The following is a 55,595-nucleotide window of genomic DNA, read 5'->3' as shown; positions in this document are numbered from 1 at the left end:
CCGAGCACGGATGGGCGCACCTCTACGCCGACCGCCACCCGTTCGCGGGCGGACCGGACCACCACGCGGCGTTCCTCGAGGACGCCGAACGGATGAAGGTCGAACTGGTCGCGACCACCCGCTGACGCGCGTCGATGCGGCGGACGCGCCCTGGGCCTCCAGGTCGACCGCCGGCGCTACGCCGTCGTCTCGTCCACCTCGAACTGCCGCTCGAGCGAGATCGTCGGGATCGACGCCGTGATGACCGACCCGTCCGCACGCAACGTGCCCTGGATGTCGCTGGTCGTCGGTGCCCGCCCCGTCATCCGGGGGCCCTGGTGCGGGAGCGGCACGACCGTGGGCTGGTCGGCGGAGAGGTCCCACTGCTGGTTGTGCACCCAGACGGTGAAGCCCTCGCCGTGCTCGATCGTGAACGTGAGGGTGTCCTGCTCGAGGTCGACCTTCACGCGTGTGCCGTGGACCGTGAGCCGGTAGGTGATGCGCTCCCAGGACCTCGGCAGCCGCGGGTTGAAGGTCATGCGGCCGCCGTGGTCGCGCATGCCGCCGAACCCGTTGACGAGTGCTCCCCAGATGCCGCCGGTCGACGCGATGTGCACGCCGTCGGTGGTGTTGCCGTGCAGGTCCGCGAGGTCGACGTAGAGCGCTGTCTGGAAGTACTGCTCCGCGAGCTCGCAGTAGCCGACCTCAGCCGCCATGATCGACTGCACCACAGCGGACAGGGTCGAGTCGCCGGTGGTGAGCGCGTCGTAGTAGTCGAAGTCGCGACGCTTCTCGGCCGCGGTGAACTCGTGCCCCTGCAGGAACAGTGCGAGCACGACGTCCGCCTGCTTGAGCACCTGGAACCGGTAGATCACCAGCGGGTGGTAGTGCAGCAGCAGGGGCCGCTTCGACTCCGGCGTGTTCTCGAGGTCCCAGAGCTCCTTGTCGAGGAACTGGGCGTCCTGCGGGTGGATGCCACGGTGCGGGTCGAACGGGATCTCCATCGACTCGGCCGCGTGCTCCCAGCCCTGGATCTCGTCCTCTCGGAGCCCGGTGCGCCGGACCATGCGGCCGTACTCCTCCGGGTCGTCCACGGCGAGTTCGCGGCAGGCCTGCACGGCGGACCAGAGGTTCGCCCGGGCCATGACGTTCGTGTACAGGTTGTCGTCGACGACGGTCGTGTACTCGTCCGGGCCGGTGACGCCGTCGATGTGGAACTTCTTGTCGCCGTTCGACCGCCAGAACCCGAGGTCCTCCCACAGCCGAGCGGTCTCGACGAGGATGTCGATCGCGCCGCGCTTGAGGAACTCCGTGTCGCCCGAGGCCCGGACGTACTGCATGAGCGCGTGGGCGATGTCCGCGTCGATGTGGTACTGCGCCGTACCGGCGGCGTAGTAGGCCGAGGACTCCTCGCCGTTGATCGTGCGCCACGGGAACAGGGCGCCCCGCTGGTTCAGCTCGCGTGCGCGGGAGCGGGCGGCGTCGAGCATGTTGTACCGGAACCGCAGCGCGTTCCGGGCCACGATCGGCGCCGTGTAGGACAGGAACGGCAGGACGTAGATCTCCATGTCCCAGAAGTAGTGCCCGCCGTAGCCCGAGCCCGTGACCCCCTTCGCGGCGATGCCGTGGCCGTCCGTCCGGGCGGTCGCCTGCGCGAGCATGAAGAGGTTCCAACGGACAGCCTGCTGGATGTCGGGCTTGCCCGGGATCTCGACGTCGCTCCGCGCCCAGTAGTCGTCCATCCACGCTCGCTGGGCGGCGAAGACCTCGTCGACGGTCTCGGCGTGCGCCCGGTCGAGCGTGCGGTCGCAGCGGTCGGCGAGTTCCCGCGCGGGGACGCCGCGGGACGTGTGGTAGACGATGCTCTTCACGAGGCGGATCGGGACCCCCGCCTTCGCCTGCACCCGGTACACGTGCTTGGCGAGGTCGTCCTCGATCGAGGACGACTCGTCCCACGAGTTGTTGGTCTCGAGGTGGTGCTCGACGCCGACGCAGATCGTCATGCCCGAGCTCGCGGCCTGGTAGCCCAGGAGCGAACGTGCACCCGTGCTGCGCTTGAGCTTCGGTTCGAGCACGCGCTCCGTGAAGGCCTCGGCCTTTCGCGGGTCGAAGGCGTTCGCGGCCGCGCGCATGCCGGCGTGGTACTCGTCCTGGACGTCCTGCCGGTTGAGGATCTGGCTGGAGAGCAGGATCGAGGCGTCCGCGTCGAGCACGGTGACCTCGTAGTCGATGACGGCGAGGTGCCGATCGGTGAACGACACGAGCCGGCGGGACCGGATGAGCACCCGCTTGCCGGACGGGGTCGACCACTCGGTCTCACGGAAGAGGTAGCCGCCACGGAACTCGAGGCGACGGGTGTGCCGGAGGATGTCCGCCTCGGCCAGGACGAGCGGCTCGTCGTCGACGTACAGCCGGATCACCTTGGCGTCGGGCGCGTTGATGATCGTCTGCCCGGTCTTCGCGAAGCCGAAGGCGTCCTCCGCGTGCCGGATCGGCCAGGTCTCGTGGAAGCCGTTGACGTAGGTGCCGTACTGGACGCCGCCACGGCCCTCGTCGAGGTTGCCGCGCAGGCCCAGGTAGCCGTTGCCGACCGCGAAGTTCGTCTCCGCGACGCCCTGCTCGTCCGGCGTGTACTCGGTCTCGACGAGCGCCCACTCGTCGATCGGGTAGCGGACGCGATCGAGCGGGTCCGAGGTGATGGGGTTCATGCTGCTCCGGTGAGGGGGAGGAGAGGTTCGGGGTGTCGTCGCGGCCCGGGTCGGCCGCGGCGCGTCAGGCCGCCGGGGTGGGGACGGCGCGGAGGTCGTCGACGAGGTCGGCGAGGTCCTCGACCACCACGTCCGCGCCGTGGGCCCGCAGTGCGTCCGCGCCTGCCCCGCGGTCCACGCCGATCACGAGTCCGAAGCCGCCGTTGCGACCCGCCTCGACGCCGCTCGTGGCGTCCTCGACGACCACGCACTCGGCAGCGGTGAGACCGAAGCGGCTCGCGGCGTCGAGGTACGTGTCCGGCGCGGGCTTGCCCTCGAGCGCGTCCTGCCGGGCGACGAGGCCGTCGACGATCACCGGGAAGCGTTCGAGGATGCCGGCCGTCCGGAGCACCGACACCGCGTTCGCCGAGCTCGACACGACGGCGACCGAGTACCCGGCGTCGATCGCGGCGACGAGGAAGCGGTGCGAGCCCGGGTACGGCTCGACCCCGTGCTCGTCCAGCTCGGCCGTGAACTCGGCGTTCTTCCGGTTGCCGAGCCCGCAGACGGTGTCGAGGGCGGGGTCGTCCGCGGGGGTGCCCTCCGGCAGGTCGATGCCGCGCGAGGCCAGCAGCGACCGGACCCCGTCGTAGCGGGGCTTGCCGTCGATGTGGTCGAAGTAGTCCTGCTCGGTGTACGGCGCGACGCCGTGCGCGGCGAGGTACGGCGTGAACAGGCGGCTCCACGCGCGCATGTGCACCTCGGCGGTCGGCGTGAGGACGCCGTCGAGGTCGAAGAGCAGCGCGCGCTGATCCGCGAGGCGGGCGGGGGTGGGCCTGTCCGGTGCGGTCATGCAGGTGAGTCTAGGACCGGGAACGGTGGTGGATGCTGATGCGTCGCCGATCTGTGGAGAGAGTCCACCCGCGCGATGCGGACGTGCTGGACGCCCTCCGAGCCGAGCACCGGACACGCTGGCCCGGACGGAAGGCTCCACCATGACCAGCGCCAGCGACACCGCGGCACCCACGCACGGCGACTCGAAGCTCCGCCAGGCGATCACCGGCCCGCTCCTCTACCTCTTCATCCTCGGCGACGTCCTCGGCGCCGGCATCTACGCCCTCATGGGCACGCTGTCGGAGGACGTCGGCGGCGCGCTCTGGGCACCGCTCGTCCTCGCCCTGCTGCTGGCGCTCCTCACGGCGGGGTCCTACGCCGAACTCGTGACGAAGTACCCGAAGGCCGGTGGTGCCGCGGTGTTCGCCGAGCGGGCGTACAAGGTGCCGCTCGTGTCGTTCCTCGTCGGGTTCAGCATGCTCGCCGCCGGGGTCACGAGCGCCGCCGGGTTGTCCCTCGCGTTCGCGGGCGACTACCTCGGCACGTTCGTCGACCTGCCGCCGGTGCCCACCGCGATCGTCTTCCTGGCACTCATCGCCTGCCTGAACGCCCGCGGCATCTCCGACTCGCTGAAGAGCAACGTCGTCATGACGATCATCGAGGTGTCGGGGCTCGTCATCGTGATCGTCGTCGTGGCCGTCATGCTCGGCGGCGGAGGCGGCGACGTGAGCCGCGTCGGGGCGTTCCCGGCCGACGCGAACCCCGCCCTCGCGACGCTGAGCGCCGCGATCGTCGCGTACTACTCCTTCGTCGGCTTCGAGACGAGCGCCAACGTCGCCGAGGAGGTCCGCGAACCCCGACGGGTCTACCCGAAGGCACTGTTCGGGGCCCTCGCGACGGCCGGCGTCGTCTACGTGCTCGTCGGCCTGGCGAGCTCGATCGCGCTGCCCGCGTCCGAGCTGGAGGGTTCGTCCGGTCCGCTCCTCGCCGTGGTGTCGGCCTCGGGCGTCCCGATCCCGGACTGGGTGTTCAGCCTGATCGCCCTGGTCGCGGTCGCGAACGGCGCCCTGCTCACGATGATCATGGCGAGCCGCGTCACGTACGGCATGGCCGAGCAGCGGCTCCTGCCCGCCGTGCTGGCGAAGGTGCTGCCGAACCGGAGGACCCCGTGGACCGCCATCGTCGCCACGACCGTCGTCGCGATGCTCCTCACCCTCGTCGGCGACGTCGGGACGCTCGCCGAGACCGTCGTGCTCCTGCTCCTGTTCGTCTTCATCAGCACGAACGTCGCCGTGCTCGTGCTCCGCCGCGACCGCGTGGAGCACGAGCACTTCCGGGTGTGGACGTTCGTCCCGGTGCTCGGCGTCGCCTCGTGCGTGCTGCTCCTCACCCAGCAGAGCGGGCAGGTCTGGCTGTACGCCGCACTGCTGCTCGCCGTCGGTGTCGTGCTGTACTCCGTCTCCCGCGCGACCCGCGGCCGCGGGCGCGACCAGGGGAACACGTGATCGGCCTGACGGACGCACGCCGCGCCTCCAGGTCGACGGCCGGGAGGCACGGACCACCTCCTCGGCGCGGCGTACGGTGACGACGTGTCTGCTCCGGGTCCGCTCCGCCTCCGCGCGGCCGCCGTCGCGATCCGCGGCGGCCAGGTGCTCGTCGTCCTCCGCGAACGGGACGGACGGCGCTACGCCGTCCTGCCCGGCGGCGGGGTCGAGCAGGGCGAGACACCGCAGGGAGCCTGCCTGCGCGAACTCCGCGAGGAGACCGGACTCGACGGTGCGGTGGTCGGCCTCCTGCCGGTCGGCCTCGACCGTGCTGCGCCCGCCGTGTACCTCCACGTCGAGGCCGGGCCGGGTGTGCCCGCGATGGCGACCGACGCACCGGAGCGGACCGGCGCTTCGCCGACGAACCGCTACCGGCCCGCGTGGGTGCCGATCGGGGAGGTCGAAGCGATCGGGCTGGTGCCGCCGCTCGCCGTTGACGCGGTGCGGATGGCCGTCAGCGCAGGTCGGTCCCCGGAGGAAGCGCCTGCACCCACCGTTCGACGGCCGCGGTGATCTCGGAGCGGGCCTCGGCCGGGGAGATCGTCGCCGCACGGTCACCGGGCTGGTCGCCGTAGGCACCGAACTCCGCGTGGTTCGAGCCCTCGATCTCGACCATCGTCGCCGTGGACGGCAGCAGGTGGCGGGCTGCGTCGACCTTCGCCGGGGTGGACAGCCCGTCGCGCGAGCCGGAGACGCTGAGGACCTGGATGTACGAGCGGCTGATGTCGTTCGCGCAGTAGCTCCCGAGGAGCAGCAGCCCGTCGGCGTCCTTCGCGAGCTGGCAGGCGCGGACGCCCCCGAGCGAGTGCCCGCCGACGGCCCAGGTCGTGACCTCCGGGGCGTGCGCCTCGAACGTCGACAGCGGCCTGGTGTCGAAGAAGGCGAGGTTGAGCGTCGGTTTCGTGATCACCACCGTCGTGCCGGTCGCCACCACCTGCCGGAACGTCGCCATGTACGCGTACGGATCGACCTTGGCGCCGGGGATGAACACGATGCCCTTGCCGTCGGCCTGCCCCGTCGGCGTCATCACGATCGCGTCGCCGGCATCACGGACGGAGACCCGGTCGTCGCGCCAGACCTGCAGTGCGGCGCTCCGGGTCCCCTGCATGACGATGTTCGCGTAGACGAGGAACACCACGGCGAGCAGCACCACGGCTGCGATGGTCCACGCGGTGATGCGCAGTGCTCGGTTCACGGTCGTTCCTCCAGGTCACGTCGCATGACGAGTTCGCGCCGGCCGTCCGGCAGCAGATCCCCCGGCTCGTCCGCCACCGAGAACCCGGTGCGGGCGTAGGCCTCGCGCGCGTCGCGGTTGTCGGGCATCACGGAGAGCACGAGTTCGTGTGCCCCGTACCCGGCCGCCCAGGCCGCGACGGCGTCGATGAGCAGACGGGCGACCCCGCGGCGACGGCCCCCCGGGTCGACCCACATCGAGATGAGCTCGGTGCGGTGCGGGGCGTCGGCGACCGGGACCCCGCTCGCCATCCCGATCGCTCGGCCGTCGCCGCTGTCCGTGTCGACCGCCAGGAGGTCGATCGCTCCCGGGACGGAGAGCCGGGTCCGCCAGCGGTGCTCCGGAGCCTCTCGCCAGTCGTCGAGCCGTGAGCCGAACGCGTCGGGGGCGTCGGCGAGTGCCGCGAGCCGGACCGGGCGCCACGTGGCCCAGTCGTCGGCCGTCACCCGGCGCAGCACGATCGTCACGAGGGGACGCTACAGCGGACGGCTCCACGCGACCTCGCGGCCGAGCTGCCCGGTCGACCGGAACCGTTCGACCTGGGTGGTGCCGGCCAAGGCCGTCGCGAGGGCGTCCCGGTCCGCCGGAGCGAACCTGAGCGTCTGCCAGAACGGCCCGGATCGTCGGCTGAACAGCCACGCACGACCCACACGCGCACACCCGGTGTGCCGAGGCCCGCGACCGTGAGGTCGTTCGCCGTCAGGAACGCGCGCACGTCGTCGACCTCCTCCGGGCCGATCGGGCGGAGCTCCGTCACGGGTGACCAGGGCTGAAGCGGTACCCCATGCCCGACTCGGTGACGAGGTAGCGCGGGTTCGCGGGGTCGGGTTCGAGCTTCCGCCGGAGCTGGGCCATGTAGAGCCGCAGGTACCCGGAGTCGTTGCCGTGCGTCGGCCCCCACACCTCGGTGAGGAGCATCTCGCGGGTCATCAGCCGGTCGGGGTTGGTCACGAGGACCTCGAGCAACCGCCACTCGGTGGGCGTCAGGCGGATCGTCGGGCCGCTCGGCGGGGTCACCTGCTTCGCCACGAGGTCGACGACGAGGTCGCCGATCGACACGGTGGGTGCTCCCCCGGCGGACGCGGCGACCGCGGCCTGCCGACGGCCGAGGGCGCGGAGCCGGGCGAGGAGCTCGTCCATCTGGAACGGCTTCGTCACGTAGTCGTCGGCACCGGCGTCGAGCGCGTCGACCTTGTCCGACGAGTCGGTCCGCCCGGAGAGCACGAGCACCGGCACCTGCGTCCAGGCGCGGAGCCCCTCGAGCACGCCGATGCCGTCGAGCCGGGGCATGCCGAGGTCGAGCAGCACGAGGTCGGGACGTTCGGTGATGACGGCGTCGAGCGCGGCCCGGCCGTCCCGCGCGGTGACGACGTCGTACCCGCGGGCGGCGAGGGTGACGGCGAGCGCCCGGACGAGCTGGGCGTCGTCGTCGGCGATGAGGACCTTGGTGCTCACAGGACCGACACCCCCACGTGTCCGGCGATCGGCAGCCGCACGACGACGGTGAGTCCGCCGCCGGGGGTGTCGTCGACCTCGATGGTGCCGCCCATGCCCTCGGTGAACCCGCGGGCGAGCGCGAGCCCGAGACCGAGACCGGTGTCGTTGTCGGTGTCGCCGAGCCGCTGGAACGGTTGGAACACCTCGCCGCGGCGGTCCTCGGGGATGCCGGGACCGTGGTCCGCGACGCGGAGCTCGACCCCGCCGCCGAAGGCACTCGCGGCCACGCGGACGCGGGTGCCCTCCGGGGCGTAGCGGCTCGCGTTGGCGAGCAGGTTCACGACGACGCGCTGGAGCAGCACGGGGTCGGCGAGCACCGGCGGCAGGTCGGCGGGGAGATCGAGGTCGACGTCCTCCGGCCCGAGCTCGAGCTCGTCGAGAGCAGGCGCGACGACCGTCTCGAGCGCGGTCGGCACGGGCCGGGCGGCGAGCACCCCCGCCTGCACGCGGCTCACGTCGAGGAGGTCCGCCAACAGCACCGCGAGGTGTCCGAGGCTCTCGTCGGCGGTCGCGAGCAGTGCCTCCCGGTCGGCGTCGGAGAGCTCGATGTCCGCGGCGCGCAGGGTCTGCACGGCTGCCGAGGCGGCCGCGATCGGCCGCCGGACGTCGTGGCCGACCGCTGCGAGGATGGCGCTGCGGACGCGGTCCGCCGCGGCGATCCGCTCGGCGTCGACCGCCGTGCGGGTCAGTTCGCGGTGCTCGACCGCCGCGTCGAGCTGCTGCTCGACGACGCGCAGCAGTCGGCGCTGGGTCGGGTCGTCCGGTGCACCGGCGAACTCCAGGACGGCGCCGGACGGGAGGCTCGTGGTGGCGTCCGGCGCGTCGCCGAACTCCCCCGACGTGGCCGGGACCTCGTCGCCCTGCCGGATCCGGACGCCGTCGAAGCCGAAGGCCTCGCGTGTCCGGTCGAGGAGCGCCTGCAGTGCGTCGTCACCGCGGAGCACGCTGCCCGCGATGCCGACGAGGAGCCCGGACTCGGCCGCCGCACGCCGGGCAGCCCGGGAACGCCGGGCGGAGCGGTCGACCACGAAGCTGACGAGCACGGCGCTGACGACGTACATCACGAGGGCCACGAGGTGCCACGGCTGCTGGACCGTGACCATGTAGAGGGGTTGCACGAAGAAGAAGTCGAGGCTCAGCCCGGACAGCACCGCGGCGAACACCGCGGGCCACATGCCACCGACGAGCGCCACCACGAGCACGAGCAGCTGGTACGCGAGCACGTCGACCGTGATGGCATCCGGATCGGAGCCGAGGCTCAGCAGCCAGGTCAGCAGGGGTCCGGCGACGAGCGACAGCACGAACGCGGCGACGATCCGGCCGCGCGACAGGCTGCCCCCGAGCTTCGGCAGGGCGAAGCCGCCGCCGGCCCGCTCGTGCGTGACGACGTGCACGTCGATGTCGCCCGACTCGCGGACGACCGTGTTGCCGATGCCCGGCCCGGTCAGCGCCGCGGCGAGGCGGCTCCGTCGGCTGACCCCGATGACGATCTGGGTGGCGTCGATCGACTTCGCGAAGCGCACGAGGGTGCCGGGCACGTCGTCGCCGACCACCTGGTGGTACGTCCCGCCGAGCTGCTCGAGCAGGGTCCGCTGCTTGCCGAGGGCGCCCGGGTGCCGCACGCGCAGCCCGTCGTTCGTGGTCACGTGCACGGCGGCGAGCTCCCCGCCGGCGCTCCGTGCCGCGATGCGGGCCGCACGTCGCAGCAGCGTCTCGCCCTCGGGGCCGCCGGTCAGGGCGACGAGGACCCGTTCACGGGCCTCCCACCGGTGGTCGATGCCGTGCTCGGCGCGGTAGGCGCGGAGCGCGTCGTCGACCTCGTCGGCGAGCCAGAGCAGGGCGATCTCGCGGAGGGCGGTGAGGTTGCCGAGTCGGAAGTAGTTCGAGAGCGCCGCGTCGATCCGGGCGGCCGGGTACACGAGACCGTCGGAGAGCCGGTCTCGCAGGGCAGCCGGGGACAGGTCGACCACCTCGATCTGGTCGGCGGCGCGGACCACGGCGTCGGGGACGGTCTCGCGCTGCACCGTGCCGGTGATCTCGCGGACGACGTCGCCGAGGGACTGCATGTGCTGGACGTTGACGGTCGAGATGACGCTGATGCCCGCGGCGAGCAGTGCCTCGACGTCCTGCCAGCGCTTCTCGTTCCGACCCCCGGGCGCGTTCGTGTGGGCGAGCTCGTCGACGAGGGCGACGTCGGGCCGCCGGGCGAGCACGGCGTCGAGGTCCATGTCGTCGAGGGTCACGCCGCGGTGCTCGACGGTCCGCCGGGGCATGACCTCGAGGCCGTCCACCAGCGCGGCGGTCGCGGCACGCTCGTGGGTCTCGACGACGGCGACGACCACGTCCCGGCCCTCGGCGGCCATCCGGTGCCCTTCCTCGAGCATCGTGTACGTCTTGCCGACGCCGGGCGCGGCACCGAGCAGGACCCGCAGCTTGCCTCGCTTCACGTGCTCATCCTCTCGCGTCGGGGTCGTGGTGGTGGTGGACGGGGCGGTGCCGATGCTCCTCGCACAACCGAAGGCGGTCCGCACCGCGGATCGGCGCGGTTCGAGGTGACTCCGGTTGTGCGGAAGCGATCGGCACCACTCGTCAGGACGCCTTCGCGAGCGCGAGGTTCAGCTCGAGGACGTTCACCACCGGCTCGCCGAGGAACCCGAGCTGCCGCGACTCGGTGTGCTGCTGCACGAGCGCGCGGACGGTGGACTCCGACAGTCCCCGGGCCTCGGCCACCCGGGACACCTGCTGCAGCGCGTACTCCGGGCTGATGTCCGGGTCGAGGCCGGAGCCCGAAGCGGTGACCGCGTCCGCCGGCACCGAGGACTCGGGAACTCCGTCGGCCTTCGCGATCGCGGCCTTGCGCTCCTCGATCGCCTGCAACAGGTCCGGGTTGTTCGGCCCGAGGTTCGAGCCGCTGGACGCGTTCGCATCGTAGCCCTTCTCACCCGCGGCGCTCGGGCGGGACTGGAACCAGCGGGCGGAGCCGGACCCGTCGAACGACTGCCCGATGAGGGACGACCCGACGACCTTGCCCGACGAGTCGGTGACCATCGACCCGTTGGCCTGGTCGTGGAACGCCGCCTGCCCGACGCCCCACACCGCGAGCGGGTAGGCGACGCCGAGGACGACCGTGCAGAGGAGGGTGAGGCGGATCGCCACACCGGCGGATCGGAAGGTGGTACGTGCAGATGCCATGACTAGAACCCCGGGATGAGACCGACCACGAGGTCGATCAGCTTGATGCCGATGAAGGGGACGACCACGCCGCCGAGCCCGTAGACGAGCAGGTTGCGGCCGAGGATCGACGACGCGGAAGCTGCGCGGTACTTCACGCCGCGCAGCGACAGCGGGATGAGCGCCACGATGACGAGCGCGTTGAAGACGACCGCGGACAGGATCGCGGACGACGGGCTGTGCAGCCCCATGATGTTGAGCGCCGCGAGCCCCGGGAACGCCAGCTGGAACATGGCCGGGATGATCGCGAAGTACTTCGCGACGTCGTTGGCGATCGAGAACGTGGTGAGCGCGCCGCGGGTGATGAGCAGCTGCTTGCCGATCCGGACGACGTCGATGAGCTTGGTCGGGTCGGAGTCGAGGTCGACCATGTTGCCCGCCTCCTTCGCCGCCGTCGTGCCGGTGTTCATCGCGACGCCGACGTCGGCCTGGGCCAGGGCCGGCGCGTCGTTCGTGCCGTCGCCCGTCATGGCGACGAGGTTCCCGCCCTCCTGCTCCTTGCGGATGAGGGCGAGCTTGTCCTCCGGGGTGGCCTCGGCGAGGAAGTCGTCGACGCCGGCCTCGGCCGCGATGGCCTTCGCCGTGCGGGGGTTGTCGCCCGTGATCATCACCGTGCGGATGCCCATCTCGCGGAGCTGCGCGAACCGGGCGGACATGCCGTCCTTCACGACGTCCTTGAGGTGCACGACGCCGAGCAGCGAGACCACACCGTCCGGCGAGCGCCGGGCCACGACGAGCGGGGTGCCGCCCTGGTCGGAGACCTCGGCGACCGTGGCGTCGATCGCGGAGACGACCTGCGGGGCCGGCGCCGACGACGACGCGGCAGCCCAGGCGAGCACGGCAGCAGCAGCTCCCTTCCGGACCTCGGTCCCGTCGGTCAGGTCGAGGCCGGACATCCGGGTCTGCGCGGTGAACGGCACCTCGACCGCACCGGTGGGGAGGCCGGCACCGATCCCGGCCTCGGCGGCCAGGTCGACGATCGAGCGGCCCTCCGGGGTGCTGTCGGCGGCGCTCGAAAGCGCCGCGGCCTCCATCAGGTCGGCCTCGGTGACACCGGGCACCGGCACCACGCGGGACGCACGACGGTTGCCGTACGTGATCGTGCCGGTCTTGTCGAGCAGCAGGGTCGTGATGTCCCCGGCCGCCTCGACCGCACGGCCCGACATCGCGAGCACGTTGTGCTGCACGAGGCGGTCCATACCGGCGATGCCGATCGCGGAGAGCAGCGCGCCGATGGTGGTCGGGATGAGGCAGACGAGCAGGGCGATGAGCACCGGGATGCTCACGGTCGCGCCGACGAGTCCGGCGATGGGCTGCATGGTGAGGCAGACGATGACGAACACGATGGACAGCGAGGCGAGCAGGATGTTCAGCGCGATCTCGTTGGGCGTCTTCTGCCGGGCAGCACCCTCGACGAGCCGGATCATCCGGTCGATGAAGGTCTCACCGGGGGTCGAGGTGATGCGCACGACGATGCGGTCGGACAGCACCCGGGTCCCGCCCGTGACGGCGCTGCGGTCGCCGCCGGACTCGCGGATCACCGGGGCCGACTCCCCGGTGACGGCGGACTCGTCGACGGAGGCGATCCCGTCGACGACGTCGCCGTCACCCGGGATAACCTCACCCGCGACGACCACGACGACGTCGCCCTTGGCGAGGTCGACGGACGCGACCTCCTCGGTCTGGTTGCCGGTGGCGGCCGGATCGGTGGCGGCGTAGCCGATGACCCGGCGGGCGCTGGTGGTCGAGCGGGTCTTGCGGAGCGTGTCGGCCTGTGCCTTGCCGCGGCCCTCGGCCACGGACTCGGCGAGGTTCGCGAACACGACGGTCAGCCAGAGCCAGACGGCGATGGCGACGGTGAAAGCGGACGGCTCGACGAACAGCGTGACGGTCGTGAGGGCTGCGCCCACCTCGACGATGAACATGACGGGGTTGCGCCACATGAGGCGCGGGTCGAGCTTGCGCAGGGCACCCGGGAGGCCCGCCAGCAGTTGACGGGGTCCGAAGGCGGACGAGGTGGTCGGCCTGGAGGCGGTGGTCGCCTCGGGCGCTGAGGTCGCGGTGGTCATGGGGTTGTCCTTGGACGTCGACGGTGCGTTCATCGTGCGAGCGCTTCTGCGAGGGGTCCCAGTGCGAGCACCGGGAAGTAGGTGAGGGCGGTGACGATGACGGCCACGCCCCCGAGGAGGCCGATGAACAGCGGCCGGTGCGTCGGGAGGGTGCCGGAGGTCGCCGGGACCTTGTCCTGCTGGGCGAGCGAGCCGGCGAGGGCCAGCACGAGCACCATCGGCAGGAAGCGGCCGAGGAGCATCACGACGCCGAGCGAGGAGTTCATCCACGTCGTGTTCGCGGTGAGGCCGCCGAACGCCGAGCCGTTGTTGTTCGCGCCGGAGGTGTAGGCGTAGAGCAGCTCGGAGAGGCCGTGGTTGCCCGGGTTGAAGATCGACGTGCCGACGACCTGCTCGCGCACCCCGGGGATCACGAGGGACAACCCGGTGGCGAGCAGCACGAGCGTCGGGGTGACGAGGATGTACAGCGCGGCGAAGGTCATCTCGCGGGCGCGGATCTTCTTGCCGAGGTACTCCGGCGTGCGGCCGACGAGCAGGCCGCCGATGAAGACCGTGATCACGGCGAGGACGAGCATGCCGTAGAGGCCGGATCCCGTTCCACCGGGGCTGATCTCGCCGAGCATCATGTTGAGCAGCGCCATCATCCCGCCGATCGGCGTGAAGCTGTCGTGCATGGCGTTCACGGCGCCGGTGGACGTGGAGGTCGTCGCGGTGGCGAACAGCGTCGATCCGAGGATGCCGAACCGGGCCTCCTTGCCCTCCATCGCCGCGCCGGCCGCGTGGGTGGCCGTGCCGCCCCCGCCGAGCTCGGCGATCGACATCACCGAGAGCGAGACCAGGAAGATGCTGCCCATCACCGCGAGGATCGCGTACCCCTGACGGTCGTCGCCGACGAGCCGGCCGAACGTCCGCGGCAGGGAGAACGGGATGACCAGCATGAGGAAGACCTCGAGGAGGCTCGTCCACGCCTGCGGGTTCTCGAACGGGTGCGCGGAGTTCGCGTTGAAGTAGCCGCCGCCGTTCGTGCCGAGCTCCTTGATGGCCTCCTGCGAGGCGACGAAGCCGTTCGGGATGTGCTGGGTCCCACCGGCGAGGGTGGTCACGTCCGTGCCGGCTCCCCAGGACTGGACGACACCGCCCGCGATGAGCACGATCGCGAAGACGAAGGCACCCGGCAGCAGGAGCCGGACCGTGCCGCGCACGACGTCCACCCACACGTTGCCGAGCACGCCCGACTTCCGACGCGCGAACCCGCGGACGAGCGCCACGGCGACCGCGAGGCCGACCGCTGCGGACAGGAAGTTCTGGACGGCGAGTCCGGCCATCTGGACGCTGTAGCCCACGGTCGCCTCGGGCGAGTACGACTGCCAGTTCGTGTTCGCCACGAAGGACGCCGCGGTGTTGAACGCGAGCGACGGCCCGACGTTCGGCAACCCCAGGTCGCCCGGCAGCACGACCTGGATGCGCTGCAGGAGGTAGACGACGAGCAGCCCGACGACACTGAACAGCAGGACGCCCCGCAGGTAGGCGGGCCAGGACTGCTCGGCGTCGGGGTCGACGCCGATGACCCGGTACACCCCGCGCTCGACACGACTGTGCCGGACGGGCGTGTAGACGCTCGCCATCCAGTCACCCACGGGGCGGTAGCAGACGACGAGCAGCAGGACGAGGAGTGCGACCTGGGCGATCCCGGCCCACGTGTCCCCGCTCATCAGAACTTCTCCGGCCGGACGAGCGCCCAGACGAGGTAGACGACAGCGGCGACGCCGAGGACGGCCGCGGCGATGGTGATGCCGATCACAGCCGCTCCAGCCCCTTGGCGATGAGGGCGACCACGCCGAACACGGCGAGGACACCGGCGACGACGAACACGTCGAACACGAGGACTCCGTAGGTTGCACGGGCCCGGCACCGGGCGGTGCGGACCGCACCATTCCTGGTGCGTCACCGATCGTGCGACCGGTGTCGCGCCTCCAGGCCGGTCCTAACGGATCCCTGACGGCGTCCTGACGGACGCATGCGCGGTCCTAACGGGACGCCTCCGCGAGCCGGGCCGACAGTGCCCCCGTGGCTGTCCGGAACACCGTCGGTCCCAGCACGGTGAAGTCGACCGCGAAGCCTGCGACCCGTGCCGCCAGCGCCTCCCACGACCACGATCCGATCGTCAGACGACAGCGGTCCGGGCCGGACTCGACGAGGTCGTCCGCCGCGTCGACGTAGGGCGCGACGGCGCTCGCCGGACAGTGCAGCTCGACGGTGCCGGTGCACGGCCAGGCGTCCGCCACGGCAGAGCCCTTGAAACGCGCCGCCACGAAGGACGCCGGGTCGCCGCCGGGCACCGGCCGCGGCACGAACCGCAGCCTCGTCGGTGCCCGCGGCGTGATGCGGTCGACCCGGAACGTCCGCCAGTCCGACCGCTCGGGGTCCCACGCGAGGAGGTACCAGCGACCGTGCCGTGCGACCACCGCGTGCGGTTCGACCCGGCGGGGGTGCTCGTCCGGTCCGTAGCCGAACCGCAGCACCTCGTGCGCGGAGACCGCCCGGCTGACCTCGACGAGCACGTCCGGGTCGACGGTCGTCCGGGTGGCACTCGTCACGACGTCGATCGCACCGACACGGTTCCGGAGCCGTTCGGGCAGCACCTGCCGGATCGTCGCGAGCGCACGGACGGCCCCCTCGGCGATGTCGGCGCCCGATGCCGGGGCCACCGCGAGGGCGACGGCGATCGCGACCGCCTGGTCGTCGTCGAACAGCAGCGGCGGGAGGTCCGCACCCGGGGCGAGCCGGTACCCGCCGGCCGGGCCCCGGAGCGCCTCGATCCGGTACCCGAGCTCCCGGAGCCGGTCGACGTCGCGGCGGAGAGTGCGCGGGCTGACGTCGAGGCGCCCGGCGAGTTCGTCGCCCGGCCAGTCCCGGTGCACCTGCAGCAGGGACAGCAGCGTCAGCATGCGTGAGGACGGTCCGGCCATGCAACGAGTATCCGTCGAGAAGCGGTCACGATCTGACCGCATTGCTCGACATGCTCGTCCCATGAGCATCGAGACCACGACCCACATCAACTTCGACGGACAGGCCCGCGAGGCCCTCGACCACTACGCCAGCGTGTTCGGCGGCGAGGTCGCGTCCATGACCTACGGCGCGATGGGCGCCACCGACGAGCCCGCCTGGGCCGACCGGATCGTCTTCGGCCAGGTGACGACCGAGGCCGGCTTCCGGATCATGGCCTTCGACGTGTGGCCCGGACAGCCGTACGACCAGGGCAGCAACGCGTTCTACGTGTACGTGCACGGCGACGACGCGGCCGAGGTCGAGCGGTACTGGGCGGGTCTCCTCGACGGCGCCGAGGTCCGGCAGCCGCTCGGCCCGTCGGCGTGGGCACCGCTCGCCGGACAGCTCCGCGACCGCTTCGGGGTCGTGTGGGCGCTCGACGTCGCCGCTCCACAGGGCTGACGGGTTTCCGGAGCACTTCTCGACGGAAATCGGCAACCGGTACGGTGCCGGGATGCCCGAGTACCGACCGATGCCCGGCTACGAGCTCGGCGAGGGGTGGACCGGGGCGCGGCGACGTCGCTCCCGGTCTGCCCGCGTCCGTCGGTGGGCCGGGCCTCCGCTCGGGCTGCTGGCGCTCGCGGCTGCGTGCCTGCTCGTGCACTGGTACGCGGGCATCGCGCACACCGTCGTCTGGGAGTGCGCGGTGTCGTCGTGCGGGACGGACGATCCCCGCTCCTTCGCGCCGATCGGCTCGTGGGCACTCGTCGTCCTCGCGGCGTTCGGCTTCTGGACCCTGCCCGGCCGCGGCTGGTGGGTCGGTGCGGCGATCCTCCTGTTCGGGGTCGTCGCTGCGTGGTCGATCGACTGGTGGCGGGCGCCGGGCATCGACGTCGAGCTGTTCGTCACCTCGATCGCGGCGACGATCGTCGGTGCGCTGTGGCTGCTCGTGCAGTTCGGTCGCGCGGTCGATCGTGCACGTGGTCGGGCACACGTCGCTCGTCGGCGGGCAGCCAGGGGCGAGTGACGGTCGGTCCGGGGCTCGTGCAGGTCAGCGAGCGACCGTGAAGGTCTGCGACGGACCCGCGCAGCTCGCGTCGTCCGGGCACGTCGAGTAGTCCCAGTTCGCGATCGACACCCACGCAGCACCGGGCTCCAGGTCCGCAGGCAGCGGGACGGACACCGACCACGATCCGTCGAACGCGTCGTCCGAACGCGCGGCATCGGCGAACGCGGTGTCCTCCGGCACGTCCTCGCCCCCGTGCCGCACCTCGATCCGCCACCCGCCGTCCGGCACGTCCACGTCGCACTCGTCCGTCGTGGCGAACGTCACGGTCTCGCCGGCCCGCGCGGTGTCCGGAGTCACCGTGAACCGCGGGAGGCAGCCGGTCGTCGGACCGAACACCGGCGACGCGGAGCACCCCGCCAGCGCAGTGCTCGCTCCGACGATCAGCAGGAGGAGGGCTGCGACGCCGCGAGCCCGACGACGATTCGACACACCGTCATCATGCCGTACCCGCGTCGCGGCGGCCGAACGACCGCCGATCGGCAGTCGCGTGGCCGGTCGCTCGTCAGGGTTGCCTCGGGTCGGTCTCGAGCATGCTCATGGTCACCGCGTCGATCCACTCGTCCTCGTACCGCAGCACCTCGCGGGCGCGCCCCTCGACCACGAAGCCGATCTTCTCGTAGGACCGTTGCGCGGCAGGGTTGAACGCGTAGACCTCGAGCGAGATCCGGTGCAGACCGACGACGTCGAACGCCCACGCCACCACGGCCCGCCCGGCCTCGGTGCCGATCCCGTGCCCCCGGAGCGACGGACCCACGAGGGCGATCCGGTAGTTCATCGAACGGTCGTCCTCCTCGAGTTCGTTGAGGACCACCTCGCCGAGGTACGCACCGTCCGGCCCGGTGATCGCGAAGTCCGCCCGGTCCTCGGCGCCGGGAAGCCCTGCGAGGTGCGCTCCGACCTGTTCGCGGGTGAAGGAGGTGCGGGTGCCGGTGAGCCGCATCGCGTCCTCGTCCGCGAGGCCGGCCATCACCGCGTCGAGGTGGTCCGGGCCGAGTTGCGACAGCATCAGCCGCGCGGTGCGGAGGGTCGGCTGGGCGGCGAGGTGGTCTGGGATCGTCATCGCGCCGGGCTCCAGGTACTGATCGTCACCGCCGCCGTCACGGCCGTCGGGCGGAACACCGCATCCGCGGCGACGTGGTGGTGACTCGGACCCATGTGCACGACGTCGTGCACGTCCTCGGCGCTGAGTTCCATCGTCCACGTCAGGTCCTCGGAGGACCGACGCACGAACGACGGGGACAGCGAGTCGTGCAGGCGGCGCTCCTTCTCCGGGTCGACCGAGATGGTCGCCTCCGCGAGCTCCGCCAGGTGCCCGGCGCGCGGGGTCACGACGACGAGCACGCCGTCGGCGTGCAGGACGCGCGCGTACTCCGTCTGGTTGCGTGGCGCGAACACGTCCAGCAGGACCGCGGCGGCGCCGTCGACGACCGGGAGGCGCTCGGTCACGTCCCCGACGACGGCTCCCGCGCGCACGTGGACGCGTGCCGCACGCCGGATCGCGACGGGCGAGAGGTCCAGCGCGACCCCGAGCCGGGGCTCCAGCGATGCGCCCGGAGCGGCCACGGGCCTCCCGTCCGGCGCTTGCAGCGCATGCGCGAGGTAGGTGCCCGGCCCGGACCCGACGTCGAGGACGATGCCGGAGGCCGTCGCCGCCGCGACGACCGCGGCGAGCGCCCGCTCGACCGGCGCGTAGTGCCCGCGGCCGAGGAACCGCACCCGCGCGTCGACCATCTCCGGGGTGTCCGCGGTGAGTGCGCGACGCTTGGCGGGCAGGAGTGTGAGGTGCCCCTGCTTCGCCTCGTCGAAGCGGTGCCCGTTCCCGCAGCCGACCTGCCCGTCGACACGGCCGAGCGGCTCGGCGCAGACGGGGCAGGCGAGCACGGGGAGCAGGTCGTCGCGCACCCTCCCAGCGTAGGGCCGCTCCGAGCACTGAGCGTTGCTCGGTAGGTTCGGGTCATGGCGATCATCCACCGCGCGGACCTCCGACCGTCCAAGGCCGAGGCACTCGCCGCCTGGCTGCCGTCCCAGGCCTGGAGCGGGGTGACGGCGGGCGAAGGAGTCGAGGTCGTCGGTCGCTTCCGGCTCGACGACCCGGACGGCGAGGTCGGGATCGAGACGATCGTCGTGCGCACCGCCTCGGGGCGGCTCCTGCACACGCCGCTGACCTACCGGGGTGCTCCGCTCGACCGGGCGGACGCGTTCCTGGTGACCGAGATGGACCACTCGGTGCTCGGCCGCCGGTGGGTGTACGACGCCACCGGCGACCCGGTCTACGCGGACGTGGTCCGACGCGCGATCGCGACCGGCGGGCACGAGGCCGAGCTCGAGCGCGCGGACGGCTCGGGCTCGTGGGACAAGGAGAGCACGGCGGTCGGCAGCGGGTCGGCTGCGTCGTCGCCCACGGTGACAGCGGTCGAGACCCGGACGGAGGAGGGCGAGACGACGATCGACACCGGGCACGGCGAGCTGGTCGTCCTCCGCGTGGTCGGGTCGCCCGTGCCGTCCGGCGAGACCCTGCGCGCGACCTGGCCGACCGGCGCCGGAGTGCTCGTGGTGCTCGCGGAGCCGTCGGCCTGACGGCTCACGGGGTACCGGCAGTGCCTGCCGCGGGGATGGTCCGGCTGGCAGGATCGGTGACGTGAAGACACTGGAGTTGCCACAGACCGACCTCACCGCGTCCGACGTCGTCGTCGGCCTCATGCGGATCAACGACATGAGCGACGAGGACGTCCGCTCGCTGTACTCAGCGTCGCGTGACGCGGGCGTCACGATGTTCGACCACGCCGCGATCTACGGCGGCTGGCACGGCTGCGAGGCTCGGTTCGCCGAAGCCGTGACGCTCTCGCCGTCCGAGCGCTCCGAGATCGTGCTCCAGACGAAGGTCGGCATCCGACAGGGGTACTTCGACTTCTCGTACGAGCACATCCTGTCGTCGGTCGAGGAATCCCTCGCTGCCCTTCGTACCGACTACATCGACGTCCTGCTGCTGCACCGCCCCGACGCCCTCGTGGAGCCGGAGGAGGTCGCCAAGGCGTTCGACGAGCTGCACGCCGCGGGCAAGGTGCACCACTTCGGTGTCTCGAACCACACGCCCGGCCAGGTCGACCTGCTGCGTCGTTCGGTGAACCAGCCGCTCGCGTTCAACCAGGTACAGCTGAGCATCACGCACGCGAACGTCATCGCGCAGGGCGTCGCGGCGAACATGGGTGGCCTCGACCAGTCCGTCGACCGGGACAACGACATCCTCAACCACTCGCGCCTCAACGACATCACGCTGCAGGCGTGGTCGCCGTTCCAGAAGGGCTTCTTCGACGGGGTCTTCCTCGGCGACCGCGAGCACTACGCGGAGCTGAACGACGTGCTCGACGAGGTCGCGGCGGCGCACGGCGTCACGCCGACCGGCATCGCGGTGGCGTGGATCACCCGGCACCCGGCGCACTTCCAGGTCGTGCTCGGCACGACGAACCCGCAGCGTGTGCGGGACTCGGCGGCGGGTTCGGACGTCGTGCTCTCGCGCGAGGAGTGGTACCGCATCTTCACGGCGGCGGGGCACACCGTCCCCTGACGGGTCACCGTCCAGTCCGGTCGAACCACGTTCCCGACGTCGAACCAGCCTCCGCGGTCGGTTCGACGTCGGAAACGTGGTTCGTCACGACGTGGAGAACGTCGCTGACGGGATCAGTCCTCGGACGGGGGTGTCGGCACGGCGACGTCCACCGGGGACACGCGCGCCGGGTCGGCCGACGCTCCCCCGACGACGTCGAACGAGATGCCGAGCTCCGCAGCGGTCTCCTCGTCGAGTTCGAGTCCGTCTTCCTTCACCTGGTCCTCGGGGATGGCTCGGCCACCGGACGGGTCCCACGAGTTCGCGATCGACATGCGGCCGAGCATGCCCGACGCGCATGGCAATCCGCCAAGAGGCGGGTCAGAGGTCGTCCGGGTGGAGCCGGTCCCCCGCCTGCGGGCGCCGGACCACCGGGCCGCCGCCGGCCTCGTCCTCGTCGTGGTGATCGGCCGGCGAGACACTCGGGTCGCCGGCGTCGGGCCCGACGTCGGCGCCGCGGTCCTCCTCCACCTCGAGCTCGGTGGCGTCGGAGCCGTCCACGGGGACGGACGCGCCGGGCTGCTCCGGATCGAACGGTGTGCTCATCGACATGGGCCGAGCATGCTCCCGACCGGTGAACGGCGGGTCAACGCTGTCCGTCCGCCGCGATCAGCTCGAGCTGCGTCAGCGCGACGTCGGTCACCGCCGAGAACGTGAACGCCGACCCCGTGCCCTCCAGCCGGAAGACCCGCGTCTGCCCGGCCCAGGCGAACTCGGCGTCGTGCACCGACGACTGCGCCGTTCCGAGGCCGACGTCCCACGAGTACGTGCCCGGCGCCTCGACCGTGACGGTGTACAGCGACACCGGCACCGACGGCACCTCGAACGTCGCGGACGCCCCCGCGGCGAGCGCCGTCGCGGTCCGACCGGTGTCGTCGATCAGCGGGGAGACGCCGACCGGCAGCAGGTCGACCGGGGTGTCCCGGAAGCCGTGGACGTCGGACGCCGAGACCGGGCGCGTGTCGGACGCCCACCCGGTGGGCTCCGGGGACAGCGTGAACGCGATGGTCGACGCCGCGGCGAGGACCTCGTGCGGGATGCTGACGGACTCCCAGGGCGCCCCGTCCACGGTGACCGACGCGACGTACCCGCCCACCGGACCGGACACGACCTCGATCACGGTCGGCGTGGCACTGCCGTCCGACGAGGCGGGGCGCACGACGGTCCGACGCACCGACGGCGGCACGAGCACGTAGGTCCCCGTCGAGGGCGCCAGCGGGTACAGGCCGATCGTCGCGAAGACGTACCAGGCGCTCATCTCGCCGTTGTCCTCGTCGCCGGGGTAGCCCTGCCCGAGGTCCGAGCCGACGAACAGGCGGTCCAGGGCCGAGCGGACGATGCGGTGCGCGTCGTCGTGCCGCCCGGTGAACATCGGGAAGAACGGGATGTGGTGGGCCGGCTGGTTCGACAGCCCGAGCATGCCCATCCGGACGTCGCGCGCCTCGGTCATCTCGTGGATCGGGAAGCCGTAGGAGCCGGAGCGCGCGGTCGATCCGGTCTCGGGTGTGGTGAAGAACGTGTCGAGGGCGGCGTCGAACCGTGCGGGTCCGCCGTGCAGGTCGACGACACCGGCGCCGTCGTGCGGAGCGGTGAACGCGGTGCCCCAGGCGTTCGTCTCGGTGTAGTCGTCGCCCCAGTCGCGAGGGTCGAACTCCGTGCCCACCCTCCAGGTCCCCTCGGGGTCGCGCCCGATGAAGAAGCCGCGCTCGGCGTCGAACACGTTGCGGTACTGCAGCGAGCGGCGGGCGAACCACTCGTGCTCGGCGAGCAGACGCTCCCGTTCGGCGTCGGTGGACGCACGACGAGCGAGCAGGTCCGCCATGACGGCGAGGCCCCAGTCGTTGATCGCGGCGTCGAGGGTCCAGCTCATCCCCTCGTGGGTCGCGGTGTCGACGTGGCCGCGGAAGGCACCCGGGAGGCTCCCCTTCCGCCCGACACGCTCGTCACGCGGCGGGACGGTCGCGTTGCGCACCGCGCTCCGGTACGCCGCCGCGAGGTCGAAGCCGGGGATGCCCTTCGCCGCGAGGTCGGCGAAGACGGTGTCGCTCGTGGTGCCGGTCATGCAGTCCTCGGCGCCGGGTGCACTCCACCGGGGCGTCCACCCGCCGTCGTGGTGGTGCTCGACGAACCCTTGTGCGAGCTCGCCGGCGGTGTCCGGGGTGAGGAGCCCGAGCAGCGGCCACGCCGTGCGGTACGTGTCCCGGAACCCGTTCGTCGTGGTGAACAGCCCCTCGACGACCTCGGGACCGGGTTCGTCGCGGATCGGCGACGCCTGCACCGATCCGTACGGGGACCGGTGGCGCGGCACGCCGTCGCGGGCGGTCTCGCCGGCACGGTTCGGGTAGAGGAAGAGCCGGTGGAGGCCCGAGTACAGCGCGGTCAGCTGGTCCGGGCTCGCCCCCTCGAACGACATGGTGGCCAGCTCGGCGGTCCACCGCTCCTCGGCGTGCGCGCGCATCGTGTCGTGGTCGCCCGCCGCGTCGAGGTTGGCCCGGGCATCCTCGATCGACACCGTGGAGATGCCGAGCAGGACGTCGACGTCGCCGTCGACCGTGAGCCACCCGCGCAGCTCGTGCTCCCCGAGGCGCGTGTGGTCAGCGGTCACCCGCGGGACGCGCACGTGCACGTGGTGCGGGGGCGTCCCCGGCCGGTCGTCGAGCAGGCACTCGACCACGGCCGTGCCGTCGGTGATCGTCACCGAGACGTCGGACACGCGACCGTGGTGGTCGAGCACCACGCTGCGTGTGCCCGTGAAACGGAAACCGAGGGCGAACTCCCCCGCGGTGACCTCGGCCGTGACGCCGTGGTCGAGCGCGACCCGGTAGCGGTGCGGACCGTCCTGCTCGTCGTCGTGGTCGAACCCGAGCGCCCGTGCGGTCCGGTCGGGGTCCGGGGTGTCGAGCGGGGACGGCATGACCTGGAACACGCCGCGGTCCCCCATCCACGGCGACGGGATGTGGCTCGTCGCGAAGGCCTGGATCGCCGGACGGACCCGTCCGGCGTCGTCGACGACCGAGTGCTCCTGGTAGGCGTACGGCCACCGGTTGCTCGACGCATCGGTCATCGGCAGCCCGAAGACCCCGCCGTGCGGCAGGCCGACGAGCGGCGCGTTGTTGCCGCGGGAGAACCGGGACGACGCCTGCGTGCCCCGGGTCGTGCGGACGTGGTCGAGCGGCGTCTCCGGAGCGGGCCGAGCCGGGCCGAGCCGGACGTCGTCGAGCCATCCGCGGAGTGCCGGACGCTCGCCGTCGCCGGTCGGGTGCGGCGTGGCGGAGCCGAGCCGTGCCTCCAGGCGGTCCACCACCCGGCCTGCGAGCGGCGTGAGGTCCACAGCCCGGCGGTTCCACTGGTCGACCCACTGCTTGCGTGCGGCGTCCTGGGCGTCCGGTGTCAGCGCGTCGCCGTACTGATCGCGTGCCGTGTCGCTCAGCCGTGTGCCGTCGGTGCAGACGAGGTCGACGCCGAACGCGGTGGCGTCCCAGAAGTGCGGGAGGTCGGCTTCGGTGGGTTCGGTCAGGCCCTCCGGGAGGGTCCGCTCGGGGAACCACACCCACGACAGTTCGTCGCCGGGCGCGATCGTGCGGCCGGCGAACCCGGGCACGACCCCCTCGGTCGGGCCGGCTCCGGACGGTCGTTCGACCAGCCAGGCCTCCGCCGAGGCGTACCCGACACCGTTGCGTGCCGCGACGGCCGTCGTCGGCCCGCCGCTCCGTTGCAGCTCTTCCACACGACGAGCCTATTTGCTCCATCGACTGGAGGAAACCTACCCGCCGTGTCCGGGCGCGTTGCCGGAGTTGCCCGGGCCGGCGCCGGGGCCCGTGTCACGCCCGTTGCCCGGTCCGGTGTCGGCTGCGGTGTCCGTACTGTCCTGGGGAGCCTCGACCGGGTTCGACGCCGGACTCGACGGCTCGGGGAGTCCGGACGGCACCGGATCCTCCGAGGGTTCCTCGCTGGGTTCGGCGGGCTCGCTCGGCTGGTCTTCGGGCGAGCTCGGCTGGTCTTCGGGCTCGCTCGGCTGCTGCTCCGGCTGGCTCGGCTGTTCCTCGGGCTGGCTCGGCTCGGTGCTCGGCTGCTGGTCGTCGGGACTCGTCGTGCTCGACTCGGTCGGGGCCGGTGTCGATCCGGGGCCGAGAGCGGCCACCGCGGCGACGATGCCCGCGATGACGAGCACGGCGATCACGATGGCGAGGACGATCGGTCCACGGCGACGGCGACGGTCGTCCTCGTCCGGTCGCCCGGCCGGTCCGCCGGCCGGTGGACGGGGCGGCGCGCTGCCGGCTGCGCCGCCACCGGTTCCTGCCGCTCCGGCACCTGCCGCTCCGGCACCGGCTGCTCCGGCTCCTGCTGCTCCGGCTCCGGCTGCTCCGAGCACGGTGGTCGCCACGTCGTCCGACCGGGAGGCACGGGCCGCCGGCATCACGCGGGTCGCGTCATCCGGTCGGTCGGCCGGGTCCATGGGTGCGGTCGCGTCCATCCGGGCGGTCGCGGCCTGCGCGTCGTCCGGACGTGCCGCCGCCGCGGCGGCTGCCGCCGCTCCGGCGGCACCGGCGGCACCGGCGCGGGTCATCGCCCCGGGCGCGCCCGGCAGGAGCTGCGTCGCCGGTGCCACGTCGTCGCGCCCCAGGGCCTGGAGTCGCTCGGCCGCCTCCGCTGCGGTGGGCCGCTCGTCGGGATCGGTGGCGGTCATGACGTGCAGGAGGGTGCGCCACGCGGTCGGGAGGTGCTGGTCGATCTCCGGGCTGCGGGCCAGTCGCGCGGTCGCGGACTCCACGGCGCTGCCCGGGAACGGCCGCTTGCCGCTGAGGGTCTCGAGGAGCACCAGCCCGAGGGCGTACACGTCGGCCTTGCCCGTGATCGGCTGCCCCATCACCTGCTCCGGTGCGATGTAGGCGGCGGTGCCCATCACCGTGCCGGTCCCGGTGACCCGAGCGGAGTCGCGGAGCAGGGCGATGCCGAAGTCGGCGAGCTTGACGTGCGTGCCGTCGGACTCGAGCAGGACGTTCGCGGGCTTCACGTCGCGGTGGACGACGCCCTGCGCGTGGGCCGCGGCGAGGCCCTCGGCGATCTGCGCGCCGACGCGCGCGGTCGTCACGGTGTCGAGCGGCCCCTCGCGGAGCCGGGTCGCGAGGTCGCTGCCCGGGACGAGCTCCATGATCAGGTACGAGTCGCCGTCGACGTCGTCGAGCGCAGCGTCGTACAGGGTCACGAGCGCCGGACTGCGCAGCGACGCGAGGACCTGGATCTCCGCCTCGGCCCGCGCGCGTTCCCCGTGGTCGACGGGCCCGATACGGAACACCTTGACCGCGACCTCACGTCCGAGCATCTCGTCGACCGCCCGGTAGACGGAGGCCATGCCGCCGTGCCCGAGCGTGCCCGTGACGCGGTACCTGCCGCCGAAGACCCGTTCCTCCATGTCCGGCAACCTACCGGGGTGACCTGACGGGCCGCGCACCACGGCGGAGCGCCGTCAGGTACAGGCGGTGCGCGGTGACGACGAGCGCGAGCCACGCCAGCCCGAGCGCCCACGCCGCCAGCACGTCGGTGAGCCAGTGGTGCCCGAGGAACACCCGCGACGCACCGATCGAGAGCACGAACAGCGCCCCGACGGCGATCGTCCACACCCGCACGACCAACCGGGACTGCCGGAGGACGAGCAGGTAGACGATCGTCCCGACCACCACCGTGGCGTTGAGCGTGTGCCCGGACGGGAAGGACGCGGAGTGCTCGTACGGGGGCACCGCGTCGGCGAGGGGCGGACGAGCACGCCCGATCAGGTCCTTGCCGGCGACGGTCATGAGCAGCGAACCACCGCTCGCGGAGACGAGCAGGACCACCGGCGTCCACGCCCGGCGCTGGATCGTGAAGCCGACCAGGAACCCGACGGCGACGATCGGCATCCCGACGGTGCCGGCCACGTCCGTCCACCACGTGACGAGCGTGTCCGCGGTCGGCGACCGGAGCGTGAGCACCCAGTCGAGCACCGGCCGGTCGAGCACCGCGACGTCGTCCCCGGCGCGGACGGCGTCGTACACCTCGGACGCGGCCCAGGTCGCCGTGACGGCCACGGCGATGCCGATCGCCAGGGTGAGCACGAGCACGGGGAGCGCCCCGTAGCGGTGCCCCAGGGCTGCCCAGGTGTCAGCGACCGTCCGACCCGCGCGGGTCCGCCACCGGGTGAGGTCGACGTCGCCGACGTGCTCGTCGGGCGCCTCCGCGTGGGTCTGGTCCATCGACCCACCCTGCCCGGTCGTCGGTGTGGGCGGCCGGATCAGTCCTTCGCGTCGGCGTACGACTCGACCACCGCGACGCTCAGCGGGAACGTCACCGGGAAGTCCCGGAAGAGCAGCTGGCCGGCGTCGACCGCTGCAGCGCGCACCTGGTCGGCGACCCACCCGGCGTGCTCGGCCGGCGCGTGAACCACGATCTCGTCGTGGACGAAGAACACCAGGTGCGGCCCAGCCGTCACCGGCCCCGGGAAGCGTGCGGCGAGGCGCGTCCGCAGCGAGCCCATCCACGCGAGCGCCCACTCGGCGGCGGTCCCCTGCACGACGAAGTTCCGGGTGAACCGCCCCCAGCTCCGGGCCCGCGACTCGACGGCCCGCTGCATCGCCGGGGTGCCCTCCACCGCGTACGCGCGGTTGCGCGCCTCGAACCAGGACGGGTCCGGCACGGGCGACGTCCGACCGAGCAGGGTGGTGACGGGCTCGCCGCGCTCCCCCGCCCGGGCGGCACGCTCCACGAGTGCCAGTGCCTGCGGGAACGCCCGGGCGAGCCGGGGCACGAGCCGACCCCCCTCGCCCTGGGTCGCGCCGTACATCGCGCCGAGCATCGCGCCCTTCGCCTGCTGCCGGGTCTCGACCGCCCCCGAGGCGACGACGCCGTCGTAGAGGTCGCGGCCGTCGCCGGCCGCCGCCATCGCACGGTCCTCCGCCATCGCCGCGAGCACACGTGGTTCCAGCTGGGCGGCGTCGGCCACCACGAGCTTCCAGCCGTCGTCGGCGACCACGGCGCTGCGGATGCCCTTCGGCAGCTGCATCGCCCCGCCACCGTCCGCGGCCCACCGTCCGGTCACGACACCGCCCACGACGTACTTCGGGTGGAACCGGCCGTCGCGGACCCAGTCGTCGAGCCACGTCCACCCGTTCGCCGTGACGAGCCGAGCGAGCCGCTTGTACTCGAGCAGCGGTTCGACGACCGGGTGGTCGAGCTCGCGGAGCTCCCACTTGCGGGTGCTCGAGACGGTCAGGCCTGCGCGCCGGAGCGACCGGAGGACGTCCGCGGGCGAGTCGGGGTTCAGGCCGGGGTCGTCGAGACGCTCACGGATCACGGACGCGATCTCCTCGAGGCGACGGGGCCGGACGCCGTACGGCACCCGCGGCCCGAGCTCCTGCTCGAGCAACCGTTCGTGGACGTCGACGCGCCACGGGAGCCCGGCGTGCAGCATCTCCGCCGCCACGAGCGCCCCGGCCGACTCCGCGGTCAGGAGCAGCCGCAGCGCGCTCGGCGCGGTCGACGCTGCGACGGCGTCGAGCTGCGCCCGGAACTCCGCGACCGGGTCCAGCGCGTCGTCCGGCACCGGCGCGGCGAAGAGCGCGTCGTCGAAGAGCCGGGCCTGCGTCGGTTCGGTGACCCGTGCCTCCAGTGCGGGTGGCGCGTCGAGCGCATCGGGCGGGGAGGTCTGCAGCGCCGTCCCGCGCGCGGCGAGGGCGCCCCGCAGGACCCGACGACCGAGCCGCAGGTCGACGCAGCGCCCGACGCGGCCACCGGCCGCCAGGACGGCCGGGTACCAGCGGGCAGTGTCGTCCCACACCCAGCGCACGCCCGGTCCGTCGTGGGCCGCGACGAAGGCCGGGAGGCCCTGGTCGCTCACCCGGACGGCCTCGCCCCCGGCGGTCCCCGCGTCCGTCAGGGGCGTCGCGGAGACGCCGCCGTCGACGCGGCTGAGGACGTGGTGCACGGGACGATCATGCCGTGGACCACCGTCCCCGGTCGGTCGGTCACTCCCCCGGGCGGACCGCCGCGGTGTCGGCGACGTCGATCCGGACGTCGCCGTCCGGCGCCTCGGACACCTCGACGCGGGGGTCCGCGTCGTGCTCATCGGACCCGGACATGCGTCGGAGGGTGTCCTGCCGTCGCTCCTCGAAGGACATGTCCACGCCGTCGTCGAGGTGGTCGCGGTCGGGGTGCTGGTGTCCGTCGTGGTCGGTCATGGGGCCGACCGTACGCGGCGCCGATGAACGTGATGATGGTTCGACGATTCTGCGTCTTCCGGACAATCGGCGATGATGGAGCGGTGCAACAGACCATCGATGACCACGAGTCGTGGCTGGAGGTGCCCGCTGACGAGGTCCCCGTGAACGCGACCGTCCGCTACGACGACCGCGGCGAGCGCCTCGTCGGCACCGTGGTGGACGAGCTCGCGACCCCCGGTGCGACCGCCCTCGTGGTGCTCGACGCCGAGGGCGCCCCGAGGGTCGTGCCCGTCGAGGCGCGGCTCGAGATGCGGGTGGGCGGGAAGCGGCTCAGCACAGCGGGACGTTGACCGCCAGACCACCCATCGCGGTCTCCTTGTACTTCGACGACATGTCCGCTCCGGTCTGCCGCATGGTCTCGACGACCTGGTCGAGCGACACGTGGTGGACGCCGTCGCCGCGCAGGGCCATCCGCGCGGCGTTGATCGCCTTGTTCGCGGCGATCGCGTTCCGTTCGATGCAGGGGATCTGCACGAGACCGCCGATCGGGTCGCAGGTCAGCCCGAGGTTGTGCTCCATCGCGATCTCCGCCGCGTTCTCGACCTGCTCCGGGGTGCCGCCGAGGACCTCCGCGAGCCCGGCGGCCGCCATCGACGCCGCCGAGCCGACCTCGCCCTGGCAGCCGACCTCGGCGCCGGAGATCGACGCCCGCTCCTTGTAGATCGAGCCGACCGCACCGGCCGTGAGCAGGAACCGGACCACGGCGTCGTCACGGCGGTCCGCGGTGATCTCGGGGACGTAGGTGAGCGCGTACGACAGGACCGCGGGGATGATCCCGGCTGCGCCGTTCGTCGGGGCCGTGACGACCCGGCCGCCGGTCGCGTTCTCCTCGTTGACGGCCATCGCGACGAGGTTCACCCACTCCATCGCGAAGAGCGGATCGTGGTCGGGGTCGTCGCGGACGAGCTGCTCGTACCAGGTCGCCGAGCGGCGCCGGACGTCGAGGCCGCCGGGGAGGGTGCCGGTCCGACGCACCGAACGCTCGACGCACTGCTCCATGACGGTGTGGATGCCGAGGAGCCGCTCACGGACGGCGGCCTCGGACGTGTCGAGGGCGACCTCGTTCGCGAGCGCGATGCCGCTGACGGGCAGGCCGGAGCGCGCGCACTCCACCAGGAGCTCGGCGCCGCTGGAGAACGGGTGGGGCACGTGGTCGTCGACCGGGATGGCAGCCTCAGCGACCTCGGCGGCGTCGGTCTCGCCGTCGCGGGTGATGAACCCGCCGCCGATCGAGTAGTAGGTCTCGTCGGCGAGCACGCTCCCGTCGGCACCGCTCGCCCGGAGCCGCATGCCGTTCGGGTGACGCGGCAGCATCGTCAGCGGGTGGAGCACGATGTCCGCGAGCCGGAACGGCACCGTCGTACCGTTCGCCAGCCGGAGCGCACCCGCGCGTTCGAGCTCCTCGAGGTCGAGCGCCATCCGGTCGGGGTCCACCGTCTCGGGGTCGGCACCGGTGAGGCCGGCCGCGACCGCACCGAGCGTCCCGTGCCCGTGGCCGGTCGAGGCCAGCGAACCGTAGAGGTCGACCCGGACGCCGACGACACCCGCGGTGGGCAGAGCGGCGGCGAAGGCGGCTCCGGCGCGCATCGGTCCCACCGTGTGGGAACTCGACGGGCCGACACCGATGCTGAACAGATCGAAGACGGAGACCGGCACGTCGCCACACTAGCCCGTCCGGACGGACGGGGCCTCAGCGCCGCTCAGCGGCGGCGGACGCGGCGCAGACGCTGGGAACCCTCGGCCGGCATGAGGATCCACAGCACGACGTAGAGGACCCAGAGCGGGCCGGGGAACAGGCTCAGGATCACCCAGACGACACGGACGAGCGCGCGGGACCAGCCGAGTCGGTCGGCGATGCCGGCGCAGACCCCGGCGAGGAGTCGGCCGGAACGGGGACGGAGGAAGGTGCTCATGCCGACCACGCTACGGATCGACGGGCGGCCGTGGCCACCCGGTCGACCCACGAGCCGGGGTGGGGTTGTCCCCCGGCCGTCACGGGACGAGGACGATCTTGCCGCGCGTGTGCCGCTGCTCGAGCTCGGCGTACGCGTCCTGCACGCGGTCGAGCGGGTAGGCCGCTGCGATCGGGACCTCGATGGCCCCGTCGGCGACCTGCAGCGCGAGCGCCCCGAGGATCTCCGGGTCCGCCGTGTCCGCGCTGCCCGAGGCCTTCGCCCCGAGCTCCGACGCCGCCTCGAACGCGATGATCGTCTCGATGCGGTCGACCGGGACCCCGAGCGCGACGCCGAGGTGCACGTACTCGGGACCGTAGGTGTCGATGAGCGCGTCGATGCCGTTCGTCGCCAGCTCGGTGATCCGATCCTGCAGACCGTCGCCGTACGTCACAGGCCGCGCACCCTTCGACCGGAGCCAGTCGTGGTTCGCCTCGGACGCGATCGCGATGACGTCGATGCCCTCGTTCGTCAGGAGCTGCGTGACGAAGCCGCCGACACCACCGGCGGCTCCGGAGACGACGACCGTCTCCCCCGGTCGCGGATCGACGGCGCGGACCGCAGCGGCCGCGGTGGTCGCGACGACGTCGAGCCCGCCGGCGACCTCCCACGAGAGTCGGTGCGGCTTCTGCACGACCTGACCGGCCGGCACGGACACGTACTCGGCCTGGCTCGACCGTTCCCACGACCAGCCGAGGACCTCCTCGCCCTCGTCGACGCCGTCGACACCCTCACCGACGGCCACGACGATGCCCGCGAAGTCGGTGCCCTGGCCCGACGGGAGCTTCGACGGGTCCTCGCCGTCGAACAGACCCTGACGGATCGCGGACTCCCCCGGGTTGATGCCGGCCGCTCGCACCCGGACGAGCACCCGGCCCGGCTCGACGGACGGCAGCGGGACCTCCTCCACGTGCAGGACGGATCGGTCACCCCACTCGGAGAACCGGACGGCGCGCATGGTGTCGGGGAGCTCTGCCATGCCCCCGACGGTACGCCAGGCGTCCGGTCCGCGGACATGGACCGCTCCATCAGCACCAGCATGGGAGACTGACGCCATGCCCATCCTCAACAAGGACATGCAGGTCTGCATGTCGCTGGCGGCCCGTCCGAGCAACATCGGCACCCGGTTCCACAACTTCCTGTACGACGAACTCGGGCTGAACTTCCTCTACAAGGCGTTCACGACCACCGACCTCCCCGGTGCCGTCGCGGGCATCCGAGCGCTCGGTATCCGCGGCTGCTCGGTGTCGATGCCCTTCAAGGAGGCGATCATCCCGCTCGTCGACGTCATCGAGGAGTCCGCGGCGGCGATCCAGTCCGTCAACACGGTCGTGAACGACGACGGCGTGCTCACCGCGTCGAACACCGACTACGAGGCCGTCGCGTCCCTGCTCGCGAGCCACGACGTCGACCGCTCGTCACGGGTGCTGCTGCGCGGGTCCGGCGGCATGGCCAAGGCCGTCACGGCGGCGTTCCGCGGCGCCGGGTTCGAGCACCTCACCGTGGTCGCCCGCAACGACGAGACCGGACCGGCCCTCGCGGCGCAGTACGGGTACGAGCGGGTCGCCGACGAGCGCGACGCCGGTGACGCCGACGTCCTCGTGAACGTCACGCCGCTCGGGATGCGCGGTGACGACGAGGACGCCCTCGCCTTCGCCGACGCCCGGATCGCCGCCGCGCACACCGTCTTCGACGTCGTCGCGTTCCCCTCCGAGACGCCGCTCGTCCGCGCGGGACGCGCGGCCGACAAGCACGTCATCACGGGCGCCGAGGTCATCGCCCTGCAGGCAGCGCGGCAGTTCGAGCGGTACACGGGCGTCGCCCTGACGGACGACCAGGTGCGTCGCGCGAGCGACTTCAGTCGCGCGGAGTAGCGACGTCCGTCGCCACCGGACGGGAGGCCCGTGGCGGCGCCGCCACGGGCCTCCCGTCCATCGTTCAGTCGCGCCCGGCGCGACCCGCGGCGACCCAGCCGAGCCGTCGGAGCGTCTCGCGGTTCCGCACCCAGATCGCCGGCTGCATGAGCAAGTCGGGAACGTACGAACCCGGTCCAGCGATCGCGTTCTCGACGATCGTGACCTTGCACCCGCGACGGTGCTCCTCCACCGTGAGCGCGACCCGGGCCTCGCCGATCGGCCAGCCCTTCGGCCGGATCGTCATCGCCCGGGGCGGGTCCCAGACCTCGACGGTCGTGGTGTCGTCGATGACGATCGGCCACACGCCGAACGAGTGGTGGATGCGGGTGCCGACCGCTGGCCACCCAGGGTCCTGCCCGCGCATCCGGGAGGCCCCGACCACCCAGGTCGTGAACAGCCAGCCGTCGCGCAGGACGTCGAAGACGTCCTCGGGCCGGCAGTGCAGGATGCGGACGTTCTTCGCCATGGGTCAGTCCTCCGGTGCGAGATCGACGTCGACGGGCAGGCCGAACGTGTGCCGCAGCGCGCTCTTCGCGGCGTGCCAACCGGCCATGCCGTGCACGCCGGGACCCGGCGCCGCGCTCTGGGATGCGAGGTACATGCCGCCGCCCATGCGCCACGGGTCCGACGACAGCACCGGGCGCTTGACGAGCTGCCAGAAGCTCGCCGCCCCCGCCGCGATGTCGCCGCCCTGGTAGTTGGGGTTGTACTCGGCCATCTGCACCGCCGTGCGGCTCGAGGCGTGCAGCACCAGGTCGCGGAAGCCCGGGGCGAACCGCTCGATCTGCCGGGTGACTGCCTCGGTCTGGTCGACGTCGGAGCCGGCCGGGACGTGCGCGTACGCCCAGAACACGTGCTTCCCCTCCGGGGCCCGGCTCGGGTCGACCACGGTGGGCTCCGAACCGAGGACGTACGGCCGCTCGGCGTGCTGCCCGCGGGCCACCGCACCCTCGGCTTCGGCGATCTCGGCACGCGTCCCGCCGATGTGCACCGTGCCGGCCTTCCGGAGCAGCTCGTTCTCCCACGGGACCGGCCCGGACAGCGCGAAGTCGACCTTGGCCGCGGCGTTGCCGAACCGGAAGTGCCGGAGTGCCCCGCGCTTCGGGGTCGGGATCTGCTTCCCCGCGATCCGGAGCATGCCCGGGACGCTCGTGTCGAAGAAGACGGCCTTGGCGGGGGTGAGGTCGCCGAGGCTGGTGACCTCACGGCCGGTCTCGATCGTGCCGCCGTGCGCGAGGAGGTCGGCAGCGAGCGCGTCGACGATCGCCTGGCTGCCGCCGATCGGGACGGGCCAGCCCCGGGCGTGGGCGTAGGAGCCGAGCGACAGGGCTGCCGCAGCCGTCGACAGGGAGGGCACGTGCTGGATCGAGTGCGCGGCGACGCCCGTGACCATCGCCGGTGCCACGTCCTCGCGGAACCGGGCGTTCCAGGCGCGTGTGCCCTGCTCGAGCGCCCGGAGGCCGAACTTCGCGACGGTCACCGGGTGCCGTGGGACGTGCAGGAGCGCGTCGGTCGCGAAGTCGGCGACCTGGTCGGAGTGCCGTGCCAGCGGGGCCATGAGCTGGTGGAACGCCGGACCGTCGGCACCGAGGCCAGCCGCGGTCTCGGCGATGTCCCGGTACGCGATGCCCGCACGGCCGCCGTCGAGCGGGTGGCCGTACTGGACCTCGGGCAGGCGCAGCTCGATGCGGTCCTCGAGCCGGAACGCGCGGAAGAACTCGGACTGCAGGGCCATCGGGTGCACGGCGGAGCAGACGTCGTGGCGGAACCCGGGCAGGGTCAGCTCGGCCGTCCGTGCTCCCCCGCCGATCGTGTCGTTCCGTTCGACGACCTCGACGCTCAGCCCGGCGCGCGCGAGCGTCACCGCTGCCGCGAGTCCGTTCGGCCCTGCTCCGACCACCACCGCATCCACCATGCAAACGAGCCTAGGGACGCGACCGTGCGCTCGCGCTCAGCAGTGAGCGTCAGGCGCGGGCAGTGTCGGCGTCAGCCGGGTCGGAGCCGTCCTCGTCGCCGTCGGCGTCGTCGGGCTCGTCGGGGTCCGGAGCGGTGGACCCGACCGGGTGCTCGGCGAGCAGGGTCGCGAAGTCCTCGTCGAGCATCTGCTGCAGGCGTTCGTCGCGGCCGATCTCGTAGTCGTCGGTCGGACGCTGCGCCCAGCCGAGTCGCCCGACGACCGTCGTGCCGATGTCGTCCCACGCGCGGGCCCGGGCCTGCAGCACGATGCCGTCGACGAACTTCTGGTCGTCACGACGGCGGTCCAGCAGGGCGGCGAGCTCCTCGTAGGTGGCCTCGCGCGTGCGGAGCTTGTGGTCGTCGCCACGGCGGTAGTCGTGCTGGTGCCGCGACCGGCCCTTCTGCTTGCTCGAGGTTGCACGGATCTCGCGCATCCGTGCGGCGTCCCCGCGCTGTTCCTCGGCCATCCGGTGGAGTTCCTGCCGGGCGGCGTCGGCGATGAGCGCGTGGTCGAAGTACCCCTGGTCGCGGAGGGCGTTCGTGATGATGCGGTTCGCGACCGCCACGACGATCGCGGCCTTTGCGATGAGGAACCCCTCGTCCACGGCTCGCTTCAGTTCGACCTGACTCACGGGTCGGTCGCGCACGTCGTTCTTGCTGCGTCGTCCGAACAGGGCCATGCGACGACGATACCGGCGACGGGCGAACGTCAACCGTTCGACGGACCCGGATCAGCGCTCGGGCGGACGACGCGCCACCACGTCGTCCGTAGTGTCGGGGCCATGACCACGTACCCGACTGCTCCCCGCACCGGCCTCGGGACGGCCAGCCTCGTCCTCGGCATCTGCTCGCTGCTCGCGGGCTGGACGTTCTTCGCCCCGGTCGTCGGACTCTGCCTCGGCATCGCCTCGCGGTCGCGGGAACCGATGGCCCGCGGCCGTGCCGGGTGGGGCATCCTGCTCAACCTCGTCGCACTCGCGGTGTGGATCCTCGTCGGCGCGCTGCTCGTCATCGGCGGGTCGTTCGCCGTCTGGCACGGGGTGACGACCGGCCGCTGACCGCCGCGCGGTACGACGCGACACGGCCCGGCACCGTGTGTCGGGAGCGTCGACGGACCGCTCAGAGCACGAGCCCGTACACCGCCACGTCCACCCGCCGCGATCCCAACGGCATCGCGCTCCGCAGCGTCCCCTCGTGGACGAACCCGAGCCGCTCGGCCAGCCGGCGGCTGCGCTCGTTGTCCACCGCCGTCCGGATCTCGACCCGCGCGCACCCCCGTGCCCGGGCCACGCCGACGAGGATCGTGGCTGCGCGACGGACGATGCCCCGTCCCTCCAGGCCGGCGTCGATCCAGTAGCCGAGCGATGCCTGGCCGAGGTACGGGTCGAACGCGAGCGACGCCGCCCCGACGATGCGGTCGTCCGACCGGATGACGCAGGGGAGCGACCGGTCCATGGCGTACTGGCCGAGCAGGTGCTCGGTGTGCATCGCGATCGTGTCGACGCTCTGCACCTGCCACGCCCAGGGTTCGGCTGCCCGGAGCCGGTCGAGGTTGGCGACGACGAGGTCGTGCAGCGGCTCGACCGTCGTGAGGTCGCGCAGCGTCAGCGTGCACCCGCCCCCGATGTCCCGTCCGAACGCCGCCACGGACCCGACACTATGCACGTCACCGCCGCGGTGCCCACCGACGGCTACAGTCAGGGCATGCCCGAACCACTGGGTCTGCGCGACCGGAAGCGCATCGAGACACGACGACGCATCGCCGAGTCGGCCCGGTCGCTGGCGCTCGAACACGAGATCGACCACACCACGATCGAGCAGATCGCCGCGCGGGCGGACATCTCGCCGCGGACGTTCTTCAACTACTTCGACTCGAAGGAGGACGCCGTCCTCGGGCACACCGAGCTCGACCTGTCGGCGGAGGCGTTGGCCGCGCACCTCGAGGCGGTCGCGGGCGAGCCGGCGGCGCAGGCGGTCGTCGACCTCGCGTTCCTGGTGTTCGGCGACACGTTCGCGGACGAGACCGAGCGGACGGCTCGGAAGGAGCTCGTCGTGCGGTTCCCGCAGCTCATGCGGCGGCAGGTCACGCGGATGACGACGGTGTCGGAGGCGATGGTCGGTGCGGTCCGCGAGGTGCTGGCGCGCGACCCGGCCTGGGGGCCGGAGGCCGCCACCGCCCAGGCCGCCGAGATACTCCTCGGCATGTGCATGACCGCACTGCGGAGCGCGGCACGACACGAGGGCGAGAGCGCGGACGAGGTGCGCGCCGAGGTGGTCGCGTTGATCCGCGACACGGCGTCGCGGATCGCGACCGCCTGACGGTCCACGCGAGCGAGTGACGGACGGGAGGCGCGGTGCCAGCCGGCGCCGTGCCTCCCGTCCGTCTCGTGGTCGCGTCAGCCCTTGCTGATGAAGCCCTCGTCGTCATGCAGTGGGCAGATGACGTCGCGGATCGCCGAATTCCGGATAGCGGTGATCCCGACATCATCCCCGGCTCGGGGTTGCCGACTCCACGAATGTGTACGAGGGTGGAAGAGGGGGTCGGAACGGCCCTGCCGTGAATCACGAAGGGGAAAGTAATGAACACGCGCAAGGGAATGTTGGGGATCATCGGCGCGGTCGTCGTGGCAGCGGGGCTCATGATTGCACCCGCGCCGGCGAGTGCCGCCAAGCTCCCGAAGATCGAATGCAAGTACAGCGGCGGTGTGACGACCTGCAACGTGGTCGCTCTCGGAGGGTACTGCGGCTCGTCACGACGGGTGGGGGTCGGAATCACGACCGGCAAGCGCGGAGGGATCCTCATCCAGGACGGCGGTTCGGGTGCGCTGCAGTGGAAAGCAGGGAAGGTCAAGGATCACGTCCTCCCTGTCGGCACGACGTACTTCGCGGTGACCACGCTCTACGGCAAGGCCACCTCCGCGGAGAAGCCGTACGTCAGCTGCTCACTCTGACGAGCCCGGAAGCCTGCCACCGGTCGATCCGGGGGCAGGCTTCCGTCCCGATCCAGGGACGACGTGGCGCGCCGGACGTCAGGGACGCTTGACGAACCCCTCATCGACCATCCAGTCGAGCGCCACATCGGCGGGCTCGCGTCCTTCGACGTCCACCTGGCGGTTGAGTTCCTGCAGGACAGCATCGGTGAGTTTCGGCGATATCTGGTCGTACACGTCCTGGAGTTGCGGGTACGTCTTGAGTGTCGCGGTGTTCAGCACGGGTGAGACATTGTAATTCGGAAAGAATTGCCCATCGTCGTCGAGCACGGACAACCCGAGTGCTTTGATGCGTCCGTCGGTCGTGAAGACCTCGCCGAAATTGCACTTCCCCCGGTCGGTCGCGGTGTAGACGGTGCCGGTGTCAAGAATGCTCACATTGTCGCGAGGCACTCCGTTCGCACCACCGCCGAGTTGCAATCCGTACTTCTCGAGCATCGGCTTGAACCCGTCCGGCCGGGAGTAGAACTCCGACTCGACGCAGAACGTCCGCTCGGCTTTCGGCAGGTCCTTCACCTGGGACAGCCGCGTGATGCCATCGAGCCCGTCGACCGCTTCGGACCGGACCGCGAATGCGTACGTGTTGTTCATCGGTGCAGGTCGCAGCCAGGAGAGGCCGTTCTGCTCGTCTTGGTCCCGGACGGCGACGTACTGCTCCTCCGGGTCGCGGATGGGGTCGGAGTGCCCCATGAACGAGAGCCATGCGGTCCCGGTGTACTCGTAGGTCATGTCCGCACCGCCGTCGAGCATCAGCTGCCGCACCGCGACGCTGCCCGGGACGTTGGTCTCGTCCGTGACGTCGAAGCCCGCGGCCTTGGCCGCGATGACGCCGATCTTGCCGAGGACGAGCTGCTCCGTGAAGTCCTTCGAGGTCACGGTGACGTGGGCACCGGCCGGTAGGTCATCGATCCGTTCGATCGACGCCGGCTCGACACCGGGGACGTACGCAGTGGACGGCTGCAGTCCGCATCCCGCGAGGGAGATCACGGCGAGGGCGCCGAGGGTGACCGCAACGACCCTGGGCCGGCGTCGGCTCCTCCGAGGGTCGAGCACCGTGTCATCGAAGTGTGTGCGCTTCATCGAAGTCCCTTCGGTCGGGCAACCGTCTCGACGATGCGGCCGAGCCAGTCGATGGCGAGGGCGAGCAGTGCGACCAGGACCGCTCCCGAGATGAGGACGGACGGGAGGAACAGCTTCACGCCCGTCGTGATGAGGAGCCCGAGACCACCTGCACCGATGAAGGTGGCGAGCGTCGCGGTCCCGACGAGGAGCACCAGCGCAGTACGGATGCCTGCGAGCATGACCGGTACGGCGAGGGGGAGCTCGACCCGGACGAGGACCGAGAAGGCACTCATCCCCATCCCGCGACCGGCCTCGACGAGTCGCTGGTCGACGCTCTCGATGCCGATGATCGTGTTGCGGAGCACCGGCAGGATCGCGTAGAGCACGAGGGCGACGACGGCGGACCAGCTGTTGAGACCCAACCACGCCGCGAGCAGCACGATGAGGCCGACCGCTGGCGCAGCCTGCCCGAAGTTCGCGACGGCCAGGATCACCCCGCTCGCCCTCCGGAGCCAGCCTCGGGTCAGCACGATCCCGAGCGGGATCCCCAGCACGAGGACGATCGCCGTCGACTCGGCGGTGAGCGTCAGGTGCTGCCACGTCAGGTCGAGGATGTCCGCCGGGTTGAGGGTGCTGCGCTCGGTGGCGGTCAGATCGGCGGTGTTCAGCCAGATGGCGAACACGACCAGTGCCACGAGGATGACCACCGGCTGCAGGACCAGGGAGCGCCATGCGCTGCGTGCGGAACGATCGATCCCGCTCGCGACGGCGTCAGCCATCGGTGCGCTCCTCGGCGGGTGCCGGTGCGGGCGGCATCGTCTCGATCTGGTTGGTGTTCGTGCCGACCGGGGTGTACGCCTGCTCCTCGGCCGCGGCGGCGCGCGACTTCGTGATGGCGTCCATGACGGTCTCGACGGTGATGACTCCGCGGAACGCGTCGCGACGTCCGGTCACGAGGGCGGCACCGGCGCTCGACACGAGCATGGTGTCGAGCGCGTCGTTGAGGGTCGCGGCCTCGCCGACCACGGGCAGGGTCGGATCGATGCCCTCGGGGATGCGGTCGAGCCGCTCGATCTGCCGACGGGTCGGCCAGCCGATGGGCCGCTGACGACGGTCCACCACGACGGCGTGCCCGTGGCCACCCGCCTCGCGCATGCGCTGCAGGACGGCCTTCGCCTCTTCACCGGGGGAACACGTCACGGCCGACTCGACCTCGACGTCACGCACCCGGTTCAGCGTGAGCTGCTTGAGCCCGGCACCGGAGCCGATGAAGTTCTCGACGAACTCGTTCGCGGGCTCGGCGAGGATCCGCTCCGGGGTGTCGTACTGGACGATGTGGGCGCCCTCGGAGAACACGACGATCCAGTCGCCGAGCTTCACGGCCTCGTCGAAGTCGTGCGTGACGATGACGATCGTCTTGTGCAGCTCCTCCTGGATGCGGAGCAGCTCGTCCTGCAGCCGCTGCCGGGTGATCGGGTCCACGGCGCCGAACGGCTCGTCCATGAGCAGGACGGGCGGGTCCGCGGCGAGCGCCCGGGCCACACCGACGCGCTGCTGCTGGCCGCCGGAGAGCTCGCGGGGGTACCGGTCACGGTAGGTGTCCGGGTCGAGGGAGACCAGGTCGAGGAGTTCGTCGACACGGGCGGCGATCTTGTCCTTCGACCAACCGAGCATCTTCGGCACGATCGCGATGTTCGCCGCGACGGTCATGTGCGGGAACAGGCCGCCGGCCTGGATGACGTAGCCCATGCGTCGACGGAGTTCGTCGCCGTCGATGTTCGTGACGTCGTCCTCGCCCACGACGATGCGACCCTCGGTGGGCTCGATCAGGCGGTTGATCATCTTGAGCGTGGTGGTCTTGCCGCAGCCGGACGGGCCGACGAGCATGACGACCTTGCCGGCCGGGATCTCGAGCGTGATGCCGTCGACCGCGGGCTTCGCCTGGCCGGGGTAGCGCTTCGTGACCTCGTCGAGCAAGATCCCCCGCCCGGTGACGGCCGGGTCGGCGGTGGCGGTGCTGCTGCGTTCAGTGCTGGACACGGATACCTCGCGAGATGGTCAGACGGCCGAGGCCGAGGAGCAGGAGGTCGAGGACCAGGGCGAGGAGGACCACGCCCACGGTGCCGACGACCACGGAGTTGAGGGCGTTCGCGCCGCCGAGTCGGGACAGCCCGGAGAAGATGAAGCCACCGAGCCCCGGGCCCAGCGCGTACGCGGCGACCGCGGCGACGCCCATCACCATCTGCGCGGAGACCCGCACGCCGGTGAGGATGATCGGCCACGCCATGGGCAGCTCGACCTGCACGAGGGTGCGGAAGCGGCTCATGCCGATGCCGCGCGCGGACTCGACGACGGTGTCCGGGATCTCACCGAGTCCGACGACCGCGTTGCGGAGGATCGGCAGCGCGGCGAAGAAGGTCACGGTGACCACGGACGGGACGACGCCGAAGCCGAGCGGGACGAGCAGCAGGCCGATCACGGCGAACGACGGCAGGGTCAACCCGACGGTCGACACCTCGTTCGCGGCGGCTCGGAGTCCGGGGATGCGGTAGACGAGTGCGGCGAGCACCACGGCGATGAGGGTGGCGAGGACGACGCACTGGACCACCAGTGAGAAGTGCTGCCACGAGGAGAACCAGATCTGGTCCCATCGCTCCACGACGTACTGGAACACGGGTGGGCGCTCCTTCCTGGTCGGTCGAAGTGCCCGCAGATCGGGGCACGAACGCGGACCAAGCTACGCAGCGCTTCGCTTCTTGTACATCTGCAAATGTTCGGATCGACGGGTCAAATCCGAGCAGGCGCGATGAAAACGCCTGGTCACCCGCGGTGCCGCACGTCCTCCCTGGGAGAACGGTAACGATACCGAGCGGGGGTCGGCTATGCGCCGAGGTCGCGGAGCCCGGCCCGTTCGGCGACGTCGACGAGGTGCTCACGCCACGCGACCCAGTCGGAGGCGCTCTTCTCCGCGAGGTTGCCGTCACCGTCGCCCGCGGTGCCGTCGAGCATCTCGCGGACGATGTCGGCGTGGCCGGCGTGCCGGGCGACCTCGTACCCGAGGTGCACGAGGACCTGGTGGAGGGTGACCTCGCGGCGCTCCTCGGGCCACCACGGGACGGCGCCGCGGGCGTCGAGGTCGAGCGCCGCGATCGTGGCGTCGGCGTGCGCGGCGGACCGGTGGTGGAACGCGATCACGTCGGCCATGGTCTCGTCGAGGGACGCGTACATGTCGTCGCCCTCCCACGACTCGAGCCAGGCGGGGGAGTCGGGCAGCGGTCGGCCGAAGACCTCGCCGAGGTACCCGGCCTGCACACCCGCGACGTGCTTGACGAGCCCGAGCAGGTTCGTGCCCGTCGGGGTCAGCGGCCAACGCGCCTGCCGCTCGGCCAGTCCCTCGACCTTGGCGAGCAGTGCCGACCGGTGCTTCGCGAGGTAGCGGTGCAGGGTCTCCTTCTCGGAGCCGGTCACCGCACGGTCGGCGACGGCCGTCCCCGGGGCCGCGGGGCGGACCTCGGGGACGTCGTCGTCGGGGACCTCGTCGTTCATGTTCCCGATCGTGCCAGACCCGGGTCGGGGACGGTCGCCCGGACGCGCGCCGACTCGTGCACGGCGACGCGTTCGGCCGTCAGGAGCAGACCCGCGACCTCCGCCGCGGTCCGGGAGGCACGGTCGTTCCAGCTCGTCAGGTCGCGGACGCGCGCCATCCGGACGTCGGGAGCCGGGCACCAGAGCACGGGGGAGCCCTCATCGACGGCGAGCGCGTTCCAGACGAGGTCGAGGGCGCGCTGGACCCGCTGCGAGTGGACCGCCGTGGGACCGCCGGCCGCGTAGACGACCGAGCCGACGAGGCAGGCGCCGACGAGCGGGCGGCCCTGCACGCCGACGGCGGAGGCGCTCGAGGCCTTGCGCATGCGGCCGTGGTCGTCGAGGTAGGCGAACCAGGCGTGCTGGATCCAGCCGCGTTCGATGACCGCGCGGGCGTCGGAGAGCAGCGCCTCGAGCTCGTGCAGCTCCTCGATGCGAGCTGTTGCACGGCGGGTCCGGACGGCCGAGCGGTGGGCGGCGTACCGGTCGAGCAGGCCGCGGATCCCACGGCGTGCGGGCGGACTGGGGACGGGGGAGGCGTCGGTGGCGACGTCGTGCTGGACGCGGAACTCGAGGGTCATCAGGCCCCTCCGATCTTCACGTGCACGGATGTGTGGGGGTCAGGGTAACCCCGGGTCCGTGCAGCGCAACAGCCCTCAGTCGTCGAGGACCGCGTCGATCGCGCGCCGGCCGACCGCGCGGAACGCGGGGTCGGAGGTGGTGTGCAGGGCCGAGGCGATCGACACGGCCCAACCACGGGACCGCTCCCAGGTCTCGTCGTCGACCGCCAGCGCTGTCCGGAAGCCGCGCCGGGCCTCCCGGTCGAGCGTCAGCCACGCGGTCGCGAGGTCGACGGCGCGGTCTCCTGAGGTCACGTCGCCGAAGTCGACGACCGCCGTCAGGCGGTCGCCGTCGGTGTCCGGCTCGACGAGCAGGTTGAAGGGGTGCAGGTCGCCGTGCACCCAGACGGGAGGCTCGGTGGACGCCGGCAGGTCGGCGGCGGTCCGCCAGACCGCGGCCAGCTCCCGGCCGCGGGGCACGTCCGCGGTCGTCAACCGGTGGAGCACCGCGTCGGAGCGCTGCGCGAGGGGGACGGCCCGGACCGGGTTCACGGGCGCGTCCGCGGGGGCGGGCACGTGCAGGAGTTCCAGGAAGGCGGCGAGCGCCGCGCCGACCCGGCTGCCGCCGACCCGCTCGCCCGCGGCGACGCCCGGCAGCCACGGGACGATGCTCCACGCCCACGGGTACCCCTCGGCAGGGGTACCCGTGCGGACCGGCGCGGGGACCGGGACCACCGGTGCGACGCGGCGGGCGAGGTCGGGCAGCCAGCGCTGCTCGTGCTCGATCAGCCGTGCGGCCGCAGCACGCCGGGGGAGTCGGACCGCCAGGTCGTCGCCGAGCCGGACGAGCACGTTGTCCCAGCCGCTCGCCGCGACCGTGAGCGGCCGGTCGGCGAGGTCGGGGTGTCGGGCACGGAGCAGCGCGCGCACGAGCGGGACGTCGACGTGCACCTCGGCGGCGGGTGTGGGCACGGCACGAGGGTAGCGCCCGCGGCACCCGTGAACGGGGGTCGGAGCAGGAACGTACCGGTTGGTATCGTCGTGCTGAGGTGACGTGGGTGTCCCTGGGGGGACCCGCGTCACCGGACCGGTCGTCCCTCGGCGTCCGGGGCGATGATCGCGACCAGGCGGGGGATCTCCGGCCGCGTCCGCTCCGTCACGAACGCGGCGAGGAGCACGGTCCAGAGTTCCCGCAGCCGCTCGAACAGGTCTGCTCGGCCCGACAGGACGTCCGAGACGGCCTGCACCCCGGTGTACGCGGGGCTGACGACCCGGCCGATGAGCGCCGGGTCCCAGCGGTCGTCGACCTCGCCGGCTGCGATGGCCTCGCGGAAGATGTCGGCCGTCACGCGCATCCAGTCGGTGTAGGGGTCCTGGCGGGCGATGCCGTTGCCGGCCGGCTCGGTCGAGAGCCGGATGCCCGCGCTGACGACGACCTCGGTGGTCATCTGGACCGCGAGCCCCTGCGACATCCACATCATCGACTCGAGCGGCGTCCGGCCCCGGGCGTACGCGAGCTCGGCGTGGGCACGGGACACCTCGTGCTGGCGGGCGACGACGGCCCCGGCGAGGTCGGCCTTGGACGCGAAGTGGAAGTACAGCGCGCCCTTCGTGACCCCGGCCCGCTCGGCGACCCCGTCCATCGACGCGCCGACGTAGCCGCGTTCGTCGAACTCCCTCGCGGCGCCGTCGATGATCGCCGCCCGTGTCGCGACGGCCCGCCGCTGCCGGGAGGGTCCGTCCTGTGACATGCACGACCTCCGCAGTCGATCGTAGCGACGGATCCGAACAGATCGCGTCATGTCGCACACCACCGGACACCCCGCCCCCCTCGACCACCTGCCGGACGCCGCAGCCCCGCGCCCGCGCACGTCGACACCGGACCGCGGTCGCTTCGCCGTCCTCACCGCGGGCACCGTCGTCCTCGCGACGGGGATCGTCCTGATCGTCTCGGAGGCCCTCCCGCTGCTCGCCGGGTGGGTCCTCCCCGTGGTGCTGACGCTCCTCACGGTCGTGTTCCTCGTGCTCGGCCGACGGGCGGCGGCGTCCGGATCGACCGCGGCCGCTCGCGCGTGGGCGGGCTGGGCCGGCGCGACGGCGACGTTCGGCCTGTTCGGACTCGTGAACCTCGTCGGGCTGGGCGGTGCGCTCGTCGCCGTGCTGCTCGTGGCCGTGGCGGTCAACGTCGGGATCGCCCTGTGGTTCCGCTCGCCCGTCCAGTTCGTCGTCGCGCAGGGGCTGACGCTGGCCTGGGGCGTCGTCGCGCACGTGTTCGGGGTCGTGCCGGTCGCCGTCGTCGTGGCCGGTCTGGTCGGCTCGTGGTGGATCCGCACGGTCGGCGCGGCACGGAGCGTGGTGGTCGCCACCACGGTGCTCCTCCCCGTGGGTGTCGCCCTGGTCGTGCACCCCCTGACGCACGACGGAGCCGCGGTCGACGGTGCGGACGTCGCGGTCCTGACCGGTGCGGTCGCGGTCGCCGTCACCGCGGGGTCGGTCGTCGGACGGGCCCCCGGGGTGTCCACCGTCTGGTCGACGACGCGCGTCACCGCCGTCGTCGTCCTCGTCGCGCAGGTGGTCGCGGGGGCCGTCCCGGTCGTGGCGTCGTCGCTCACCTCCGCCGCGCCGTGGCCCTCGGTCCTCCTCGCCGCTGCGGCCGTCCTCGGGAGCGCCGCGGTGGTCGTCGTGGCGCGGACCCGTGGCGGCATCGTCACGGTGCTCGTGCTGTGCTCGCTCCAGCTGGCCGAGCTCGTCCTCGCACTGGCCGTCGGTACCGCCGCGGCCTCGACGGCCGGTCTCGGTGGGTTGCTCGTGCTCTCGGTCGTCACCGCCACGCGGCGTCGGTCCGTCCTCGCCTGGGTCCCGGTGCTCGTGCTGCCCGCCCTGTGGGGCGCGGTGGTCGCACTCCCGGTGCTCGCGGTGGCGGGGGTGCTCGTCGTGTCCGGAGCCGTCGTGGCCACGGTGCTCGCCCCGGCGGGGGCCCGACGGTGACCGGGCGGCCGTCGCGACGCGACTTCATCGCTGGCGGACTCGCCGGGGCCGCCGCGGTCACGGCGGCCGGCGCCGTGTTCGCCGCACGACCGGGTCCGGTCGGCGACCCGACGGACGGTCCACGCCGGCCCCCGGTCGACACCGGTGCGCTGGCGACGGCGACCGAGTACGACTACGTCGTGGTCGGTGCCGGCGCCGGCGGCGTCCCGCTCGCGGTGCGGCTCGCCGAGGCCGGGCACAGCGTCCTCGTGCTCGAGGCCGGACCGGCCACGACCGACCCGGACGTCTACGCCGTCCCCGCCTTCCACCTCTTCGCGTCGAGTGACCCGCAGATGAGCTGGGACTTCTGGGTCCGGCACTACACGGACGCCACCGCGCACGGGTCCGCGTTCGTCCCGGAGCGCGACGGCGTGCTCTACCCGCGCGCCTCCACCCTCGGCGGCTGCACGGCGCACCACGCGCTGCTCATGCTGGCCCCCGAGTCCGCCGACTGGGACCGCATCGGCCGTGCTACCGGCGACCCGAGCTGGAACGCCCTCGTGATGCGGCGCTACCAGGACCGCGTCCGGGAGTGGCTGCCGATCGAGACGTCCCCGGCGGCGATCCTGACCGAGGACCCGACGCTCGCCCGCATCGTGACCGCCGCGCTCGTCGAGACCGGGCACCTCGCTCCGCCCGCGTCCGACGTCGACGTCGAGGCCGGCACCGTCGGCGGGACCCTGCTGGACCCGAACGACCCCCGCGGGGTGGAAGCCCTCCGCGAGGGCACGTTCCTCGTCCCGCAGTCGTCACGGGACGGCAAGCGGTACGGCACCCGGGAGCGCCTGCTCGAGGCCGTCCCGGGTCTCGACGGCCGCCTCGCCGTCCAGACCGACGCGCTCGTGGAACGGATCGTGTTCGACACCTCCGGACGGGTCCCACGTGCCACCGGGGTCGACGTCGTCGTCGCGCCCTACCAGTACGGTGCGAGTCCGCTCCGGCGTCGTCTCGACCCCGCAGCACGGGATCGAGCACGCGTCCGGGTGACCGCGCGCCGCGAGGTCGTCGTCGCGACCGGCGCGTTCAACACCCCGCAGCTCCTCATGCTCTCGGGGATCGGGCCGGCGGACCACCTGCGCACGCACGACGTCCCCGTGGTGGTCGACTCCCCGGGGGTCGGCGGCAACCTGCAGGACCGCTACGAGATGACCGTCGTGACGGAGTACGAGCGGCCGTTCTCGGTCCTCGACGGCAAGACCTACGGGCAGCCGGGCGACCCGGGGCTCACCGAGTGGCGCTCGGGCGACCCGAACGCCCTGTACCGCTCGAACGGCATCCTCGTCGGCATCAAGCGGAAGGTGCCGCACGGCAGCGGACACCCGGAGCTGTTCGTGTTCGGCGCCCCGTCGAACTTCACCGGGTACCGTCCCGGGTTCGCGGAGGACGGCCTCCGCGGCGGGAACCACTTCAACTGGGCGGTGATCCGCGGGTACCAGCAGAGCATGGACGGCTCGGTCCGGCTCCGGAGCGCCGACCCGACCGACACCCCGGCGATCAACTTCCGGTACTTCGACGACGGTGGCGACTCCGCCGGCGTGCGCCAGGACCTCCGTGCGGTGCGGGAAGGGCTCGAGGAGGCCCGCCGCGTCAACGCCACCGCGCACCGGCTCCGGTTCGGCGACGCCGCGACCGATCGCGAACTGTACCCGGGGTCGGCGAAGCACGACGAGGAGCTCGACGCCGTGATCCGGCGGGACGCCTGGGGCCACCACGCCAGCTGCACCGCTCGGATGGGCCGCGACGGCGACCCCGCGGCGGTGCTCGACAGCGACTTCCGCGTACGCGGCACGACCGGTCTCCGGGTCGTCGACGCCTCGGTGTTCCCGGCGATCCCGGCGCTCTTCCCCCTGATGACGATCTTCGCCGTGTCCGAGCGAGCAGCGGACCGGATGCTCGCCGACGGACCCGAGCCACGACAGGAGCGACAGCCGTGACCACGTACCGCCCCATCGCCACGGAGGCCCTGCCCGAGGAGTGCTCGGTCGCGGTCATCGGCTCCGGCTTCGGCGCCTCGATCGCAGCCGCCCGCGTCGCCGCGGCGACCGACGACGTCCTCGTGCTCGAGCGCGGGCGCGAGTGGCTGCCGGACGACTTCCCGGCCGACTTCGCCGACGTCCGCCGCGCGGTCAGGAGCCGTCGCAACCCGCTCGGTCTCTTCGACCTGCAGCTCGGGGCCGACGTCGACCGGCTGACGGCGAACGGCCTCGGTGGCGGGTCCCTCATCTACGCGAACGTGCTGCTGGAGGCCCGACCCGAGGTGTTCGACGCGCAGTGGCCGAGCGGCATCGACGCCGACGAGCTCCGCCCGTACGCCGACCGGGTGCGTGCCGTGCTCCGGCCGCAGGTCGAGGACCGGCACACCCCGAAGGCGGAGGCACTCGCCCACCTCGGCCGACTGCACGGACGGGGGCCGGAGCGACTGCCGATCGCAGTGAAGCTGCACGGGGAACCCGGTCCGAACGCCGCCGGCGTCCACCAGCCGACCTGCACCCGCTGCGGTAACTGCGTGACCGGGTGCCGGGTCGGTGCCAAGACCACGATGTGGATGAGCTACCTGCCGATGGCCCGTGCGGCCGGGGCACGGATCGTGACACGGACCGAGGTCACCCGGGTCGTCCCCGGATCCGGTCGCCGACGCTGGGAGGTGCACGGGCTGCGACACCCGGCGTCGGGTCGTCGGCGGACCCCGATGCCCTTCGTGGTGCACGCGGACGTGGTGGTCCTCGGAGCCGGCGCGATCGGGACGACGGGGATCCTGCTCCGCAGCGCAGACGCCGGGCTCGCGACCAGCGCGCAGCTCGGGACGCGGTTCTCGGGGAACGCCGACTCCCTCTCCGTGTCGTACAACGCAGCGGGTCGCCGCTCCGGCACCGGCGCACGTGACGCCGCGGCGCCCGAGGTCGCGATCGGGCCGACGATCACGAGCACCCTCGACCTGCGCACCGGTCCGGACGGGTACCTCGTGCAGGACGGCGCGCTGCCCTACCCCGTCGCCGAGGCGCTCCGCCGGGTCCTCGGCCTGCGGTTCGCACTGAGCGCCGACAGCAGGGTCTGGTGCGACATCCGGCCGGGAGGCTGCCCACCGGGCTGTGGCGCGCTCGAGCACTCGCAGGTGTGGCTGGCGATGGGCACGGACTCGTCGGAGGGCCGCGTCGTCCTCGACGGGCGGGGCCAGCCGCGGATCGTCTGGCCCGAGGCCGGCGCCCAGGCCGTGTACGCCCGGCAACTCGCCGACCTCCGGGTGCTGTCCGACGGCTCCTCCGCGCGGTTCGTCGGGAACCCACGACGGGCCCTCCTGCAACGGGGCGTCCCTGCGGCCACGCCGATCACCGTGCACCCGCTCGGTGGTGCGGCGATGGCGGAGGACGTCGACCACGGGGTCTGCGACCCCGACGGGCGGGTCTTCCAGGCCGACGGTGACGTGCACCCCGGGCTGTACGTCGTGGACGGCGCGCTCTGTCCGACGTCGACCGGCGCGAACCCGTCGCTCACGATCGCGTCGCTCGCCGAACGGGCGGTCGAGCGGCTGGTCGAGCGCGACCTGCCGACCCTGGTCGGCTCGCCGCTCCGCACGGGAGGCACCCGGTGACGGCCCGCAGATCGGCGGGGGTCGCGCTCGTGGTCGCGGCGGCGATCGCGCTCGCCGCCGGCACCGTGCCGTCCGTCGTCGAGACGGTGCGCACCGACCGCGTGCTGGCCGCGAGTGCGGCAGCGACGACGTCGCCGTCCCGGTCGGAGCTCCCGGGCGAGACCCTCCGGCTGCGTCCGGTGTCGGGTCCGGTCACGGGCCTGCAGACCGGGTTCCTCCGGGTTCCCGACCTCGGCGGCGGGGCGCACCGGGTCCGGGTCGGCGTCGTCACCCCGGCCGACGAACCCGTCGCGGACGTGCTCTTCGTGCACGGGCACGCGGACCGGCTCGACAACCACGCCGCGCTGTTCGCCGACCTCCGCGCCGCCGGGATCCGGGTCGTGTCGTTCGACCTGCCCTCGCACGGCGAGACGGACGCCGGAGCGATCGACCGGTGGTCCTTCGACGACCTCGGTGCCCTGGCCGCACGCGTCGTGCACGCGACCGAACAGGACCCGGACCGGCCGTTCGTGCTGGCCGGCTGGTCGTTCGGCGGACTGCTCGCGACGCGCTTCGTGCAGGACCCGTCGATCCGCGCGGCCTTCGGCCGCCCGGTACGGGGTCTCGCGCTCGAGTCCCCCGCGATCGTCCCGCGCACCTTCGCCGGGGGCGACGGGATCTCCAGGCTGCGGGCGCTCACCCACAACCTCGGTGCGCCGGTCCTCTGTCCGCCCCGGCCGGCGTCGCCGTTCCTCGACCCGGTGTTCGCCGGCCGACTGCTCGCGCACGCCGGGGTGGCCGTCGCCGCTCCGGTGCCCGCGGCCGTGCCGACGCTCGTCGAACTCGCGGGCGACGACGACCGGTACGTCGACGTCCCGGCCGTCCGGCGCTGGGCCGAGACGGTCGCTCCCCGTGGCGGCGCGGACGTCCGGGTCGTGCAGTGCGCTGGCGCTCGGCACGGCATCGACATCGAGGCGTGGCCGATCGGCAGCGCCGTCCGGGGCGAACTCGTCCGGTTCACACTCGACGTCGCCGGACACGACGACCCCGCACGGGTCTCGCCCGTGGACACGTCCGAGGAGGGCGAGGCATGCCGCTGATCACCTTCCACGAGCGGATGGTCGGCCCCGTCGGACCGGTGCCGGACGTGCCGTGGACCGTCCGGCCACGCGGGCCACGCGGCGGGGACGGCATCGTGCGGTTGGCGACGACGACCGCCTCCCGACGCCCCGCCCTGCTCGACCTCGACGACCTGCGGGTCCGTGTCGACCGCCTCGACGGCAAGCGCGACGGGTACGAGGCGACCATCACCGCCGGGACCGTGACCGGCGTCGCCGCCGGACCGACCCGTGTTGACGCCGGCTTCGCGGACATCCTGACGAGCGCGGTCGGCGGACGGCGCATGCACTACCGCCTGCTCGTCGCCGCCGGATCGGACGCGTTCGTCGTCGAGGGCCTGAAGCGCGTGCGTGGTGGGGTCCGAGGCGCCTGGACGGCGACCACGACCCTGCACACGGTCGTCGTGCGTGTCCCGCGGTCGGCGTTCCCACCCGAGGCGGACGCACGCCGCGCACGGCTGGCCGAGGGCGGGATCGAGGGGGTCGTCGTCACGGCAGGAGTGCTCCGCGTGCGTGGACTGCTCCGACAGGGAACGTCCCTCCGAGGCTCGGTCCTGCCGTTCCTCATCGGGTTCGCGCGACGAGCCGTGCAGGTCGGCCACAGCTGATCACCGGTCGCCGCCCAGCACCGGTGCCCTACGGTCGTCGGCATGCAGGCGTGGACGAACCCGGCGCTCCTGGCCCGGACGGGTCGGTGGCTGCTGCTGCCCGTGGCGGTGCTCGACTGGTTCGCGCTCGCCCCGCAGGCCGTCGTCGTGACGGCGTTCCTCGTCGCGGTGGCCGGGCTCGCCGCGATGGCGACCGCCCTGGTCGTCCGGATGCTCCGGCGCTCCCGTGGCGCGATGGCCGGCGTCGGCGTCGCGATGCTGCTCGGCGGTCTCGTGGTGTTCGCGCTCGACCCGTTCCCGCCGACGTTCCCGCTCGTCGACGCGTGGTGGCCCGACGCCATCACGCAGCCGCAGGTCGTCGGCAGCGCGTACTGGATGCTCCTCGGCCTCGGGATCGTGCTCGCGGGCGTCGGGATGCTCGCGACGCTGCTCGTGGTCGCCCTGACCGGACCCACCGCTCGCCCCCGCCAGCGCTGAGGGCGGTCAGTCGCGGCGGACGGTGATGATGGCCGCGGCGAGGGTCGGTGCGGCCGAGTCGACCAGTGATCGGACGACACCGGAGCCCGCGGCGGCCGTCCGCGCGAGGTCGGTCAGCCCGTCGACCCCGGGCAGCCGGAGCGCGCCGTCGGACGCGAGCACGAGGACGTCCCCGGGCCCGAGGTCGACCGGGACCGACGTCCGGACGGAGTCCTGCGGTCGCAGTCCGACCGGGAGGCTCGTGCTCCGGAGTTCCTCCACCGTGCCGTCGGCACGGACGACGGCCGCCAGGCCGTGTCCGAGGTCCACGAGCTCCAGGTGACCGGTCCCCGGGTCGAGCCGCGCGTGCACGAGCGTGGCGACCGCACCGGCGAGGGACAGGTCGGGGATGAGCTGTGCCTCCAGGCCGGCGACCGCGCGCTCGACGGGGACGTCCGTCCGAGCGGCGACCGCTCCCCGGATCGCGGAGGCGAGGAGCGCCGAGGCGCGACCCGCGACCACGGTGCCGACCGTCAGGTGCAGCGTGCCGTCCGCAGCGACCCGCTGGTCCACGACGTCACCTCCACCACCGTCGGGCTGCGCCACGGCGGTCGTGACGGTGTGTCCCGGTACCTCGACCGGCTCCGGCGCGAGGCCCTCGAGCACCCGACGGACCCGCCGCTGGTCGATCGCGTGCCCGAGTTCCCGCTCCGCCCAGCGTGCGAGGTCGCGGAGCAGGGCGACGTCCTCGGCACCGAACGTGCGCGGCTGGGCGTCCATGATGCAGAGCGTCCCGACACGCGTGCCGTCGAGCATCGACAGCGGCGCTCCCGCGTAGAAGCGGATCCCGTGCTCGGCGACCGCCGGGGTGGCGGCGAAGCGCGCGTCGAGGGCCGTGTCGGGGATCACCATCGGCTCGGGCGTCAGGACCGTCGTCGCGCAGAACTGCTCCGACGCCGGCACGCTCGTCCCCTGCTGCCACCCGAAGGTCGACTGCGTGGTGACGACGTCGTGGTGGACGAGGTTGAGGAACGTCAGCGGCACGCCGAAGGCCTCCTGCGTCATCCGGGTGATCCGGTCGAAGCGCTCCTCCGGTCCGCTCCCGAGCACGCCGAGCGCCTCGACGACGGCGGTGCGCCGGGCCGCGGGGTCGAGCGCGGTGGGGGACTGCGTCACACGTCCTGTCTACCCGCACCCTCCGCCGTGAACCAGTCCCGAGGGTGGGGGTCAGCCGTCAACTCGCGTCGTTCGGACTTCGGAGCAGCCCATCGTGCCGCGTTCGCGAGCACCCGCTGGACGTCGGGATGGTGGTACACCGGGTACTCCTGGTCGCCGGGGGAGAAGTAGAACACCCGGCCGAGGCCACGGCGGTACGCGACGCCCGACCGGAAGACCTCTCCGCCGGAGAACGTGGAGAGGAAGACCTCCTCGTCGGGGCGCGGGATGTCGAAGAACTCGCCGTACATCTCCTGCTGGTCGATGACGATCGGGTGCGGGACGCCCTCGGCGATGGGGTGGTCCGGGGCGATCGTCCAGACGAGCTCGCGGTCCTGGCCGTCGTTGCGCCACTTCAGCGAGCACGTGGTGCCCATCAGGCGCTTGAACGGCTTCGAGTAGTGGCCGGAGTGCAGCACCACGAGGCCCATCCCCGCGTGCACGGCGTCGACCACGCGCTGCACGACCTCGTCGGAGACCTCGTCGTGGGCGGCGTGACCCCACCAGAACAGCACGTCCGTCTGCGCCAGGCGATCGGCGGTCAGGCCGTGCTCGGGCTCCTGCAGCGTCGCGGTCGAGACGTCGGCGCCGGGGACGAGCTCCCGCAGTGCGGCGGCGATCACGGCGTGCATGCCGTCGGGGTAGTGGCCGATGACCGTGGCGTCGCCGCGGCTCTCGTGCACGTTCTCGTTCCAGACGACGATGTTCGGTGCGTCCTTCGTCATGCCGTGACCTCCATCTCTCGACCCGCAGCAGCGGACGCGTAGATCGCGTCGACGACACGGCTGCGGTGCAGTGCGAACTCCCCGTGGTGCCCCTCCTGGTCACCGGAGCGGATCGTGTCGAGGAACTCCTCGATGACGCGCTGGTGGTGTCCGGCGGGGACGCGAACGCCCGGCCGGGTGACGGTCGGCACGCCCTGCTCGTCGGAGTACAGCGTCACGGTCCCCTCGGTGGCGTAGTCGCGGACGAACAGCCGGGCGCCGCCGGTCGAACCGAGCAGCTCGACCTCGATGTCCTCGACGTCCTTCGAGTAGCTGGCCCAGCTCGCCTGGAGCTGCAGGCTCGACCCGTCCTCGAACCGGAGCAGGGCGTTCGCGAAGTCCTCGACGTCGAACGGGCGCCCCGTGGCCGCGGACACCGGGTCCCGGTCGCTGCCGCCCCGACCGGCGCTGCCGAGCTCGTTGTACGCCACGGCGCTCGCGGTCACGACGCGCGGTTCGCCGAGCAGGTGCAGGGCGATGTCGAGCACGTGCGAGCCGAGGTCGATGAGCGGACCGCCGCCCGCGGTCTCCTTGTTCGCGAACCAGCTCCGGATGCCGGGGATCCCCGCTCGCCGCAGCCAGGAGGCGCGTGCGTGGTACACGTGTCCGATCGGCCCGCTGCCGTCGGCGTCGCGCTGCGCGAGGTGGCCGCTGAGGAACTGGACGTCCGCGCGCCGGCGGTGGTTGTACGCGACCTCGAGCACGCGGTCGTTCCGCACGGCGGCGTCGACCATCTCCTGCGCCTGGTCGCCCGTCGTGGCGAGCGGCTTCTCGCAGAAGACGTGCTTGCCGGACTCGAGCGCCGCCACCGCGATCGGGTGGTGCAGGGCGTTCGGGACGCCGATCGACACGATGTCGAGGTCGTCGCGGGCGACGAGGTCCTGCCAGTCCTCGTACCGGTGCGGGACGCCGCGCGAGTCGGCGAGCTCGTGCAGCCGGTCGGTCTCCTGGCCGGCGAGGGCGATGACCTCGACCCCGGGCAGCGCGGTGTAGGCGTCGAGGTGCGTGGTGCCGGCGAAGCCGAGGCCGATCACCCCGACGCGCAGGGGTGGTGTGGTGTCCGTTGGTGTCGTCGTCGACATGCCGTCCACGCTAGTCGGAGCGGGGGTCGAATCGATACGACCGGCGGCGTGTCGGGCTGTCCGGGTCGGGCTGCTGCTGCCGGTGTCGGGGTTCTGCTGCCGGTGTCGGGGTTCTGTCGGGAGGGGTGCGCGACGATGTCGGCATGACTCCCCGATCCCTGTTCCGTGCGGCCGCGGTCGCCGAACTCGTGACCTGGACCCTGCTCATCGCCGGGATGGTGCTGAAGTACGGCCTCGACGCCGGCGACTGGGGCGTCCGGATCGGCGGCGGGGTGCACGGGTTCGTGTTCCTCGCGTACCTCGTCGTGACGACGGTCGTCGCGGTGAACCAGCGCTGGTCCTCCGGCGCGCTCGTCCTCGGGTGGGCCAGCGCCGTCGTGCCGTACGCCACCGTGCCGTTCGAGGTCGCGGTCGCCCGGCGCGGGATGCTCGACGGCGGATGGCGCCGTTCTGCCGAGGGCCGCGCGGGCTTCCGGGACCGCCTGCTGTTCTTCGTGGTGCGTCGCCCGGTGCTCGCGGTCGTGATCGGCGTCGTGGCGGTGGCCCTCGTGTTCTCGGGGCTGCTCGTCGTCGGGCCGCCGGTGCCCGCGCGCAGCTGAGGGCCGGGGCACGCGCGCGCCGAGGTTCCAGGACTCGCCGCTCACGTCCGCCGAGGTTCCGATCGACGGCGCGTGCCCGCGTGAGAACGCAGCATTCCGGAACCTGGCGGGCGCGCCCCCGGCGCCGGCGCGCCCGTGCGACGGACGGG

58 protein-coding genes (1 of these 58 running past the window's edge) are annotated in these 55,595 nt (G+C 72.5%); 19 read left to right on the top strand and 39 right to left on the bottom strand.

Annotated features, from left to right (window positions below; all coding sequences use genetic code 11):
* A protein-coding gene (locus NS184_RS09170) for a VOC family protein (RefSeq protein WP_058725813.1) crosses the window boundary here: on the top strand, positions 1-125 show its final stretch. The gene continues 289 nt to the left of window position 1, outside the view; only the last 125 of its 414 coding nucleotides appear in the window; its start codon lies beyond the left edge, outside the window; the stop codon is at positions 123-125.
* A gap of 51 nt (positions 126-176) precedes the next feature.
* Here the strand turns inward: NS184_RS09170 and NS184_RS09165 are convergent, their stop codons facing one another.
* The gene (locus NS184_RS09165) at positions 177-2,687 is read right to left on the bottom strand and encodes a glycoside hydrolase family 65 protein (RefSeq protein WP_058725812.1); all 2,511 of its coding nucleotides are present in this window, start codon (positions 2,685-2,687) and stop codon (positions 177-179) included.
* A gap of 64 nt (positions 2,688-2,751) precedes the next feature.
* Complete coding sequence (locus tag NS184_RS09160) at positions 2,752-3,519, bottom strand: HAD family hydrolase (protein ID WP_058725811.1); 768 nt, start codon at positions 3,517-3,519, stop codon at positions 2,752-2,754.
* Positions 3,520-3,661: 142 nt separating this feature from the next.
* Between NS184_RS09160 and NS184_RS09155 the strand changes: the two genes are divergently transcribed.
* Together NS184_RS09155 and NS184_RS09150 are read left to right on the top strand one after the other, a co-directional pair.
* The gene (locus NS184_RS09155) at positions 3,662-5,005 is read left to right on the top strand and encodes an APC family permease (protein ID WP_058725810.1); all 1,344 of its coding nucleotides are present in this window, start codon (positions 3,662-3,664) and stop codon (positions 5,003-5,005) included.
* Between the two features lie 84 nt (positions 5,006-5,089).
* Positions 5,090-5,557 carry an NUDIX domain-containing protein gene (locus NS184_RS09150; RefSeq protein ID WP_058725809.1) on the top strand — a complete coding sequence of 156 codons (468 nt, stop codon included), beginning with the start codon at positions 5,090-5,092 and terminating at the stop codon, positions 5,555-5,557.
* On the opposite strand, the gene NS184_RS09145 is transcribed toward NS184_RS09150, so the two are convergent.
* The 9 genes from NS184_RS09145 to NS184_RS09100 form a co-directional block, all read right to left on the bottom strand.
* Positions 5,499-6,239, bottom strand: a complete 741-nt coding sequence (locus NS184_RS09145; protein WP_058725808.1) for an alpha/beta hydrolase — start codon at positions 6,237-6,239, stop codon at positions 5,499-5,501. The genes NS184_RS09150 and NS184_RS09145 overlap by 59 nt on opposite strands.
* Positions 6,236-6,745 carry a GNAT family N-acetyltransferase gene (locus NS184_RS09140; RefSeq protein WP_058725807.1) on the bottom strand — a complete coding sequence of 170 codons (510 nt, stop codon included), beginning with the start codon at positions 6,743-6,745 and terminating at the stop codon, positions 6,236-6,238. The genes NS184_RS09145 and NS184_RS09140 overlap by 4 nt, the downstream gene beginning before the upstream one ends.
* Before the next feature lie 286 nt (positions 6,746-7,031).
* Positions 7,032-7,733 carry a response regulator gene (locus NS184_RS09130; protein ID WP_058725806.1) on the bottom strand — a complete coding sequence of 234 codons (702 nt, stop codon included), beginning with the start codon at positions 7,731-7,733 and terminating at the stop codon, positions 7,032-7,034.
* Complete coding sequence (locus tag NS184_RS09125; protein WP_058725838.1) at positions 7,730-10,222, bottom strand: sensor histidine kinase; 2,493 nt, start codon at positions 10,220-10,222, stop codon at positions 7,730-7,732. Before NS184_RS09125 ends, NS184_RS09130 begins: the two co-directional genes overlap by 4 nt.
* Positions 10,223-10,364: 142 nt before the next feature.
* Positions 10,365-10,967, bottom strand: a complete 603-nt coding sequence (gene kdpC, locus NS184_RS09120; RefSeq protein ID WP_058725805.1) for a potassium-transporting ATPase subunit KdpC — start codon at positions 10,965-10,967, stop codon at positions 10,365-10,367.
* Between the two features lie 2 nt (positions 10,968-10,969).
* Positions 10,970-13,075, bottom strand: coding sequence for a potassium-transporting ATPase subunit KdpB (gene kdpB / locus NS184_RS09115; protein ID WP_058725804.1), 2,106 nt, complete (start codon positions 13,073-13,075; stop codon positions 10,970-10,972).
* A gap of 29 nt (positions 13,076-13,104) precedes the next feature.
* Positions 13,105-14,787 carry a potassium-transporting ATPase subunit KdpA gene (kdpA, locus tag NS184_RS09110; RefSeq protein ID WP_058725803.1) on the bottom strand — a complete coding sequence of 561 codons (1,683 nt, stop codon included), beginning with the start codon at positions 14,785-14,787 and terminating at the stop codon, positions 13,105-13,107.
* A complete protein-coding gene (gene kdpF / locus NS184_RS09105) occupies positions 14,787-14,876 on the bottom strand; it encodes a K(+)-transporting ATPase subunit F (RefSeq protein WP_042724093.1) in 90 nt (29 codons plus the stop codon). The genes kdpA and kdpF overlap by 1 nt, the downstream gene beginning before the upstream one ends.
* Positions 14,877-15,102: 226 nt before the next feature.
* Positions 15,103-16,044 (bottom strand): helix-turn-helix transcriptional regulator, encoded by a 942-nt coding sequence (locus tag NS184_RS09100; protein ID WP_058725802.1) that lies wholly within the window; start codon positions 16,042-16,044, stop codon positions 15,103-15,105.
* Positions 16,045-16,105: 61 nt separating this feature from the next.
* Here NS184_RS09100 and NS184_RS09095 point away from each other — a divergent pair, with 61 nt between their 5' ends.
* Both NS184_RS09095 and NS184_RS09090 read left to right on the top strand, forming a co-directional pair.
* Positions 16,106-16,525 carry a VOC family protein gene (locus NS184_RS09095; protein WP_058725801.1) on the top strand — a complete coding sequence of 140 codons (420 nt, stop codon included), beginning with the start codon at positions 16,106-16,108 and terminating at the stop codon, positions 16,523-16,525.
* 52 nt (positions 16,526-16,577) lie between these two features.
* Positions 16,578-17,090, top strand: coding sequence for a hypothetical protein (locus NS184_RS09090; RefSeq protein WP_058725800.1), 513 nt, complete (start codon positions 16,578-16,580; stop codon positions 17,088-17,090).
* A gap of 24 nt (positions 17,091-17,114) precedes the next feature.
* Here the strand turns inward: NS184_RS09090 and NS184_RS09085 are convergent, their stop codons facing one another.
* From NS184_RS09085 to NS184_RS09075, 3 genes are all read right to left on the bottom strand, one after another.
* Positions 17,115-17,561, bottom strand: a complete 447-nt coding sequence (locus tag NS184_RS09085) for a hypothetical protein (RefSeq protein WP_058725799.1) — start codon at positions 17,559-17,561, stop codon at positions 17,115-17,117.
* A 73-nt stretch (positions 17,562-17,634) separates the two neighbouring features.
* The gene (locus NS184_RS09080) at positions 17,635-18,192 is read right to left on the bottom strand and encodes a GNAT family N-acetyltransferase (RefSeq protein WP_058725798.1); all 558 of its coding nucleotides are present in this window, start codon (positions 18,190-18,192) and stop codon (positions 17,635-17,637) included.
* Positions 18,189-19,034 (bottom strand): putative RNA methyltransferase, encoded by an 846-nt coding sequence (locus NS184_RS09075; protein WP_083513577.1) that lies wholly within the window; start codon positions 19,032-19,034, stop codon positions 18,189-18,191. The genes NS184_RS09080 and NS184_RS09075 overlap by 4 nt, the downstream gene beginning before the upstream one ends.
* Before the next feature lie 54 nt (positions 19,035-19,088).
* On the opposite strand from NS184_RS09075, the gene NS184_RS09070 reads away from it, so the two are divergent.
* Positions 19,089-19,709, top strand: a complete 621-nt coding sequence (locus NS184_RS09070; RefSeq protein WP_058725796.1) for a CG0192-related protein — start codon at positions 19,089-19,091, stop codon at positions 19,707-19,709.
* A 61-nt stretch (positions 19,710-19,770) separates the two neighbouring features.
* Positions 19,771-20,697, top strand: coding sequence for an aldo/keto reductase (locus NS184_RS09065; RefSeq protein ID WP_152998149.1), 927 nt, complete (start codon positions 19,771-19,773; stop codon positions 20,695-20,697).
* A gap of 113 nt (positions 20,698-20,810) precedes the next feature.
* Here NS184_RS09065 and NS184_RS09060 read toward each other — a convergent pair whose 3' ends face one another.
* From NS184_RS09060 to NS184_RS09030, 7 genes are read right to left on the bottom strand one after another with little or no spacing between them, the layout of a single operon-like run.
* The gene (locus tag NS184_RS09060; protein WP_152998148.1) at positions 20,811-21,011 is read right to left on the bottom strand and encodes a hypothetical protein; all 201 of its coding nucleotides are present in this window, start codon (positions 21,009-21,011) and stop codon (positions 20,811-20,813) included.
* 46 nt (positions 21,012-21,057) lie between these two features.
* A complete protein-coding gene (locus tag NS184_RS09055; protein ID WP_058725794.1) occupies positions 21,058-21,288 on the bottom strand; it encodes a hypothetical protein in 231 nt (76 codons plus the stop codon).
* A gap of 34 nt (positions 21,289-21,322) precedes the next feature.
* Positions 21,323-24,463 carry a GH92 family glycosyl hydrolase gene (locus NS184_RS09050; protein WP_242863011.1) on the bottom strand — a complete coding sequence of 1,047 codons (3,141 nt, stop codon included), beginning with the start codon at positions 24,461-24,463 and terminating at the stop codon, positions 21,323-21,325.
* 36 nt (positions 24,464-24,499) lie between these two features.
* A complete protein-coding gene (locus tag NS184_RS09045) occupies positions 24,500-26,149 on the bottom strand; it encodes a serine/threonine-protein kinase (protein ID WP_058725793.1) in 1,650 nt (549 codons plus the stop codon).
* A 10-nt stretch (positions 26,150-26,159) separates the two neighbouring features.
* Positions 26,160-26,966 (bottom strand): phosphatase PAP2 family protein, encoded by an 807-nt coding sequence (locus tag NS184_RS09040; protein ID WP_058725792.1) that lies wholly within the window; start codon positions 26,964-26,966, stop codon positions 26,160-26,162.
* A gap of 38 nt (positions 26,967-27,004) precedes the next feature.
* A complete protein-coding gene (locus NS184_RS09035) occupies positions 27,005-28,693 on the bottom strand; it encodes a bifunctional 3'-5' exonuclease/DNA polymerase (RefSeq protein WP_058725791.1) in 1,689 nt (562 codons plus the stop codon).
* 40 nt (positions 28,694-28,733) lie between these two features.
* A complete protein-coding gene (locus tag NS184_RS09030; RefSeq protein WP_058725790.1) occupies positions 28,734-28,946 on the bottom strand; it encodes a hypothetical protein in 213 nt (70 codons plus the stop codon).
* Positions 28,947-29,029: 83 nt separating this feature from the next.
* On the opposite strand from NS184_RS09030, the gene NS184_RS09025 reads away from it, so the two are divergent.
* The gene (locus tag NS184_RS09025; protein WP_058725789.1) at positions 29,030-29,278 is read left to right on the top strand and encodes a hypothetical protein; all 249 of its coding nucleotides are present in this window, start codon (positions 29,030-29,032) and stop codon (positions 29,276-29,278) included.
* Here NS184_RS09025 and NS184_RS09020 read toward each other — a convergent pair.
* The 3 genes from NS184_RS09020 to NS184_RS09010 form a co-directional block, all read right to left on the bottom strand.
* Complete coding sequence (locus tag NS184_RS09020; RefSeq protein ID WP_058725788.1) at positions 29,259-30,644, bottom strand: L-serine ammonia-lyase; 1,386 nt, start codon at positions 30,642-30,644, stop codon at positions 29,259-29,261. The genes NS184_RS09025 and NS184_RS09020 overlap by 20 nt on opposite strands.
* A gap of 44 nt (positions 30,645-30,688) precedes the next feature.
* Positions 30,689-30,901 carry a PspC domain-containing protein gene (locus tag NS184_RS09015; RefSeq protein ID WP_058725835.1) on the bottom strand — a complete coding sequence of 71 codons (213 nt, stop codon included), beginning with the start codon at positions 30,899-30,901 and terminating at the stop codon, positions 30,689-30,691.
* Between the two features lie 79 nt (positions 30,902-30,980).
* Positions 30,981-31,919, bottom strand: coding sequence for an NADP-dependent oxidoreductase (locus NS184_RS09010; protein WP_242863010.1), 939 nt, complete (start codon positions 31,917-31,919; stop codon positions 30,981-30,983).
* Between the two features lie 76 nt (positions 31,920-31,995).
* Here NS184_RS09010 and NS184_RS09005 point away from each other — a divergent pair, with 76 nt between their 5' ends.
* The gene (locus tag NS184_RS09005) at positions 31,996-32,814 is read left to right on the top strand and encodes a shikimate 5-dehydrogenase (RefSeq protein ID WP_058725787.1); all 819 of its coding nucleotides are present in this window, start codon (positions 31,996-31,998) and stop codon (positions 32,812-32,814) included.
* A gap of 64 nt (positions 32,815-32,878) precedes the next feature.
* Here NS184_RS09005 and NS184_RS09000 read toward each other — a convergent pair whose 3' ends face one another.
* The 3 genes from NS184_RS09000 to NS184_RS17850 are packed head-to-tail and all read right to left on the bottom strand — an operon-like array spanning position 32,879 to position 35,492.
* Positions 32,879-33,322 carry an SRPBCC family protein gene (locus NS184_RS09000; protein ID WP_058725786.1) on the bottom strand — a complete coding sequence of 148 codons (444 nt, stop codon included), beginning with the start codon at positions 33,320-33,322 and terminating at the stop codon, positions 32,879-32,881.
* 3 nt (positions 33,323-33,325) lie between these two features.
* Positions 33,326-34,771 (bottom strand): phytoene desaturase family protein, encoded by a 1,446-nt coding sequence (locus NS184_RS08995; protein WP_058725785.1) that lies wholly within the window; start codon positions 34,769-34,771, stop codon positions 33,326-33,328.
* Between the two features lie 49 nt (positions 34,772-34,820).
* Positions 34,821-35,492 carry a hypothetical protein gene (locus tag NS184_RS17850; RefSeq protein WP_058725784.1) on the bottom strand — a complete coding sequence of 224 codons (672 nt, stop codon included), beginning with the start codon at positions 35,490-35,492 and terminating at the stop codon, positions 34,821-34,823.
* A 102-nt stretch (positions 35,493-35,594) separates the two neighbouring features.
* Here NS184_RS17850 and NS184_RS08985 point away from each other — a divergent pair, with 102 nt between their 5' ends.
* Entirely contained in the window at positions 35,595-35,870 is a 276-nt protein-coding gene (locus NS184_RS08985) for a hypothetical protein (protein ID WP_058725783.1), read from the top strand.
* Positions 35,871-35,931: 61 nt separating this feature from the next.
* Here the strand turns inward: NS184_RS08985 and NS184_RS08980 are convergent, their stop codons facing one another.
* Positions 35,932-36,459, bottom strand: a complete 528-nt coding sequence (locus NS184_RS08980; RefSeq protein ID WP_058725782.1) for a GNAT family N-acetyltransferase — start codon at positions 36,457-36,459, stop codon at positions 35,932-35,934.
* A gap of 57 nt (positions 36,460-36,516) precedes the next feature.
* Here NS184_RS08980 and NS184_RS08975 point away from each other — a divergent pair, with 57 nt between their 5' ends.
* Both NS184_RS08975 and NS184_RS08970 read left to right on the top strand, forming a co-directional pair.
* A complete protein-coding gene (locus NS184_RS08975) occupies positions 36,517-37,131 on the top strand; it encodes a TetR/AcrR family transcriptional regulator (RefSeq protein WP_193750435.1) in 615 nt (204 codons plus the stop codon).
* Positions 37,132-37,391: 260 nt separating this feature from the next.
* Complete coding sequence (locus NS184_RS08970; RefSeq protein WP_152998146.1) at positions 37,392-37,763, top strand: hypothetical protein; 372 nt, start codon at positions 37,392-37,394, stop codon at positions 37,761-37,763.
* 78 nt (positions 37,764-37,841) lie between these two features.
* Here NS184_RS08970 and NS184_RS08965 read toward each other — a convergent pair whose 3' ends face one another.
* The 8 genes from NS184_RS08965 to NS184_RS18320 all read right to left on the bottom strand — a co-directional run bounded on the left by NS184_RS08965 (position 37,842) and on the right by NS184_RS18320 (position 44,760).
* On the bottom strand, positions 37,842-38,882 hold the full coding sequence (locus tag NS184_RS08965; protein WP_058725779.1) for a glycine betaine ABC transporter substrate-binding protein: 1,041 nt from the start codon (positions 38,880-38,882) through the stop codon (positions 37,842-37,844).
* Entirely contained in the window at positions 38,879-39,643 is a 765-nt protein-coding gene (locus NS184_RS08960; protein WP_058725778.1) for an ABC transporter permease, read from the bottom strand. The genes NS184_RS08965 and NS184_RS08960 overlap by 4 nt, the downstream gene beginning before the upstream one ends.
* The gene (locus NS184_RS08955; RefSeq protein WP_058725777.1) at positions 39,636-40,904 is read right to left on the bottom strand and encodes an ABC transporter ATP-binding protein; all 1,269 of its coding nucleotides are present in this window, start codon (positions 40,902-40,904) and stop codon (positions 39,636-39,638) included. The genes NS184_RS08960 and NS184_RS08955 overlap by 8 nt, the downstream gene beginning before the upstream one ends.
* The gene (locus NS184_RS08950) at positions 40,891-41,538 is read right to left on the bottom strand and encodes an ABC transporter permease (protein ID WP_058725776.1); all 648 of its coding nucleotides are present in this window, start codon (positions 41,536-41,538) and stop codon (positions 40,891-40,893) included. The genes NS184_RS08955 and NS184_RS08950 overlap by 14 nt, the downstream gene beginning before the upstream one ends.
* A gap of 206 nt (positions 41,539-41,744) precedes the next feature.
* The gene (locus NS184_RS08945) at positions 41,745-42,410 is read right to left on the bottom strand and encodes a DinB family protein (RefSeq protein WP_083513575.1); all 666 of its coding nucleotides are present in this window, start codon (positions 42,408-42,410) and stop codon (positions 41,745-41,747) included.
* Complete coding sequence (locus NS184_RS08940) at positions 42,407-43,030, bottom strand: DUF6197 family protein (protein WP_058725775.1); 624 nt, start codon at positions 43,028-43,030, stop codon at positions 42,407-42,409. The genes NS184_RS08945 and NS184_RS08940 overlap by 4 nt, the downstream gene beginning before the upstream one ends.
* Positions 43,031-43,105: 75 nt before the next feature.
* Positions 43,106-43,981: a phosphotransferase gene (locus NS184_RS08935; RefSeq protein WP_058725774.1), complete on the bottom strand. Its 876-nt coding sequence runs from the start codon at positions 43,979-43,981 to the stop codon at positions 43,106-43,108.
* A gap of 107 nt (positions 43,982-44,088) precedes the next feature.
* Positions 44,089-44,760 carry a ScbR family autoregulator-binding transcription factor gene (locus NS184_RS18320; RefSeq protein ID WP_058725773.1) on the bottom strand — a complete coding sequence of 224 codons (672 nt, stop codon included), beginning with the start codon at positions 44,758-44,760 and terminating at the stop codon, positions 44,089-44,091.
* 49 nt (positions 44,761-44,809) lie between these two features.
* Between NS184_RS18320 and NS184_RS18315 the strand changes: the two genes are divergently transcribed.
* Genes NS184_RS18315 through NS184_RS08900 form a run of 6 tightly spaced genes read left to right on the top strand, consistent with a single transcriptional unit; the run spans position 44,810 to position 51,807 of the window.
* A complete protein-coding gene (locus NS184_RS18315; protein ID WP_058725772.1) occupies positions 44,810-45,997 on the top strand; it encodes a hypothetical protein in 1,188 nt (395 codons plus the stop codon).
* Positions 45,994-47,970: a GMC family oxidoreductase gene (locus NS184_RS08920; RefSeq protein ID WP_058725771.1), complete on the top strand. Its 1,977-nt coding sequence runs from the start codon at positions 45,994-45,996 to the stop codon at positions 47,968-47,970. Before NS184_RS18315 ends, NS184_RS08920 begins: the two co-directional genes overlap by 4 nt.
* Complete coding sequence (locus tag NS184_RS08915; RefSeq protein WP_058725770.1) at positions 47,967-49,625, top strand: GMC oxidoreductase; 1,659 nt, start codon at positions 47,967-47,969, stop codon at positions 49,623-49,625. Before NS184_RS08920 ends, NS184_RS08915 begins: the two co-directional genes overlap by 4 nt.
* A complete protein-coding gene (locus tag NS184_RS08910) occupies positions 49,622-50,704 on the top strand; it encodes an alpha/beta hydrolase (RefSeq protein WP_058725769.1) in 1,083 nt (360 codons plus the stop codon). Before NS184_RS08915 ends, NS184_RS08910 begins: the two co-directional genes overlap by 4 nt.
* Complete coding sequence (locus NS184_RS08905; RefSeq protein WP_058725768.1) at positions 50,695-51,330, top strand: hypothetical protein; 636 nt, start codon at positions 50,695-50,697, stop codon at positions 51,328-51,330. Before NS184_RS08910 ends, NS184_RS08905 begins: the two co-directional genes overlap by 10 nt.
* Before the next feature lie 42 nt (positions 51,331-51,372).
* The gene (locus tag NS184_RS08900) at positions 51,373-51,807 is read left to right on the top strand and encodes a hypothetical protein (RefSeq protein WP_058725767.1); all 435 of its coding nucleotides are present in this window, start codon (positions 51,373-51,375) and stop codon (positions 51,805-51,807) included.
* A gap of 6 nt (positions 51,808-51,813) precedes the next feature.
* Here the strand turns inward: NS184_RS08900 and NS184_RS08895 are convergent, their stop codons facing one another.
* The 3 genes from NS184_RS08895 to NS184_RS08885 are packed head-to-tail and all read right to left on the bottom strand — an operon-like array spanning position 51,814 to position 54,847.
* Positions 51,814-52,962, bottom strand: coding sequence for a PP2C family protein-serine/threonine phosphatase (locus NS184_RS08895; RefSeq protein ID WP_058725766.1), 1,149 nt, complete (start codon positions 52,960-52,962; stop codon positions 51,814-51,816).
* On the bottom strand, positions 52,959-53,726 hold the full coding sequence (locus tag NS184_RS08890) for a ThuA domain-containing protein (protein ID WP_058725765.1): 768 nt from the start codon (positions 53,724-53,726) through the stop codon (positions 52,959-52,961). The genes NS184_RS08895 and NS184_RS08890 overlap by 4 nt, the downstream gene beginning before the upstream one ends.
* Positions 53,723-54,847 (bottom strand): Gfo/Idh/MocA family protein, encoded by a 1,125-nt coding sequence (locus NS184_RS08885; protein WP_058725832.1) that lies wholly within the window; start codon positions 54,845-54,847, stop codon positions 53,723-53,725. Before NS184_RS08885 ends, NS184_RS08890 begins: the two co-directional genes overlap by 4 nt.
* Positions 54,848-54,990: 143 nt before the next feature.
* Between NS184_RS08885 and NS184_RS08880 the strand changes: the two genes are divergently transcribed.
* Positions 54,991-55,446: a DUF3817 domain-containing protein gene (locus NS184_RS08880; protein WP_058725764.1), complete on the top strand. Its 456-nt coding sequence runs from the start codon at positions 54,991-54,993 to the stop codon at positions 55,444-55,446.
* Positions 55,447-55,595 lie beyond the last annotated feature (149 nt).

Source organism: Curtobacterium luteum (genome assembly GCF_001475545.1).
GTDB lineage: Bacteria > Actinomycetota > Actinomycetes > Actinomycetales > Microbacteriaceae > Curtobacterium > Curtobacterium luteum_A.
Note: the sequence above shows the minus strand (reverse complement) of the source record. Positions and strands in the feature narration are given on the sequence as shown.

Coding starts and splice junctions, on each gene's coding strand:
- NS184_RS08890 (WP_058725765.1), bottom strand. CDS start 53,726: ATGACGAAGGACGCACCGAACATCGTCGTCTGGAACGAGAACGTGCAC.
- kdpB (WP_058725804.1), bottom strand. CDS start 13,075: ATGACCACCGCGACCTCAGCGCCCGAGGCGACCACCGCCTCCAGGCCG.
- NS184_RS08960 (WP_058725778.1), bottom strand. CDS start 39,643: ATGGCTGACGCCGTCGCGAGCGGGATCGATCGTTCCGCACGCAGCGCA.
- kdpA (WP_058725803.1), bottom strand. CDS start 14,787: ATGAGCGGGGACACGTGGGCCGGGATCGCCCAGGTCGCACTCCTCGTC.
- kdpC (WP_058725805.1), bottom strand. CDS start 10,967: ATGGCATCTGCACGTACCACCTTCCGATCCGCCGGTGTGGCGATCCGC.
- NS184_RS09160 (WP_058725811.1), bottom strand. CDS start 3,519: ATGACCGCACCGGACAGGCCCACCCCCGCCCGCCTCGCGGATCAGCGC.
- NS184_RS09165 (WP_058725812.1), bottom strand. CDS start 2,687: ATGAACCCCATCACCTCGGACCCGCTCGATCGCGTCCGCTACCCGATC.
- NS184_RS08885 (WP_058725832.1), bottom strand. CDS start 54,847: ATGTCGACGACGACACCAACGGACACCACACCACCCCTGCGCGTCGGG.
- NS184_RS08945 (WP_083513575.1), bottom strand. CDS start 42,410: ATGAACGACGAGGTCCCCGACGACGACGTCCCCGAGGTCCGCCCCGCG.
- NS184_RS17850 (WP_058725784.1), bottom strand. CDS start 35,492: ATGGCCCTGTTCGGACGACGCAGCAAGAACGACGTGCGCGACCGACCC.
- NS184_RS09045 (WP_058725793.1), bottom strand. CDS start 26,149: ATGGAGGAACGGGTCTTCGGCGGCAGGTACCGCGTCACGGGCACGCTC.
- NS184_RS08940 (WP_058725775.1), bottom strand. CDS start 43,030: ATGACCCTCGAGTTCCGCGTCCAGCACGACGTCGCCACCGACGCCTCC.
- NS184_RS09015 (WP_058725835.1), bottom strand. CDS start 30,901: ATGAGCACCTTCCTCCGTCCCCGTTCCGGCCGACTCCTCGCCGGGGTC.
- NS184_RS09040 (WP_058725792.1), bottom strand. CDS start 26,966: ATGGACCAGACCCACGCGGAGGCGCCCGACGAGCACGTCGGCGACGTC.
- NS184_RS08970 (WP_152998146.1), top strand. CDS start 37,392: ATGAACACGCGCAAGGGAATGTTGGGGATCATCGGCGCGGTCGTCGTG.
- NS184_RS09095 (WP_058725801.1), top strand. CDS start 16,106: ATGAGCATCGAGACCACGACCCACATCAACTTCGACGGACAGGCCCGC.
- NS184_RS09100 (WP_058725802.1), bottom strand. CDS start 16,044: ATGGCCGGACCGTCCTCACGCATGCTGACGCTGCTGTCCCTGCTGCAG.
- NS184_RS09000 (WP_058725786.1), bottom strand. CDS start 33,322: ATGGCGAAGAACGTCCGCATCCTGCACTGCCGGCCCGAGGACGTCTTC.
- NS184_RS08975 (WP_193750435.1), top strand. CDS start 36,517: ATGCCCGAACCACTGGGTCTGCGCGACCGGAAGCGCATCGAGACACGA.
- NS184_RS08995 (WP_058725785.1), bottom strand. CDS start 34,771: ATGGTGGATGCGGTGGTGGTCGGAGCAGGGCCGAACGGACTCGCGGCA.
- NS184_RS09055 (WP_058725794.1), bottom strand. CDS start 21,288: ATGTCGATGAGCACACCGTTCGATCCGGAGCAGCCCGGCGCGTCCGTC.
- NS184_RS09080 (WP_058725798.1), bottom strand. CDS start 18,192: ATGACGATCCCAGACCACCTCGCCGCCCAGCCGACCCTCCGCACCGCG.
- NS184_RS08880 (WP_058725764.1), top strand. CDS start 54,991: ATGACTCCCCGATCCCTGTTCCGTGCGGCCGCGGTCGCCGAACTCGTG.
- NS184_RS18315 (WP_058725772.1), top strand. CDS start 44,810: ATGTCGCACACCACCGGACACCCCGCCCCCCTCGACCACCTGCCGGAC.
- NS184_RS09005 (WP_058725787.1), top strand. CDS start 31,996: ATGCCCATCCTCAACAAGGACATGCAGGTCTGCATGTCGCTGGCGGCC.
- NS184_RS09070 (WP_058725796.1), top strand. CDS start 19,089: ATGGCGATCATCCACCGCGCGGACCTCCGACCGTCCAAGGCCGAGGCA.
- NS184_RS09030 (WP_058725790.1), bottom strand. CDS start 28,946: ATGACCGACCACGACGGACACCAGCACCCCGACCGCGACCACCTCGAC.
- NS184_RS08985 (WP_058725783.1), top strand. CDS start 35,595: ATGACCACGTACCCGACTGCTCCCCGCACCGGCCTCGGGACGGCCAGC.
- NS184_RS08900 (WP_058725767.1), top strand. CDS start 51,373: ATGCAGGCGTGGACGAACCCGGCGCTCCTGGCCCGGACGGGTCGGTGG.
- NS184_RS08965 (WP_058725779.1), bottom strand. CDS start 38,882: ATGAAGCGCACACACTTCGATGACACGGTGCTCGACCCTCGGAGGAGC.
- NS184_RS18320 (WP_058725773.1), bottom strand. CDS start 44,760: ATGTCACAGGACGGACCCTCCCGGCAGCGGCGGGCCGTCGCGACACGG.
- NS184_RS08905 (WP_058725768.1), top strand. CDS start 50,695: ATGCCGCTGATCACCTTCCACGAGCGGATGGTCGGCCCCGTCGGACCG.
- NS184_RS09090 (WP_058725800.1), top strand. CDS start 16,578: ATGCCCGAGTACCGACCGATGCCCGGCTACGAGCTCGGCGAGGGGTGG.
- NS184_RS09155 (WP_058725810.1), top strand. CDS start 3,662: ATGACCAGCGCCAGCGACACCGCGGCACCCACGCACGGCGACTCGAAG.
- NS184_RS09010 (WP_242863010.1), bottom strand. CDS start 31,919: ATGGCAGAGCTCCCCGACACCATGCGCGCCGTCCGGTTCTCCGAGTGG.
- NS184_RS09060 (WP_152998148.1), bottom strand. CDS start 21,011: ATGTCGATCGCGAACTCGTGGGACCCGTCCGGTGGCCGAGCCATCCCC.